The sequence below is a fragment of the Nodosilinea sp. P-1105 genome, from assembly GCF_012911975.1.
GTDB lineage: Bacteria > Cyanobacteriota > Cyanobacteriia > Phormidesmidales > Phormidesmidaceae > Nodosilinea.
Genome location: NZ_SMDQ01000010.1, coordinates 1 through 57671 on the forward strand (window position 1 = coordinate 1; position 57671 = coordinate 57671).

Consider the following 57671-nt stretch of genomic DNA (forward strand, 5'->3'; position numbering starts at 1 on the left):
ACTCCCTATTTTTTGTCCTTCCTATTCTCTCAAAGCATTGTCCCCTGAAGCTTTGAGTCCCCTTGTCACCCGCTAAGCGAAATTACAGAAACCGTGGTCATGCAAAACCCTAAGCAGGTGGTGCAGTTGATCCAAGGGTTACAAGAGCAGGGCATTCGCCTCAGCATCGATGACTTTGGTACGGGGTATTCTTCCCTGGGCTATTTGCGGCAGCTACCGATTGATACCCTCAAGATCGATCGCAGTTTCATTGCCGACATTCACCGCAGCCCTCAGCAGTACGGCATTGTGGAAGCCATTATTCGTCTGGCCGCCCATCTTGATCTGGTGGTCATTGCCGAAGGCGTCGAGCATGAGGCCCAACGGCAAGCGTTGAACCAACTGGGATGTCAGTTTGGTCAGGGGAATCTATTCACCCCGCCGCTGAGTACCAGTCAGTTTAGCCAATACCTACGGACCCGGGTGTCGGGGGATGGGGAGGTGGGGAGGTGAAGGGGGGATGGGGAGGATGGGGGGATGGGGAGGTGGGGAGGTGAAGGGGGGATGGGGAGGATGGGGGGATGGGGGCAGACCGGGGTGTCTGCCCTGGCGGGTAATGCAGCTAGTTCCGAAACTCCGAGGCCACGATCATCGAGCCAATGCCCAGATCAGTGAAAATTTCCAGCAGTAGCGCATGGGGTACCCGACCATCCACAATGTGGGCGGCGCCGACCCCCTGAGCCAGCGATCGAACGCAGCAGTTCACCTTCGGAATCATGCCTCCGGCCACCACGCCGGTATCGATTAGTTGACGAGCCTGCTGAATATCCAGCTTGGCCAGTAGGGTTGAAGGGTCAGTATAATCTGCCAAAATACCTTTGGTATCCGTGAGCAGAATCAGCTTTTCGGCCCCCAGGGCGGCGGCGATTTCCCCGGCCACGGTATCGGCATTAATGTTGTAAGCCTGGCCCGTATCATCGCTGGCCACGCTCGACACAATTGGAATATAGCCCGCTTCCACCAGGGACTTGATAATGCCGGGGGAAATGTTACTCACCTCCCCCACGAACCCCACCCCTTCTGACCCTTGGGGCCGGGCGGTGATCAGGTTGCCGTCTTTACCGCAGAGGCCAACGGCCTTGCCCCCAGCTTGGTTAATTAGCGATACCAGTTCTTTGTTGACCCGCCCCACCAACACCATTTCCACCACGTCCATGGTGGGGGCATCGGTCACCCGCAGCCCATCTTTAAACTGGGGCTCAATGCCCAACTTTCCCAACCAAATATTGATTTCTGGCCCGCCGCCGTGGACCACCACCGGACGGATACCCACACAGGCCATAAATACAATGTCGCGCACCACATCGGCCTTGAGGCGGCCATCCTTCATGGCGGCACCGCCATATTTGACCACCACCGTGCGCCCCCGAAACTGCTGAATGTAGGGCAAGGCCTCGCTCAGAATTCGGACCCGAGTGGCTTCAGTTTCGTGGATATCACCTGCGGGGGAAGAAGGAGTTTGAGCCATGGACCTCAATCGGTGAAGAACTAGACAGATCACGACGACAGAGACAGGTGCTAGACGTTAAGCCTAGGGTTGAGTCAAAAAAAGACGAGAGAGTTGACTTAGGGTTCACGGTTCACGGTATGCGGTTTAAGGCGAGCCGTAGACCGTGAACCGTAGACCGTGAACCGCAGACCCTGTTGACCGTCACGTCTGGATTGACAGACCGCTAGCTACCTGGCTGGCGCTGTCCAGTAGTGTATCAATTCCCCATGGCTGAATCCGCCGGGGGCCGAATTCTTTTCTCGACTAAGGTCAGGATACGCTCAACAATCGTCTCTACCCCCTGGTCACTGTCGTCAATGGTGACCTGCACATCTGCCTGGGCGTAAAGCGGCCGTCGTTGAGCCATCAACTGGGCTAGGGTGGCTTCCCAGTCCCCCCTTTGCAACAGTGGTCGGCCCATATCCCCCACCAGGCGGCTGCGCAGCACCGTCAGCGGCACATCCAGCCAAATCACAATGCCGTGGTGTAAATAGCTCCAGTTATGTTGCTGGGTAACAATGCCACCGCCGGTGGCGATCACTAACCGTCGGTGGGCAGCGAGTTGCGCCAGTACGGCTGTCTCTAGCTGGCGAAAGGCAGCTTCCCCCTGGTGCTCAAAAATTTCGGGAATGGTCTGCCCAGCGGCAGCTTCCAGCACCGAGTCAGTATCAAAGAAGTGGTAGCCCAGGGCTTTCGCTAACTGGGCACCGGTGCTGCTTTTGCCAGCCCCCATCATGCCAATCAGATACAGGTTGATGCCTTTCAGGTGTTGGGACAGGGTCATGGGGGTTAGGGCAAAGGTTTGACGTGGAGAGAGTAGGGTATCGGGGGTTAGGGAGTTAGGGCATCGTCAGCGTCATCCCAATCATCGTCTTCCCCATGCCAATCGCTGCCAGCCTGACTGGACTCTGGGGGCTGATAAGGGGGGATAATCACCCGATAGTCGGCATCGACAACGCCATCTTCGGCGATTTCTGGATCGTCTAGATCATCGTCTAATGGATCATCATCGAGGGGGGCAGAGGGGGCGTTGGGGGAAGTATCGTAGTTACTATCGTCTGGGCCATAGTCCGCTGGGCCATAGTCTGCTGGGCCATAGACATCAGCGGTCTCCTCCCCATAGGTGGAGGCATCCTGATCATCAGCGGGGGCATAGATGCGATCGGTCTGGCCGGGGGCATCCCCCTGGCGATAGCTGTAGGAATAAATCGATCCATCTCGGTAAGCCCGTTTCGGACTCTGGGGGGCTTCAATGTCCGGGGGGGGCGGAGCAGGGTAATCATCCCAGCCCTGGTTGATGTCGTCGAGGCTATCCTCCACAGGGCTCACTCCAGGGGCCGTATAGGACCGGCTTTCCATGTCGCCCCAGTCCTGGGTGAGTTCTTCAAAGGACTGATCAATCTGCTGCTTTTGGGCGGCCTGGCGATTGCCAAACCAGTTCGTCGGCCAAAAGGAGGTGGTTGTGCCTGTCTGGCCAGGGGCAGAGCGGGAGGGTGAAGCCTGAGCCTGGTGGTGGGCCTGACTCAAGGTCTCCCAGTCATTCCACTGGTTCGGGGATTGCAGGTTAGTCCAGGCCTGCCATTCCCCACTGGGGCGATCGCGGCGGCTAGAGCGAGACGATGACTGGTTGGCGGCATCAGCACTGGGAGCACTGGCCCCGGTAACGTCAGGATTGGTGGGCTCATAAAAGGGTTGGGCCTTGTACTTGTAGGCGGGCGATCGCCCGCTTTTTCTCCCGGGTCTGCTAAAAGTTAGCCCTGCGGTCAGCCCTACGGTGGTGAGGGCGCCCAGGGCGATCGCCAGGCCCAGCCAGATTCCCACGGGCAATGCTAGGGTTCTGGCCCCCAAAAAGACCAGGGGCAGGGCTGGAGCTGTGTTTTGCACAATCAGCAGCAACACCGTCCCTAGCACCAGCAAAACAATGGCAAGACGTGCGGTGACCATGGGTCAAGGTTCATACAAGGGCTGTGCCCATCCTATCGTGACTCAGGGGTTAGATGCCCTTGCCAGCGGCGCAGGGGTACACAATCTAAATCCAATTGGTCAAGGGCGCGGGCCACCACAAAATCTACCAGGTCATCGATGCTTTGAGGCTGGTGGTACCAGGCAGGAATAGCTGGCACAATCCGCACCCCGGCCTCCGCCAGGGTGGTCAGGTTACGCAGGTGAATCAGACTGAAGGGGGTTTCACGGGGCACAACCACCAACTTGCGCCCTTCTTTAAGCTGCACATCGGCGGCTCGCTCCAGCAAATCAGAACTCATACCAGCGGCGAGGCGAGCCACGGTGCTCATACTACACGGAATCACCACCATCCCCAGGGTGCGAAACGAGCCACTGGCAATCGTGGCCCCCACATCCCCCCAGGGATGACAGCGGAGCTTACCTGCATTGGGCACAGCCGCCTGGTCACGCCAGAACTGCTCCTGCCGGTCGGGGTCAAGGGGCATGTGAATGCCCAACTCTGCCTGCCACACCATTTGGCAAGCCTTAGACGCCACCAGATCGATGGCGTTATCAGCGTTGAGCAGGTGCCGGATCGTGTGAACGGCGTAGACCAGCCCAGACGCGCCAGTAACACCAACAATGACGGGAGGGGGGGAAGAGGGGGCCATGGAATGTGCCAAAACTGCTCTGATCACGCTGGCCAGATCGTTTATGTATCTTAACGAACCTAGGGACCGCTGCGCCAATCCATTGCTCAGCGTACCGTACACCCCAGAGGCTTAGGTCGCTCCTTTACCCGCTGCTGGCTCTCGCCTCCCCCCTCAGGCTCACTCTTCGCTGTTATCGGCCGAGGCCTCGTCGCCCAGGGGCTCACCGTTGTCGTCTTCGCTGTAGCCGTTCTCGTCGTCCTCGGGGGCCTGGCTGCCGCCGCCCACCGCCACCAGGTCAATCTGCTGGCGATAGTAGTCCACGCTCTTCACCTGGACATCCACCTGGTCCCCCAGGCGATATTGCTGGCGATTCTTGCGCCCCACCAGCTTCTGCTGGCGGGAACGGTACTCGTACCAGTCATCCTTCAGAGAACTGACATGGACCAACCCTTCTACCAGCAGTTCTTCAATTTCCACAAAGAAACCATAGGACTGCACCCCCGTGATCAGGCCATGGAAGACCTCGCCAGTGTGGGAGCGCATAAATTCTGCTTTTTTTAGCCCCTCCAGGTCTGACTCCGCCTCCTGGGCCAGGCGCTCCCGTTCAGTCAGGTGAATGGCAATGCGACCCATGTCATCTTCAAATTCGTGCTGGATATCTGGGGGCAGAACATTCCAGTTAATCTGGCCGTGGCAAGAGCTATGGCGCAGGTTAACGCGATCTTTGGAGCGGGTAGAGCGGCGATCGCGGCCAGACTCAAACACCGCATGGAGAATGCGATGCACCAATAAATCTGGATAGCGACGGGAGGGGGAGGTGAAGTGGGTGTAGCCCTCGGTTAGGGCCAGCCCAAAGTGGAGGTCGGGATGGGTACTGTAAAAGGCTGGTTGGATAGTTTCCAACAGCAGGTAAGTCAGAATTTTTTCTGACTTGGACTCGGCAAACTGCTCCACAAACTGCTGATAGTCCTTGGGTTGGGGAGACTCTTCGTCGGCAATGGTAAGCTGAATATCCATATTTTCTGCCAGCTTCACCAACTCTTGTACGTCGCTGGCCTCGGGAGCCCGATGTAAACGGTAGATGGCAGGTACCCCTAGGGCCTTTAAATGTTGGGCCACTAACTGATTCCCCAGCAGCATACATTCAGTCACAATGGCGCGGGAGGGCAGCCCGGCGGAAACCACCATTACCCCTAACAACCCCTCATCATCGTATTGGAATTTGGGGGAACGGTAGTGGGCCAGCACCTCCCCTGCATCGGTAGGGAAGTCATACTCGGGCAGGTTAAGCTCGAATGCCCCCCGCTGAAGTCGCTGTCGCTTGATGGCCTGGCTGAGGTACAGCAGATTGTCAATCAAGTCGAAGATCGGCTCCAACCCTTTCAGGGCCTTGGGTTTAATATCCAACGCCTTGATGGCATCGCTATCATCTCGCACCAGCACCGCTTGGGCCTCCTGGTAGGTGATCTGGTGGTCCACACATACCACCGAGGGCTGCACCTCATACTCTAGAACTTGCCCCCTGTCATCGAGGGTAACCAGCACCGACAGGGCTAAGCGATCCTTTCCAGCCAGTAAAGAGCCCAGGGAACCCGACAGAGGGGGAGGTAGCATGGGAATGACCTCATCCCCCAGGTACACCGAGGTACCTCGCTTGGCCGCACTCTGGTCAATGGGAGAGTAGGCTTCTACGTAGTGGGCAATGTCCGAAATGTGAATACCTAACTGCCAGTGGCCGTTATCCAGCTTTTCTAGGGTGAGGGCATCGTCGATCACCCTGGCATTGGGGCCATCAATGGCGACAGTGAGGCGATCGCGTAGATCAAGTCGGTCTTTGAGTTCCGCTTTCTTGATCCGGTTGGGCAGGGCTTCGGCCTGAGCCAAAACCGCGTCAGAAAAGCTGCGGGGCAGGTCGTGCTTGCAGTAGACAATGTCAATGTCAGAGGCGTCTTCGGCATTGCTACCCAAAATTTGAGCAACTCGTCCTTGGGGAGGGTGTTGCCCCAGGGGGTACCGGACAATTTCCACATGGGCCAGCTGATCCACGGCGGCTGGCAAATCGGTACCGTTGGCCACCAGGGCCAGCTCAAATAGGAGGCGATCGTCCAGAGGCACCGCTCGGTAGTCACTCTCCTCTTGTTTCACCCGAGCTAGCACCGAAGCATTCGCCCGCTCTAGGATCAACTGCACCTCCCCTTCAGGACTGCGGCGACGACTACCCTCTTTGGTGACTTTGACTAATACGCGATCGCCGTTCCAGGCCGTGTTCAGCTGACTCTCCCGGACATAGATATCGTCAGCCCCTTCCTCGTCCTGGATCGCAAAGCAGAAACCCTTGCTAGAGCAGCGTAGCTTGCCTTCAATCACCTCCTCGTCTAGCTGACGGCGGTACTTACCCCGCTCCTTGACCAAAATGCCCAGCCGCTCTAAGGCATCTACCGCAATTTGCAAGTCTCGCTGGCTGGTTTCACTGGTGCAGTGAAGCTTTTTTTCTAAGGCTTTTAGCGTCAGGGTTTTCTGTTTATCAAAGTTCGCTAGCAGCGCCGCAATCGAAAATTCCATGTAGCGACCAAGTTCCTAAATCTTGTTCATTCTCTAGACAATCCTGCAACGGTGGCCTAACCCTATAGATGGCTAGGCTTGCTACAGCCCGGCAGTCGAACCTCCTGTGGCAACGAGGAAGCACCCAAAACCGGCTTAATCAATAGCCCCATGGCGGTCAACCGCCGTCAATATCCGCGATCGGCCATTGAGCCGGGTGAGCGGATAAGCAGGCACAGCCCCAAACAGCGAAGCTGACTGCCGCCTATAATAATGCGCCAACCCCTGCTTGAGTTCAACCATTCGCCACTGCGTCAAGGGGAAATAGCCTGCCAACGGCTAGATGCCTTCGACTTGGTGCTCCCTGATGGCTGCCCTGCCTAAACCCAAAGAGGCTCAGAGGGCCATCACCTCAGGCTTTTAGTAAGAGGGCATGGCACTCTACTTACAATGTCTCAAAAAATGGAAGCCTGTCAAATCTTTTTGTCAATACCAAGTAACCTTTTGTAAAGGCAGCAGAAAATTGCCCGTCTGCGGGGGGTAACAAGCCATGAGTTTCGCCCAGTCAGGTAAAGGGGGTGAGGGCTGCGGTTCAAGGGGCAAAGCCTGAGGTACGCCGCCAACTATCGCCGGAATCCGCTCAGGTGCGCTCCCCGGTGACGATGTAGGCCACCCGTTTACCAATGTTGGTGGCATGATCGGCGATCCGCTCTAGGTAGCGAATGGCTAGCACCAGCAACACGGTGGGTTCCACAGAGCCCACCAAATTCGTTTGATTGGCTAGCTGGGCATAGAGTTCCTCGTAGTCGGCGTCGATGGCGTCATCCTTTTGTTTAATGTCTAACCCTGATTGGGCATCCAAATTAGAGAGTGCCAGCAAACTCATGGCCACCATCGATCGACAGCGATCGAGCATAGTCTGGACCCGGCCAATCAGCGGTGGCACTGGATAGGGAAACAGTTTAATGGCTACCTCGCCAATGTCTTCGGCATAGTCACCGATCCGCTCCAGGTCACGCACCATCTGCATAAAGGCACCGATGCGTCGTAAATCTTCCTCTCCCGGGGTTTGTAGGGTGAGTAGGTGCATACAGTCCACCTCAATTTTCCGGTAGAAGCGATCCACCCGCTTGTCGTGGTCACTGAGACGCTGGGCCGCCTCTAGGTTGCGATCGCACAGAGCGTCACGGGCCAACACACAAGAATTTTCCACCAGCGCCCCCATCCGCAGTAAATCGCGCTGCACGCGCAGCAGTTGCCGTTCAAAGTCACTGCGTTTGGGTTGGGTCGTATCCACATCAGTTACCACGGTGGTGTTCATATCCCTGTCGATCCTGTTATCGTCCGGCACCAAGCCCACGAACAATTAAGCTCTGTAACAGTTGCTGAGGTAGCTATCACGGAAGTTGCCATCTTGGTTAACAATCAAGTCTAGACGTTAGAGGAGTATTTCCATGCCCCTTTCTGAGACCCAGATCTTTATTGCCTTGGCTTTGGCCCTACTACCTGGTATTTTGGCATTTCGCCTTTCTACCGAACTTTATAAGTAGGTTAAGGTTAGGCTCTGACGGCTGTTTCCTGACTCAGGAAATCAGGACAGATAATTAGGACAGATAAATAGTGTAATCACATATTTGTCCCAAGTGTGTCCTTTTGTAGGACGATCAGGTTTGGTCATGGTTTTTGTTGCTAGATACTATGACCATGGTTCAAGCCTCAACAAGGCTAAGCATGAGGCCTGGAAAGTCCCCCAGGCATTCGCAACCCAGGCAAATTTATCCTGTTAACAATGCCTACCCCGAGCTGCCCTCAGCCTCGGGGTATTCTTTATCTATTTCGGGCTTATTGTGAGCTAGGGCTACCCAGCTACAGGGTCATCGCCGGTTCATTCCTGACCGGGCCTAAAGCCCCAGAGTACACCAGTCCACGGCGGGCATCTAAGGTCAAAATCGCCCCGTCGCGAATAATTTCCGTGGCATTTTTTACCCCGACAATTACGGGCACGCCCAGACGCAGGCCAATCACAGCAGCGTGGCCTGTGAGGTCACCATCCTCGGTAATGATTCCCCCCGATCGCCGAATCAGATCGACAAAATCGGCGGTGGTATGGGGCACCACCAAAATTTCCCCGTCGTTAAAGTCACTGACATCCACACTGTTGGCGGTCACCCGGGCCCGACCACTGACTGAGCCTTCGCCAATACCAACCCCGCGCCCCAGCACCGCTGTAACCACATCCACCTTAATCAGGTCTGTGGACCCTGACACCCCCTGTAGGGTGCCCGCTGTTAACACCACCAGATCACCGTCATGGAGCAGAGCTTTCTCTTGGGCCACATTCATAGCCGCTTGAAAGGTTTGGGTTGTGGAGGGCAAATCCAGCACCAACAGCGGCCGTACCCCCCACACCAGCTGGAGCTGACGGGCCACATGCACATGGGGTGTAACCGCCAAAATCGGTGTTTGGGGTCGAAATTTTGACACGTTGCGAGCGGTGGCCCCAGTTTTGGTCAGGGTCATGATGGCGGCTGCCTGTAGCTGGGCAGAAATACGGCTGACGGCATGGCTAATGGCGTTGGGAATAGACCGGGCACCAGCTGCAGCCAGGTCTTTAATCACCGTTTTCTCTTGCTCAGTGCGGATGGCAATGCGGGCCATGGTGGCCACAGATTCCACAGGATATTGACCCACGGCGGTTTCGTTGGACAGCATCACCGCATCGGTGCCATCCAAAATCGCATTGGCCACATCAGACACTTCTGCCCGGGTAGGGCGAGGGTTACCCGCCATGCTATCGAGCATCTGGGTGGCGGTAATCACCGGAATTCCCAAGGAATTGGCGGTGGCAATCAGCCGCTTTTGCAAAATGGGCACATCTTCTGCCGGTAGTTCGACCCCTAAGTCCCCCCGGGCCACCATCACCCCGTCCGACAGGGAGAGAATCGCCTCCATTTGCTCGATCGCTTCGTGCTTTTCGATCTTGACAATCACGGGGACATGCTTGCCCGCCGCCGCGATAATTTCCTTGATTTCCAGCACATCTTGGGGATTGCGGACAAAGCTCAAGGCGACCCAGTCGACCCCCTGATTGAGCCCAAACATCAAATCTTCCCGGTCTTTGTCGGTGAGGGCCTTGATGGATAGATAAACCCCTGGAAAGTTGACCCCCTTATTGTTGGACAGGGTACCGCCGACCACAACTCCACAGTGCAACTCTTGGGTCTCTGGGTTGACAGACTCCACCTGCATTTCCACCCGACCATCGTCTAGCAGAATGGTGGCTCCTGCCGGAACTTCTTGGGCCAGCTTGTCATAGGTGACCGCAGCCCGCTGCTGATTGCCCATGATCAGTTCGCTGGTGAGGACGAAGGGGTCTCCCTTAGTGAGTTGAATTGACCCCTGTTCAAACTTGCCCAGCCGAATCTTAGGCCCCTGTAAGTCTTGCAGAATGCCCACTGGTTGGTTGAGCTCAAAGGACAGTTGGCGAATCAGTCGAATGCTGCGCTGGTGGTCGTCATGGCTACCATGGGAAAAGTTGAGCCGCAGGGTGGTGGCGCCGGCTTCAATCAGCGATCGCAACACATCGGCATGTTGAGTCGCCGGGCCGATGGTGGCAACAATTTTGGTGCGGCGCAGGTTAGTGGGCAGTGACATAGGTGCTATTCCCATTCAGGTTTCCCCGGTCCAGGTCTGATCTTTGCGACGACAACCAGAGCAAAGGGATACTAGCATGAATGGGATTGGCTTTCGCAATTCCTGCTGGGGTTGGCAACCTCAGCCATTTCAACTGGCAACACCCGGAGCGCCCTAGATATTACTTGCACCTGCCATAGCAATCCCAGTTGATTCAGGCAGGTAAGACATGCCCCTTGCCCATGCAGGCGAGAGCGAGGCACCTACCCTATGTATGGCCACGATGCGGGCAGAATGGTTATAGTCGGTCGCTGATTGGCACCAAACCCCTTGAATACCCGTCACAAAACTTTATTATCGCTGCGTAGTCGACTATACTGCTGAAGACACTGGTGTAGGAGCGATATAACATGTCGGCGGCAGCTGAGCCCCTGACGGTACGAAAAACAGTTCCCCCTGAGTTACTGAAAACAGAAGGTGGATTGAGCCCGAATACCCTAATGTTTATGGCCTCTGCGGGGTTGATAACCCTGTCAACGACGGGCTATTTCCTTTGGGGCTGGGCTGGGTGGTTTGTCTTTTTGATGAACGTACTGTCGTTACATTTGTCTGGAACAGTCATCCATGACGCGTCCCACAATTCGGCCCACCGTAACCGCACGGTTAATGCCCTGTTGGGTCATGGTAGTGCCCTGATTTTGGGCTTTTCTTTTCCGGTGTTTACCCGTGTGCACTTACAGCACCACGCCCATGTGAACGATCCGGAAAATGACCCTGATCATTTTGTCTCCACCGGGGGACCCCTGTGGCTGATTGCAGCCCGGTTCTTTTACCACGAGGTTTACTTTTTCAAGCGGCGGCTCTGGCGAAACTGGGAACTGCTGGAGTGGTTCTTGGGCCGGTTCGCCGTGGTCCTGCTGGTGCTTATGGCGTGGCAGTTTGATTTCATGGGTTACATCTTTAACTACTGGTTCTCTCCAGCCCTGGTGGTGGGGATTGCCTTGGGGTTGTTCTTCGACTATCTGCCCCATCGTCCCTTTCAAGAGCGCGATCGCTGGAAAAATGCGCGGGTGTACCCTGGTGCCGTCCTAAATGTGTTGATTATGGGGCAGAACTATCACCTGGTGCATCATCTCTGGCCGTCGGTGCCCTGGTACAAGTACAAGCCCACCTACGAGGTGATGCGGCCCCTCCTCGACGAGAAAGGCTCGCCCCAGTCGTTAGGGCTGCTGAAAATGAAGGACTTTTTTGGATTTCTCTATGATTTGTTCCTGGGGATTCGCCTGAAAGGGCACTAGTATAGTGGCCCCTAGCCACTACACCAGTTGTCGTAGTCTTCTAACTTTAGGGCATCTGGATTGGATGCCCTAAAAGCATCGTAAGCGGTTTGGTCAAGGCGGGTTTGGGTTTGGTAGGCCCACTCTGTTTGCAGGGCATCGACTTTGGCCCAGGCTTCGACACATTGCTGCGACTGTTTGCCAAAGGTCTGACAGGTCTGCTCGGCCAGGGCGATCGCCTGGTCAATCTGATCGGTCAACTGAGTTTCTTGGGGGTTTGAGAGTAACGCCTCATGGGTGAGCAAATCAGTGATGGTGACAATGCCCAATAGCTCTGATTGAATCACTGGGGCTACGGAAATGCCGGTGTTGCTAAACAGACGGGCAACATATTCAACCGCTAAATCAGGGTTGACCACAATACAGGGCTTGCTCATAATCTCGTAAACCCGCAGTCGCTTCAGATCCCGTCCAAAGGCCAGGGCGCGGGTAACGATGTCGGTATCTGTGATAATGCCGTAGGCATCTTGGGGATGTTGGCGATCGACCACCAGAGCGTGAATCCCTTGCTGCAACATCCGTTGCAGCGCTGCAGCGACTGGGGCGGAACCCCGGATGGTGATCACTGACCGGGTCATAATCTCTGAAACTTTGACCATTGGAGGTGCCCTGCTAAACCAATCCCAGAGTGCGGATGCTCAAATCTGGCCGCAAATCTTGGGCCTCCCGTAGATACACATGCTGTACCTTGGCCGTCCGAGCAGGCAGCTGCACGTACAGTAGTACCCGAATACATTGGGGCAAGCTACCTTCCACATACATGTGCTGCACATCTAGCAGGGGAATATCATCCCAACCGGGGCGCTGACGGGCGATCGCCGCTGGGAATACCGCATCTAGGTCCCGGGTGACGGAGAAGGTGGCGCTAATGACATGGCTCAGATCAAGCTGATTTATGCTTTCTAAGGCACTTAAGAGTTCTGTAACGGCATCGGCCATGGCCGTTTCCGTATTTTCTGGTACCGTTACTGCCCCTCGAATTGCCCTGACTTGCCAGTCCACGCTCAAACCCTCCCAAATTCCTAAGCGGCCACGCCCCTAATGGTGACGCTGTATGTCGGCAGCAGAGGGGCGCGATCGCAGTCAATAACAGACTATTATCGCTCCCATCCTACCAGGGGAACTCAATCTAGGGGCGATATAGCCACAGGGGCAGGCCAGCGGTGGTCCGTTCGAACTCCAGCCAATCTAGGGTGGCATTCAGGGCGGGCAGGGAAAACTCGATACCCGACTGTTGACCAGCCAGGGTGAGGGTATGACTGCGCCCCGGGGTTAAGCGCTGCAAGACTGACTTTTTCTCTTCAAAGTCAATACACTCGGCCTTGTCAGGGTCGAGCCCAGCCAATTCGGCGGCCCAGCGACGGGCGTCGTCTTCACTGCCCAAACGATCTACGACACCCAACTCCAGGGCCTGCTCCCCCGTGAAAATGCGACCATCGGCAAAGCTGCGCACGGTCTCTTCACTCAGCCCCCGAGCTTCGGCCACGGTTCTGACAAATTGGCCATAGCTAACGTCAATCAGCTCTTGTAGGATCCTTTTCTCAGGGTCAGTCAGTTCCCGATCAAAGGCCAAAATATCTTTGTAAGGGCCAGACTTAATCACCTTGAACGACACCCCCACCCGATCCAGCAGCCGCTCCAGGTTATTGCCCCGCAAAATCACCCCAATACTGCCGGTAATGGTGCCGGGGTTAGCCATAATCTGTTCGGCCCCCATGCCGATGTACACCCCCCCCGAGGCCGAGATATTGCCAAAGCTAGCGACCACCTTCAGCTTGTCCTGCAGTCGCCGCAGGGCGGTGTAGATTTCCTGGGAATCTCCCACGGTGCCGCCGGGGCTGTCAATCCGCAGCAGCAAGGCTGGAAATCGTCGTTCTTCAATGTCTTTAAGGGCTTCTAGCACCCGCTTGCGGGCAGCGGCCCCAATCACACCAGTGACTTCAATCCGGGCGATGGACTTACGGGCCCGACGGGAAAACGGCCAAACCATAGATTTGCAAAAAACGCCAAAACAAACTGGTGGCACCGATACCAGTACCACCTCCATCCCCTATTGTAGCCAACATTACCCCTGGGAGGGAGAACGCCACCATTACCCCTGGCTAACAGCTAGTACTCTGAGGCATAAGTCGGCCAACCATTCCTGACACCTGATACCCAACACCTGACACCCCCAGCAACGGTGGTCCTATTGCTGCCAGGCAGTACTGTACACTCAACCTCCTCGAAGAGGAGAGGGGCTTCGAGGGTATCTGTAACCCTAAAATTTAGTTCTGGCAAAGCACCAGGGCCTTGTCTGCGGCGATCGTCGAACTGCGTTAATCTTTCTTAAGATAATCCGTTTTATCTGTTTTAACTAACGTCCTGGCGCTAACTGGCTATACCGATGGATGCCCCCCCTACCGCTCAATCCCCGCCCCGTAATCCCATTTTGCTGATTGCCCCTTTCTTCCTTTGGGGCACAGCCATGGTGGCGATGAAAGGGGCTATGCCCCATACGTCTCCCTTTTTTATGGCGACGATGCGGCTGGTGCCAGCTGGGATGGTGGTGTTGGTAGCAAGTCTTTGGCTGCGTCGCCCCCAGGCCATCGGTTGGCGGGGGTGGCTGTGGGTGGGCTTGTTTGCCCTGGTGGATGGCACCCTGTTCCAGGGGTTTTTGGCGGCGGGGCTAGAGCGGACGGGGGCTGGATTGGGTTCAGTGATGATTGATTCGCAGCCCTTAGCGGTGGCAATCATGGCCCGGTGGCTGTTTGGTGAGCGGGTGGGGGCATTAGGCTGGATTGGCCTGGCCTGGGGCATTGTGGGCATTAGTCTGCTGGGGTTGCCCGATGCCTGGGTGCTGGCCCTGTTGCAGGGGCAAACCGATTGGCTAGCCAACGGTCAAGCTTTCGATACCCTGCTGCAAGGGGGAGAGTGGCTGATGTTGCTGGCGGCCCTGTCGATGGCCACAGGCACGATTTTGATTCGCTATGTCTGTCGGTACGTTGACCCCGTGGTGGCGACTGGCTGGCATATGGTGCTGGGAGGGCTTCCTTTACTCGGCCTTTCTTGTTTAGGGGACGTACAGCCCTGGCAACAACTCACTGGGCCAGACTGGGCCGCGATCGCCTATTCCACCCTATTTGGCAGTGCCCTGGCCTACGGGATTTTCTTTTTCTTGGCCTCCCAGGGCAACCTGACCAGCCTCAGTGCGTTGACCTTCTTGACCCCGATTTTTGCCCTGCTGTTTGGCAATCTGTTTTTAGCCGAAACCCTGAGCCCACTGCAATGGGTGGGGGTGGGGTTTACCCTGGTCAGCATTTATTTGATTAACCAACGGGAGGTGCTGACCCAACGACTGCGGCGATGGCTGCTGGACCTGGAGACCAATGCCGCCACGAAGGGATCGATCGAGCCTGACTGACCCGATGGTCTGTCGAACCAGAAGTGACGGGTGTCGGGTGGCAGGTTTGAGGGGGCGGGTTTAGTCACCCCACGCCACAGGGGGCTAAACCAACTACCATTGGAACAGCGAATAGACCTGGTCGAGGGTGGCGTCTGCACGAGTGTCCAGTGAGCAACAGATGAACAGTGTATGGTCGATCGGACCTCAGTGAATACGGTGGTAGCGCTAATGTTGGTCAGTGGGTTGATTGTAGCTCCGGCGGGGCGATCGCCAGGGCAGAGTCAGACCTCCCTGCAGCCACCCAGCCTTGCCCAGGTGGTGACTGACCCTGACACCGCCCCGCCAAGCCCAGTCGATCCGCCCTCGGCTGGGCCTAGCCCACAGGGGGGGTGGTGGCTGGCCGGGTTAGGTGGACTGGGGCTGGGCCTCGGGCTGGGGGTCTATGTGACCCGCCGTCAAGCGCGACCGAGCGAAGCAGAGCTGCCCCCGCCCAGCCCCGAGCAAGCGCCACCCGTGGCCCTATCCCCCACTGCCGACGCCACTGCCACCACCCATCTGGCCACCAAACATTCCCTAGAGGAGTTGGTGAGCCAGTTAACCAGTGTCCAGCCTAGCGATCGCCGTCAAGCCATTTGGGAACTGGCCCAGCGCGGTCACTCCGGCACCGTACAACCCCTGGTGAATGGGTTGCTGACCGCCGATTCCCAAGAAAAAAGCCTGATTTTAGCGGCCCTGACTGAAATTAGCAGTCGGGGGCTCAAACCCTTACATCAAGCCCTGGCCCTTTCCCTACAGGATCCCAGCCCAGAGGTCAGGAAAAATGCCATCCGCGATCTCAGTCGGCTGTACGACAACCTGATTCAGCTCAGTCATGTAGTCGCCCATGCCACCGAAGACCCCCACCCTGATGTCCAAGACACCGCCCAATGGGCTCTAGAACAATTGAACCAACTGCGTCCACCTCCCCTCAGTCATCGTCTGCCCTCCCCCTCTGACCCCCCAGCTCCCCCGTAAGATCCCCACATCTTGCCATTGCCTGTCGGAACCATTCCTCGCCAGGGCGGACACACCGGTCCGCCCCTACGCAGCATCGGAAGAACGAAAAAGGAAAAGGGAAGAACGAAAACCTTCTACCATCTGTTCTGCTACTGCTTCGTGCGGGCTACCTTAATTCGTTACCTTCTTCGTTTTTCCTTAACCTTCACCTGTGGGTTACGGCGGGAGTTAAGTGATCAGGCGATCGCCCCAACCCCGACCGCCTAACCCACGCTACGAATCCACAATCCAAAACCCAAAATCTCCCCCACTCCCCACCTCCCCCACTCCCCATCTCCCCATCTCCCCATTCCCCCATGCCCACCCCCCGCCGCCACTACCTCTTCATGTCCACCCCCGTCGGTCCCCTGGGTTCGGGACTTGGGGGTGGCGTTGAACTGACCTTATTGAACCTGTCCCAGGGGTTACGGCAGCGGGGGCATCAGGTGACCGTGGTGGCCCCGGAGCAATCAACCCTGGGGGACGGCCCGATCGTCACCATCCCCGGCAGGTGGCAGCCGACGGCCCACACCCAGGGACGGGCTACCCCGGCTACCCTGCCAGCGGATGCGGTATTAGCTCACATGTGGACCTATGCCCGGCAGCATCAGGCCGCCTTTGATTTGATTGTGAATCTGGCCTATGACTGGTTACCGTTTTACCTCACCCCCTTTTTTCACACCCCCGTGGCCCACTTCGTCACCATGGGTTCCCTGTCTGAGGTGATGGACGCAGCGATTCACCAGGTGGCTGACCAGTATCCCAACCGCTTAGGGGCTTACACCCAGGCCCAGGCAGCTACCTTTGGTGACCAGCACGCCTTCCAAATTCTCGGTAGCGCCATCGACCTAAGCCTGTATGACTTTTGTGATACCCCAGGGACGGCCCTGGCCTGGATGGGGCGAATTTCTCCGGAGAAGGGGTTGGAAGATGCCCTGGCAGCTACCGCCCAGACCCAAACCCCCTTAAAAATTCTAGGCAAGCTGGAAGATCCCGACTACTGGCAGCGCCTGTGCCAGCAGTTTCCCCAGGCCCCAGACAGCTACCTGGGCTTTTTACCCACGGCGGCCCTGCAGCAGGTGGTGGGACAGTGTCGGGCCTTGCTGATGACCCCCCGTTGGGTGGAAGCCTTTGGCAATGTGGCGATCGAAGCCCTGGCCTGTGGCGTGCCGGTGATTGCCTACAACCGGGGCGGGCCGGCGGAAATCATCCGCCCTGGGGAAACGGGTTGGTTGGTGGAGCCTGATGATGTGTCTGGCCTGGTGCAGGCAATCCAGCGGATTGATCAACTCGATCGTCGCGCCTGTCGCCGCCAGGCTGAGCAGCAATATTCTCTGGATGCCCTGGCGATCCGATTCGAAGCCTGGTTTGAAGCGATCTTGCACTGATCACTTGCACTGATCAACGGTGGCTGCACTGGAATGAACTGTTACACGGTCAGTAACCTGGCGCGATAAATCCCCGAAAGTGCCCTATGGTATTAATTGCAAGCATGTAGGGGAGCACATGGTCACACGACAGGGGGTCAGGCAACTGCTAGGACGATTGGTGGTCTTAGTGGCGATCGCATCGCTGGCCCTAGGCTCATTTAGCTGCGCCAAACCCGTAGAGCCCACCAGCTTGATCAGCGAACCAACCCCGCAACCGAATCGGCTGGCGGGCAAACTAGCCGAAGTCTCGCCCCCGCAAGATTTAGAGGTGCTGAAGCAGCTGATTGATGCCTATACCCCCCAGGTCAGAATCCTCAGCCCCCGCCCCGGCGAAGTGCTGAAAGACACCTCGGTGGCCGTACGGGTGCAAGTACGAGGGCTGCCGGTGTTTAAAGACGAAGACTGGCAACTGGGGCCACACCTACATGTGTTTTTAGATGACGAACCCTATCGGGCTGTCTACGATCCTTCGGAACCCTTGGTCTTTGAGGATTTAGCCCCTGGTACGCATACTATGAGGGTATTTGCCTCCCGGCCCTGGCATGAAAGCTTTAAAAACCAGGGGGCCTTTGACCAGCGCACCTTTCATGTCTATGCCCAGACCCCGCAAAAGGAGCTGAATGGCAACGCCCCGCTGCTCACCTACAGTCGCCCCCAGGGCACCTATGGGGCCGAGCCGATCATGCTCGATTTTTATTTGACGAACGCTCCTTTGCATATCAGTGCCCAAGCGGACAATAAAGACGACCTGCACGACTGGCGAGTACGTTGCACCGTCAATGACCAGAGCTTTGTGTTTGACCAGTGGCAGCCCATCTGGCTCAAAGGCTTTAATCCGGGGCGCAATTGGGTTCAATTGGAACTGATCGATGAAGCCGGTGAACTGATTGACAATCGGTTTAACAATACAGTGCGGATCATTGACTACCAGCCCGGAGGCAGCGACACCCTGTCTCGCCTGGTGCGGGGCGAGTTGGACATCAAGCAGGTGGCGGGCATTATTGATCCCACCTATGTGCCTCCAGTCCAACCCCAGCCAGAGCCAGACGAGGCTACTGAGGAGGACAGCAGTGCCCTAGAGCCTGAGCCTGAACCGACTGAACCGAAATCCCCTGAACCAGAATCCCCTGAACCAGAACCCACTCCAGCCACCGACGAAGCCACTAGCCAAACGGAAGCCGACGCCGCTGAAGAGATCCCAGCCTTAGAAACGGCGCCAGCCGAAGCGCCAACCGAAGCGCCAGAGACTTCTGCTACCGCCGAACCAGAGCCTTCAGTCCCAGAGCCTTCAGTCCCAGAGTCCTCAACTCCAAAAGCGCCGACGGACATGCCGACGCTGCCCCCGACTGTGGTCCCCTTACCGATGCCCCAGGACTTAGATGAATCAGCTGATCTGGACAGCGTCGATGATCAGCAGGCCGAGGAAGCCACAGCAGCCACCGCCGACGAGACCGCTCAACCCGACGCTGCTGATGCTGACGTACAGGAGCAGGATGATGGCGAAGCATCTGAACAGACCCCTATCGATCAACCGCCGCCGTCTGCCGAAACCCAATCAGACACCCAAGCAGACAACGGCCTGCTAGGGCGGTTCAAACGCTGGCGTGGTCAGCCCCAAGCCCCCGCTCAACCGTCCGTAGAACCAGCCCCCGAAGAAGACTCAGAGCCTCCCGCCAAGGCTGACCTGGAGGGCCAGCCCAGTGACGCACCCACCCCCCCTGAACCACCTTCAGCCACACCAGAGCAGACGCAGCCCTCCCTGACTGCACCCTCTCTGACAGAACCAACCCTAGATTCGGCTGCCCCTGAGTTAGACAGTGCCGCTGGCTCCGACGACATTGAAGGCGATACTAAAGACGACAAGGCCGCGACTAACCCAGACATTACCCCCGAGCCCCCCGCAGAAAAGCCTGAGGATAAAGCAGCACCATCGCCCATGCAGCCCACTAAACGGCCGTTTATTTAATCCTTGATCAACTGGATAGTGAGTGGGTACTTCCAAGCCACACCCTCATTGGCTTTGACAGCCGCCATGATGCAAAAGACTAGATCCATCAATAAGACGATGGGAATCAAGATGATCCCAATCAGCAGAAAGACCAGGACGAATGAGACAAGTAGATATATCAGCAAGCTGATCTGCCAGTTGAGAGCGAGTCTAGCGTGGCGCTTCACCTCTGGTTCTTGAGTAGCAACATAAAGCACCAGGGGGCCGATAAACCCCGTCAATAGCCCCAAAATGTGGGCTAGAGCCATCATGCTCTTATCGTTGGATTCTGAATGGCGTTCTTGCATAGGGTTCATTTCCTTGCTTTTGGTGTACTGTTGGGGCTAGAACGCCGGTTCAGATCCCAGGGTTCTGTACCTGGATGCCTCAAAAAACGTGGCCAATCAGCCCAAGAACCCTGGGATCTTGACATACTGTACCGATGCTCTAGGCCTAGTGTTCCCATCTCAAGGCTATGACTTGGTTCACGACCGCATTTATGGCCGCTAGCTTGGAGCTGGGAAAGGTCTAAGCGTCCTTGAGTGCCTGGGGATCTCTACACTATGGGTTGAACCAACTCCAGACATTTCCCGCAATCTAATACAGCATCAAGACTAAAAATCAGGGTTCCCATCGGTTGGGTGGCACGTCAGCAGAACCCAACCTACACATTTGGAATTGACCAACTATTCCTGATACGTGATACCCAAAATCTAACCCCCTTGGCTGAGGGGGTTGGATTTCTGATGGTCAGTACTAATTCACCAACCGCAGGGTTAACGGATACCGGTAAGCCGTCCCTTCGTTGGCCTTCACAGCCGCTAAAATGACGAGGATCAGCCAAGCAATGCCCAAAATGACCAGTAATGGAATGCCGATGAGGACAAAAATTAGCGCCCCTGACACCAGCATGTAGATGGTCATTGAAATATTAAAGTTCAGGGCTTCTTTACCCTGATCGTTGACGAATGACATTTCGTCCTTTTTGACCAGCCAAACAATCAAGGGGCCGAGAATATTGCCAAAGGGAATGACAAAGCCAGCCAGGGCACTGAGGTGGGCAATCATCGCCCACATACGCGATTCTGGGGTGGTGTCGAGTTGATTCATGGGTCGCTGCAGAGCTCAAAACTGCCCCAACCTAACTTAAAAAGCAGGATAGAGGCTCTATCCTGCTTACAAAACGTAGTAAGTTTGACCCGACGAGTAGGGGACAATCACTTTATTCGTCGTCGTCGTCATCCTCATCAGAGGGATAGACAAAGCTGGTGGAGCGGCCAGTGAGCACAGATTTGCCCAGGGACATGGCCTTTTGAGCCTGTAGCGCTGCAGTGCGCTTCCAGGTGGCGCGACGCTGGTCACGCTTTTGTTTGGAGGTTTTCTTCTTAGGAACCGCCATGACAGCAATAATTATGAGGTTACAACCTTTCAACTATAGGCTAGGGACACCCCTTCTGACAATCCCCACTATCAACATTCCTGACTTAAGTCAGCGGCTTGGTCTTGGGCCAGGGGCGGCAAGCCCAGAGGCGAGATCGTTACAATAACTTCTGGACTTCGCCCCCTTACCGCTGGCATCTACATCCATGGGAATTTCTGTGTTGGGCAAAAAACGTCGTTCCTGGCCATGGCTAGTCGCAGGGGTGGCGACGGTACTGCTAATCACCCTTAGCCTTAGCGTCGGGCTCTGGCGTAGTCGTCAGCGGGACTATGACATTGACACCTGGACGACCCCGGCCACCGCCCAACCCCTGACGGTACGGGTCATGGCTAGTGGTTCGGTCAGACCCCTGCAGACCGTTAACCTCAGCCCTGAAAATGCCGGAATTTTAGAGGCGCTATTTGTAGAGCAGGGCGATCGCGTTGAACCGGGCCAGCTGATTGCCCGCATGCGCAGCACTGACATTGCGGCGCAGCTGCAACAAAACCAGGCGGCGGTGGCCGAAGCCGAGGCCGCCCTACAGCTAGCCCGCCAGGGTAGCCGCCCTGACGAAATTGGCCAGGCGGAGGCCGCCATCGATGGGGCCCAGGCCCAGGCGCGAGATGCCCAGGCCCGACTAGAGCTGGCCAATAGCGAGCTGAGTCGCAGCCAAAGTTTGTTCGATCGCGGCGCCATCTCCCAAACAGAACTGGACAATGCCGCCCGAGAACAGCGCAGCGCCCAGGCAGGGGTAGACCAGGCCCAGTCTCGGATCACCGAAGCCCAGCGTCGCCTCGATGACCTCCAGGCCCTGCCGGAGGCCGCGTCGGTAGCCCAAGCGGAAGCTCGCCTGGCCCAGGCCCGAGCCCAGCTCCAGGCCACTCAGATCCGGCTGGATGAAAACTCGATCAGAGCACCGTTTGGCGGCATCATTACCCAAAAATTTGCCTCGGTGGGTGCCTTTGTCACCCCCACCACGACCGCCTCCGACGCCTCCTCAGCCACCTCCACCGCCATCGTGGCCTTGGCCGAGGATTTAGAAATTTTGGCCGAGGTACCAGAGGCAGACATTGCCCTAATTCAGTCGGGTCAAGCGGTCGAGATCGTGGCCGATGCCTTCCCTGAGCAAACCTTTCAGGGGCAGGTGACCCTGGTGGCCCCAGAGGCGATCGACCGGCAGAATGTGACCCTGTTCCAGGTGCGGATCGCCTTGCTGGATGGGGAAGACATCCTGCGATCGAACATGAATGTGACCGTGGCCTTTATTGGCGACCAGGTGGCCGATGCTCTGGTGGTACCGACGGTGGCAGTGGTGACCCAGGCCGGTGAGACAGGGGTGTTGGTGCCGGGCGACAACGGCGATATTGAGTTTCAGCCGGTCACCCTAGGCCCCCAGGCAGGGGATCAAATTCAGATTGTAGAGGGCATCACAGAGGGCGATCGCGTGTTTATTGACCTGCCCCCCGGTCGCTCCTTAGACAACATCACCAGGAGCCAAGACCAGTAAAAGGTTGCTAGTCAAAGGTATCTAAGGATTGATCACGGTTGTATGCCAGGTACCGTCGTCAAGATACGCATACTGGGTACGGTTCTGAGGATTACCGCGCAGTTCCAGATGGTCGACCAGAGTGGGCTGCAACAGGCCCAAGCAAAAGGTCGGGGGTGGCACGGTGGGGTCGAGGGCATTAGTGGTGTCTAAGGGGGTGTCGAGGGGAGCATCCAGATCACGCACGACCCCAGGCGGAGGCCAGTAGAACTGGCATTTGGCTGCATCAGACAGGGCTTGCCAGGAGGTGTGGCGGGCTTGCTGGCGATCGCCATCCTCCTCAGCTGCCGTGACCAGAGTTAAGGGACCCATCAGGCGAAACTGCTCGCGGGTTTGGGTAAAGTACCAACAGGCCTGACCCCAGGGGTTAGCAGCGATGTCAGCGACTTTGGCACTGCGCTGGTCGGTGACGAAGGTGAGCTGCCCCAGGGCAAATCCGCGAAACACCACCGTGCGATTAGCCGGGCGACCCTGGGGGGTGACGGTGGCCAATTGGAAATAGCGGCTATAGGGGCGACTGCGGTTGCGATGCAGGGCCCGGGACAGGGGGCTGCGCCAGGGGGGAAGCCCCCCTGGGGCCGACGGGGATGGAACAGAGTCAGACATGCTGCATGGGATACGAACTGCCACACTCTAGCACCCGATCCGTGGCAGGTTATAGACTCAAGTCGTTACGATTGAGCATTGACTGAAGAGAGCAAACTATTATGATCGTCGCTACCCTGTCGCTGATAGCTGGAGGGGCACTGCTGCTGGTGGGGGCTGAATCCTTAGTGCGGGGAGCCTCGAAGCTGGCTGGGCTATGTGGGATTTCGCCGTTGATTATCGGGCTTACCATTGTAGCCTACGGCACCAGTGCCCCAGAAATGGCGGTGAGCATCCAGTCTAGCCTGGCGGGGCAGGCCGATATTGCTCTAGGCAACGTGATCGGCAGCAACATTTTTAACGTGTTGATGATTTTGGGGCTGTCGGCCCTGGTGGCCCCCCTGGTAGTGGCCCAGCAGTTAATTCGCCTGGATGTGCCGATCATGATTGGGGTGTCAGGGGTGCTGTTTTTGTTTGCCCTAGACCAACGGCTACAGCCGACGGATGGCATTGTGCTATTGATTGGCGGCGTGGTCTATACGCTGTTTTTGCTTAACCTCAGCCGCAAGGAAACCGATGTCAATGTGCAGGCTGAATACGATCGCCAGTATGGGGGCAAAAGTACCGTCCAAGGGGCCTGGCTGATTAACCTGGGGCTAATGCTGGTGGGGCTATTTACCCTAGTGCTAGGGTCTAGGCTGTTCGTCTCTGGAGCGGTGGCGATCGCCACGGCGATTGGTGTCAGCCAATTAATTATTGGCCTCACGATTGTGGCAGCGGGCACCTCTCTACCGGAACTGGCCACCTCGATTGTGGCCACCCTGCGGGGGGAGCGGGACATTGCCGTGGGCAACGTGGTGGGCAGCAATATCTTCAATATTCTGACGGTCCTGGGGGTCACCGCTTTGACCTCGGGCCAGGGGGTACCCATTCCCAACGCCGTCCTCTATTTTGACCTACCGGTAATGCTGGCGGTGGCGGTGGCTTGCATTCCTATTTTTGCAACCGGCAATGTGATTTCCCGTTGGGAGGGCATGCTGTTTAGTGGCTACTATGTAGCCTATGCCACCTACCTGATTCTCAGGGCCGCAGACCATGAACATTTGCAGCTTTTTAGCCAGGTGATGCTACTGTTTGTGATTCCGTTAACAGTGATTACATTGATTACGATTGTGGTGCGATCGCTGCCTAAGAAGCGCACGTCTTCTGAACCCTAGTACAGGAAGGCAGAAATATGACTGAGGGTGTCAGGTGTCGGGTATCAGGTGTCAGGAATGGTGGGCCGACTTATGCTTCAGAGTACTAGTGCAGTGTCAAAGCTAAAAACTAAGGTTCCCGTAGGTTGGGTGGAGCGGAGCGTTCGCGCAGCGTCTCCAACGGAGACAACCCAACAGGAGTCAGCCGTGTTGGGTTCTGCTGGCGCGCCACCCAACCTACAAATTTAGAATTGACAGACCCTAGTGGGCGGTCAGGCTAGACGTGATGGGTGCGGTGCACGGCCTACGGTAAACGGTAAACGGCTTGTTTTAAACCGCTGACCGTGAACGGTGAACCCTAAGTCACATCTCCCGTCATTGCTGCGCGAATGCACCCTACGGCATTACTTTTCGTTCTTCTCTCTTCCCGCTTCGTTCTTCCTTAAAGCGGTGCATTGCTGCGCGAATGCACCCTACGGCATTCCTTTTCGTTTTTCTCTCTTCGTTCTTCCCTCTTCGTTCTTCTTTCTTCCCTCTTCTTTCTTTAAAGATCTCCCTCCATGGCGGCGATCACCGCTTTCCCCGACTGCTCCTGAAACTCGGCCACGTTCACCCGCCGCAGCAGCAGCACCGCCAGCAAAATCACCGCCGCTTCTATCCAAAACACAAAGCCATAGGCCAATAGCGGTGCCCCAAAGGCCTGACGCCCTAAATCCAGCAGTGCCCCGCCAGTAAACGACGATGTCGCTTGGGCAAACGCTTGAGCTAGGCCCCACAGCCCCGTAAACGTGCCGGCGGTTTCTGCCGTGGTTAAGTCCAGCATCAGGCTAATGGAGCTGCCTGTCGCTACCCCCAGGGCCAGCCCAAACAGCACCAACGCCCCTTGTAGCAATCTGGGCTGCCCCAGTAGCCCTGTAATTGGCAGGAGAATAAAGCAAGCGGACATGGCAAAACAACCGAGCTTGGCCGTTGCCTTTTTACCCAGCTTCGGCACAATCAAAAACCCAGTCAGGCTGAGGCTGACCAGACTGCCTAAACTCCAAAAAATATTCAGGGCCGTGCTTTGGGCCAAAGTCATGCCAAACACTTCCCCGGCAAAGGGCTCTAAAATCGGCTGCTGGATAAACATACCCAAAATCAGCATCAGCAGATAGGTAAAGAAATAGCCGGTCTGGCGGCTGGCGGTGAGGATGGCCATGCCCTCCCTGAAGGTGAAACGGCTGTCGCCACTGCCACGGCGGCGATAGGGCAGGCGGGAATACTTGCGTTCCACCCCCCAGGTGGCCAAAATCACCAGGGCAATCACCACCAGGGGGACAACGGTAAACAGTTGATTGATCTGCGGTTGCAGGGTGTCTGCGGTAATCCCCCGCAGCAGACCGGCGCTAAACCCAGCCCCAGCCCCGATCCCCAGGGTTAGCATCGACCAGACAATCCCCACCAACTTGCCCCGGTTGTCTTCATCAGACACATCCACCATCAGGGCAAAGAAGGGGGTAGAGGTGGCGCTAATGCACAACCCATAGATGGCGAAGGCCAGGGCTAACAGGGCCACCCAGCCATAGCTGACCAGGCCCCAGCCATTGGCCTCAACGCTATGGCTCAGCTGCCAGCCCACTTGCACAATCACAAAAGCCATGGCGGCAAACAGGGTGGCCCCAATCCAAATGTAGCTGGTGCGGTGATAGCCCCACAGCTTACGGGAGTCAGTCATCTGGCCAAACCAGATGCGGGCTGGGGCCACCACCTGGTACATGGCGATACTACCCCCCACAATAGTGGCGGGAATCGCCAACTCTTGAATCATCACCCGGTTAAACACCCCCAGCATCAAAATCGCCATGATGCCCAAACTCATTTGCACGAGTCCCAGGCGGAACATAGTCAACAGGTTGATGCGGGGGAGGGCAGAAGCGGACGCTACAGGGGACTGATCACGACTGGCCATAGGATTTGCGGCAGTGCTGGAGTTTGCAGGGGGTAGTCGCAGCGGGGACGCTACTCTTATTGTCTTATTTCACCATAGCTGAGTTTGCCATAGATCCCCAGTTCTGTAGCGGTCTGGGGCGACTGGCTGGGGATTCCACGCAACCATAACCACTGGGCGCAGAGACTTTGGCTAGATGTGTTGCCGCCAACGACTCAACGCAGGTCCGATCGCAAGCCAGGGCCATAAAAAAGCTCAGGCATGATTGCCTGAGCCTACTATCATTAGCTTTGATGAGGGGTATCTAGATCAGGCAGAGAATTACCCTAGGGCAACATCTCAAAGCCAGGATGTAACAGATACCCCAACACTAGCCAGCAGGGACTAGTAGTTGTTGCGAGAGAAGCTATCGCGACGACCACCACCACCAAAGGAACCACCGCCACCGCGATTCTCCCGGGGCTTGGCCTTGTTAACCTTCATATCGCGACCCATCCATTCTGCGCCGTCTAGGGCCTCAATGGCGGCGTCCTCTTCGGCATCAGTGCTCATTTCTACAAACCCAAAGCCCCGCATACGACCGGTTTCGCGATCGGTGGGTAGCTGTACTCGCTTAACTGAGCCATACTCAGCAAACACTGGGGTCAAATCTTCTTCGGTGACCTGATAGGACAGGTTGCCTACGTAAATCGACATGGATTGTCTCCAAAATTATCTAAAGAACGGAAAGAGTGAAATTTCGGAGAGAAACCTGTCAATGGAAAAACGTGAAAAACCGTTAATACTAAAAACAGATGCTGCAACCAATTTTTATTACTCTTGAGGCATTCTAGCACCTTCATACAGAATCGCAACGGGTTGGATCTGCCAATTGTTCTAAAAGGAACCCATTGAACGCTGTCAATCTTGCCTATGCAAGAAACTCATAACAGCCGCGCCACAGCCGCCAAAACCGGCGCAACCCTTAGCCTTATTAGGTTTGAGGGGTTTAATCCCTGAATCCAAATGGGGGCGCGATCGCAGCGGGGGACGATGTTCCCAGAATCCTGCCCTGTATCGCTACCGTCCCTGTGTAGGATGGTAAACATATGTTTGCCGACTGTATACAATCGTTCCCAGAAACGATGCCTGCTGGGACTATCCAGACGTTGTAGCGGTTCAGGTAGCTTGGTTCACGCTAGTTAGGGGTTAATTATGACGGCTGTAAGCACCCAATCGATTCCGGCCTTTTGCGACGGTATCCAGCACTTTGGCGATCCACTGCCAGAGTTTGAGGCCTATGGGCAGGCACCCGCCATTGCGGCAGGTCAAACCGCCATCACCGCCGCCAACGACCCTGTTGCCGTCTACCAAACCCTGTTAGCCGCCGATGCCCTGCGCTACCTCACCCTGCAAATGACCGCCAGTAAGCAGTCGGGTCACCCGGGTGGGTTTGCCAGCATTGCCGAAGCGATCGCCTCCCTGGTGATGTTGGGCCACAAAAACATCATCACGGAAGTAGGACACCACGCCCCAGGCTTTTACAGCAATGTCTTCCTCGATCGCTCCCTGGAAGCCATGGGAATTGAGACCGTAGCCCAACTGTGCGATCGCTTCCGGGAAACCCACGGACTGCTGGGCCACCTGTCGGGGCAAATTCCGGGGCTACTCAACCCCGCTGGTCCCCTGGGTCAGGGGCAGCATTTCGCCATGGCTGGGGCCAAATTGCACCCTGGGGTGCTATTCCCGGTCACCATCGGCGATGGCGGCCTGGGGGAACCCTACATCATGAGCAGCATCGGGCATTTCACCACCGCCTACCCCAGTGTCACCAATTTTCTGCCAATTCTGGTCTGGAACGGCTACAGCCAAGAACACCACAGCATGGTGTCTACCCAGTCCAACCAGACCATGATCGACTACTGGCGGGGCAATGGCTTCCAGGAGGTGATCCTGGTGGATGCCAAGGACTATGACGACGCCAACCAGCCCGGCGACTATGTAGACAGTACCGCCTTCTCCTTCTCCCAACGATTTGCCTTTACCCAGGCGGTGCTGGAAGCCACGGACAAAGCGGCCAAGCTGGCCCTGGGCGGCACCCTGACCGTGCTGATTGTGAAGCAACTGAAGGGGGCTGGGGTTCACAAGCGGGGTGCCCAGTCCCACAACCTCTACCCCGGCGATTCCCTGGAGCGGGACTACATTGTCAGTGCCCTGACGGCCCGGGCCTTAACCCCAGAGGCCTGGCACCTGGTGCGCACCAACTACGAACGGGCCAACGGTGGCCCCGCCGCTAAAACCGTGGTCACCGAATCGGTGCTACCCCTGCCGGACCTGGGCCCCCTGCCCCTGAACCAGTTCCCGGTAGGGGGCGATAAGCAGGTGGCCACCACCGCCATGGGCGCTCTGGTGGGCCATGTGGGCCAGCAGGATCAGCAGTTTGTGGTCACCAACGCCGATGGCAACGCCGCCTCGGGCATTAACAACATCAACCAGGCCCTGAAGATCATTCACCCCACCACCGATGCCACCTACTTTCAGCAGCCCCAGGGGCAGGTGTACGAACCCCTCAGCGAAGATGCCTGCGCTGGCCTAGCCGCAGCCCAGGCGCTATTTGGGGCTCGCACCCTGTGGTGCTCCTACGAATCCTTTGCGATTAACGGGCTGCCCATCTGGCAAACGGTGACCCAGGCCATGGCCGAACTGCGCCGCCCCACCCCGTCCACCATCACCCTGTTTACTGCCGGAGCCCTGGAACAGGGCCGCAACGGTTGGACCCACCAACGACCCGAAATCGAGAACTACTTTGCCGGCATGATGCGTAACGGCAACGTCTTCCCCCTGTTTCCCACCGATGCCAACAGCATTCAGGTCTGCTACGACTGGGCCTTAACCACTCGCAATAAAGGTATTACCATCACCGCTAGCAAGTCGCCCCTGCCCATTCGCACCACCTTTGAGCAGACCCGTCAGGCCCTGGCCCAGGGTGCCGTAGAACTGGCCACGATCGCTGGCGCTAAAACCGTGGTATTTGCCGTCATCGGCGACATGCCCTTGATTCCGGCCTTTGAAGCCGCCGAGCAACTGGCCGCTAGCGGCCTCGGTAGCCGCATCGTCTCGGTGGTTAATCCCCGCCGCCTCTACCGGCCCACCGATGTGGCCTGGGAGGCCTGTGCAGAAGCCGATGGCGATTTTCTAGACGATGCCGGATTTGCCCAGCTGTTTGGCGGCGATGCCCTGATTGGGGTGACGGGGGGTGCCAGCGCCATGCTGGAACCGATCATGCTACGCAGCACTGCCCCCCGCGACACCTTTGCCTGGAAACGGGGGGAAACTACCGCCAGCGCCGCCCAAATCATGGCCTTCAACGGCATCACCGCCGAAAACTTTGTGACCAGGGCCAAGGCACTGCTGGGCTAGTATACAAAGGCAGAAGGCAGAAGGCAGAAGGCAGAAGGCAGAAGGCAGAAGGCAGAAGGCAGAAGGCAGAAGGCAGAAGGCAGAAGGCAGAAGGCAGAAGGCAGAAGGCAGAAAGGGAATCCTGCTCTAAGCAAAGGTTTGGGCTTACGGAAATAGGTGAGTCACTTCTGGTTCAGAGTACTAGTGTCTGCTGCTAGGCTGGAATTGTTGGCAATTTTTCCCCGAGGCCATGACCCAGGATTTAAAATTAGAGTTAGCGGATATGGTTGGTCCGGCAGAGTGGCAATGGCTCAGCCCCCATGCCAACCGAGGCGCCCTAATTATGGTTGATCCAGCGTTAGACTTGGCGGAGGTGGGGCTGGCGATCGCCACGGATGATACGGTTACGGTCAACCGTTGGATTGCCGAGTCTCTGCTAACCAAGCCTGACCCGTTTCAGCTGGAAGTGTGGGACCAGCAGGGAGGCAAACGCTTTCAGTCCCTGATTGTGCAACCCTTCGTGCTGGTGCAAGACTCTCTGGCCGCGTCCCCCTAGCCCTATGAAACTGCAGGATCCCCAGGAAGAGCATGGCCATCGCTCTCAGCAGGCGGCCCCGGCGGGGCTCTGGGCGATGCTGAGCAATAGTGTGCTGGTCAGGTTTTTGCTGCTGTTTGCCAGTGGCTGGGCGGTGGTGCAGTTGCTGGCCTACTTTGAGGTGCTGGTGGTGGTGTTTGTTACCGCCACCCTGCTGGCGTTTTTGCTTAACCATCCGGCCACCTGGCTCAGCCGCTGGCTGCCTCGGGGGGTGGCCGCGATCGCGGTGTTTTTAGTCTGCTTAGCCTTGGCCAGTGGGCTCTCGTTAACCCTGGGCATTGCGGTCGTCAATCAGGGGCAGCAATTGGCTGACAGTGTGCAGGATTTTTCCGATTCCCTGATGCCCTGGCTGACGGGCTTTGAAGAGTTGCTAGACATCTGGAATATCAATGTCGACCTGCAGGCGATCGAGCCCCAATTGCAAAGTCAGGCCCTCACCCTGTTGACCACCGGCCTGGGGCTGGTGCAGTCTACCCTGGCCAATCTGGTGCTGGCGATTTTAATTGCGGTGGTCACCCTGTTTATGATGCTGGATGGAGCCAAAATCTGGTGGTGGCTGCTGAATACCCTGCCCATCTACCAAAAAGAACGGTTTAATACGGTCATCCAAACCAATCTGCTGGGGTTCTTTTGGGGGCGGCTGTTGCTGTCCATTTTCTTTGGCCTGTCGGCCTTTGTGGTGTTTCTGATCTTAGGGGTACCCTACCCGGCTTTTTTGGCCCTGATTGCCGGGGTATTTGACCTGATCCCTGGGATTGGCGCCACCCTGGGCATTGGCTTGGTGGCGCTGTTACTGCTCTCCCAGAGCGTGTGGCTGGCGATTCAAGCCCTGGTGGTGTGCATTGCCCTGCAACAAGTCGAAGAAAACCTGCTGCTGCCCCACATCATGAAAGACTCGTTGGACATCAACCCGGTGGTGATGTTCTTTGCTCTACTGGTGGGGGCGACGGTGGCCGGGGTGCTGGGCTTGTTTCTGGCGGTGCCAGTGGCCGGGGTGATCATTACCTGGCTGGAGATTGATGCCATGCGGGGCAAGCCCACCAATGAGCTAAAATCCTAACCTGTGGTGGTTAGCCCTAGAAGTTGCAACCTATGCCCAATGTCGCCCCGTCTAAAGCCGCCGATATCCTCGAAACTCGGCTGATCTTCAGCCAAACCCCATTACCATGGCTCTACGCCCTATGGAAATTTTGGCGCCCCCACACGGTAATTGGCACCGGCCTCAGCGTAGTTGGGGTCAGCTCGATTGTGCTGGCGGGGCTCCCCCCAGGAGACATCCCGCCGGTTCCAGCCCTGATGCCGTTAATCGCGATCGCGGCCATTGCCTGTTTGCTGGGCAATCTGTACATCGTGGGGCTGAACCAGCTGGAAGACATCGATATCGATCGGATCAATAAGCCCCATCTGCCCCTGGCCGCTGGGGAATTTACCGTCACCGATGGCCGCTGGATTGTCGGTCTGGCTGGCCTAGGGGCACTGGGCCTGGCCGCCCTGGGCGGTCCCTGGCTTTTGGCGACTGTCGCCCTCAGCCTGGTCATTGGCACCGCCTATTCCCTGCCCCCGGTGCGGCTGAAGCGGTTCCCGTTTTGGGCCTCCTTCTGCATTTTGGCAGTGCGGGGGGCGGTGGTAAACCTGGGCCTGTGGCTGCATGTCAGCGATCGCCTGGGGCAACCCTTAACCGTACCAGCCCGGATGTGGGCCTTGACCGGGTTTATTTTGCTGTTTAGCATCGCGATCGCCCTATTTAAGGACATTCCAGACATTGAGGGCGATCGCCGCTACGGCATCAGCACCTTATCCGTAAGGCTGGGCCAGCGAGCCGTGTTTAACCTGGCCCGGGGGATTTTGACCCTCTGCTACCTGGCCATGGTGGTGGCAGCCCCCTGGCTGAGCGGGGTGAACCGGCCCTTTTTGGGGCTCTCTCACCTGCTAACCCTGGGGTTATTCTGGCTGGTCAGCTTTCAAGTCATGGACCTCCAGGCCGACCAGCCGACGGTCAAAGCCATGACCTACCCCAACTTTTACCAATTCATCTGGAAGCTCTTCTTCTTGCAATATCTGATGTTTCCCCTGGCCTGCTGGCTGGCCTAACCTGGAGCGTGAACCATGTATGACTGCATTATTGTCGGAGCTGGCCCCGCCGGGGCCACCGCCGCCTACCACCTGAGCAAAGCCGGCCATGCCGTGCTACTGCTGGATGCGGCCCAATTACCCCGCTACAAACCCTGCGGCGGTGGCGTCTCTCCCCAGGTGGCCCAATGGTTTGACTTTGACTTTAGCCCCGCCATTTCGGTGAAGGTGCGCCGGGTCCGCTACACCCTTAACCTGGCCGACCCGGTCGAGGCCGAATTGCCCGCCGAAAGCGCCCTCTGGATGGTGCGGCGCGACCTGTTTGACCATTTCATTGTGCAGCAGGCCCAACGGCAGGGCACCAGCCTGTGGGATGGCACCAAGGCCAAAGGCATTGAAAACCAGGGAGACCACTGGCAAGTGCATACCCCCCGAGGCCCGGTGCAGGGCCGGTTTTTGATCGCCGCAGATGGGGCCCGGGGCTCCATGGCCAAGTGGCTGGGGTTTACTAACCGCCGCTACCGCCTGGCCGCCGCCCTGGAAGCTGAACCCCGCCTGACGGTGCCGGAGGAGCCCGTGGTTCACTTTGACCTGGGTCTGTTGAAGCAGGGCTATGTGTGGAACTTTCCCAAGGCCGATGGCTATTCCATCGGTGGTGGGGTGTTTCGCTCGGGTAGCCAGCGCCAGCAAGACCTGCGTCGACCCGTGGCCGACTACGCCGCTGAATTTGCGGTCAATGCCAAAGCGGTACAGCACTTTGGTCACCCAATCTATATTTGGGATGGCCCCCAACCGCTCCACACCCACCGGGCCGTGCTGGCCGGGGAGGCGGCCTGTGTGGTGGACCCGTTCACGGCGGAGGGCATTCGCCCCTCCATCTTTAGTGGGCTTAAGGCCGCCGCTGCGATCGATCAAGCCCTGGGGGGCGATCAGCAGGCCCTGGCCCGCTACACCGATGTGATCAACACTGAATGGGGCGAAGAGATGCGCTGGGCTCGCCGCATTGCCCGCCTGGTGTACCAGGCCCCGGGGCTGGCCTACAAGGCGGGGGTGAAGCGCCCCTCCAGTACGTTGACGATGGTGAAGGTGTTTTGTGGGGACGTGCGCTATGCCGATGTGGCCCACCGAGCGGTGAAGCGGCTCAGTGGCGGCGTGTTGGGTTGAGGCTATATGGGCAAAAAAGAGTTGCCTCATCGGCAACTCTTTTTCTTTTTTACCAGGGATGATAGGGCCGATTAAGCGTTTTCTTCGCTGGTTTCCTCCTCTTGCTTACGCCGCAAGGCGGCGACCCCCATGCCAATTAGGCCAGGGAGGAGTGCTGGGGTTGGAACGGCAGTAAAACTGGCAGCGTATCCGAAGACACCGGATTGTCCTACTGTTTCTAGAGGAGCCAGTTCACCTATACCAGGAGTTCCATCACCAAACGAACCAGTAAATTGATAGCGATTGCTGCCAGCAATAAACTTGGAACTGTTGACGGTAAAGGAAAAAATTTCCTGTGTTTCAATTAAACCAAAAAAGGAGGTTGCATCCTTGAAGTTAACTAGGAGCCCACTACCAGGAACGGTAATGTCAAAAACACTTGGCAAAGCGGCTAGAACAAACTCACCATCTTCAGCAGGGCTCATAATACTGAAGTCACCTGTCGCAGAAGTGACTTGAGCCTTAGAACCGTCAAATGTAATCGAATTAGGTGTAAATGATCCCTTGCCAGAGATGATGTAGTTACTGCCAATCGAGATAGCCTCAGCAGGAGCGCTAACTGTAAACGTAGCCAGGGCAGCACCAGCTGCCACTAAAGTCAGTTTGATATTCATTAGGAAATGTTCTCCTAAAAAGAACAGCGAATTTTGGATTCAATGCGATCTAGGTTTGCCTATCCCATATTGGTGTAGATGCCAAATCTCTGCTAACGAGACTGAAGGAAGCACTTATCCGGGACCTCATGGGAAGGCAGGAGTTGGATAGGTGAAAACAGTAGTGCAATCCGAAACTCGGTAGATTTCCCTAATTCTTTGAAACAGAAACCCTATTCATATCTCTTCTCTAAGATAAATTATGTAGATTAACATGACAAGCAAAACTAGCTGTCAAGTCACTCTCTTTAAAGATCCCCCCATCCCGTAAGGTTTGTATGTTCTAGGGCGTTGGGTGGCATCCGCATTTACCCAATGGGCAGCAACGCCAATTTGGGTGCCGCTTCTTTGGCAATCAGACCGACTAGCGGGATCTTGGAAATCCACATTTTTTCCAGGGTTTGTTCTAGCTGGGCTGATTTGACCGTGCCCAGGTGAGACACCAGGGCCAATCCACTGGCCTCTGCCCCAATTAAAGCGGCGTCGGCATATTCGCTAAAGGGTGGGGCGTCGTAGATCACTAAGTCAAAGTAGTCTTCTGTTTTACGAACAAACTGCTTCATCTTGTTGGTGGATAGCAGCCGAGCCGGATCGGTGTTAGTGGTGCCAGCGGTGAGGGAAAACAGGTTGGGTTCGACGGGCGATCGCTTAATCACCTGCTTCAGCTCCATCTCCCCAGCCAGGATATTACTTAACCCTTGCTGGTTCGGCAAGCCGAGAAAGTCGTGCAGGTGGGGAAAGCGGAAGTCGGCGTCAATCAGCAGTACCCGGTTGCCCATTTCCGCTGCCGCCCAGGCCAGGTAAGCGGCGGTGGTGGAGTCGGCCAGCTGATCATCGGCGGCACTAATCACCAGCGATCGCAGCGGCTTATCGGCATTAATTCGCTGTAGGTTGGCCACCAGCGATCGAAACGCTTCCTGGAAGGCATGCATGCCATCGGGGGGGAGGGAACCGTTTTGCAGGCGCGATCGCGGTTCTCCCGGCACTGCAGCCGCTGGCTGATACAGCTTCAGCAGGTGACTTTCGTCGTAGCCCCGCTCCACCACTTCGTTGTGGGGAATCAGCCCCAAGATGGGCACCGGGGTCACCCGTTTCAAATCGCTGGGCGTATACAACACATCTTTTTGGGCATCCAGCAGTAGCGCCACCCCAATTCCCAGCAACAAGCCCAGCACCACCCCCAAGGCCAGATCGCGAGGCAGATTGGCCAACTCAACACTGACCGTAGGTGGGGTAATCAGTTCCCAGGGCAGCTCTCGCTGGGCGGCTTCAATTTCCAGGGTTTCACGCCGCCCCAGCAACTGGGTCAGGTTTTCAGTGGCGATGGTTAGTTCCCGCTCTAAGTCGGTAAATTGTCGGGCAATGCTGGCGAGGGCATCCACATCCACATCCAGGTCAGCTAGGGTGCTTTCCAGGGCCCGCTCCCGGGTGGCCAATTCTTCAATCTGCAGGGCCAATTCTTGCTGAGCGTTTTGCCCTTCCCGGGCCAATAGGCGTAGCAGATTCTGCCGTTGCTCTTTCAGGGCTTGCAGGTCAGGGCTGCTGTCTAAAAATAAACTAGACGCCTCAGCGATCGCATTATCTAGACTGAGCAATTCCTGGGTCAGCGCCTGGTACCGGCTGCTATTGCTGAGCACTGGCGACACCGCCATATCTTGGGGTCGGGTTGCCAGTTGTCGCTGTAAGCTCTCATAGAGATTCAGGGTACCTTCCAGTTCAATTAAAATCTGCTGATATTCAGTTTCAAAGTTGTTGATTTGGGTGGTGAGCTGACTGCCTTTTGACTCTGGGGTGATAATGCTGTTGTTTTGCCGTAACCGCTCTAGTTCAATTTGTAATTCGTCCACCTGGGCCCGCACGTCAGGTAATTTTTCATCTAAAAAGTCAATGCCCTGCTGAATATCCCGCTGCCGGGTTTCTAAACCATGGTCGAGAAATCGTTGGGAAACTAAATCTGCTATCCGTTGAGCTTCCTGGGGCGACTTACCCCAAGCGTAAGCGCTAAAAATGCGACTTGCCGGGGAATCTCTAGACGCTGGTTCGGTCAAACTAATATGCAGTTGATTCCTTAGTATCCGATAGCAGCGCTCGCTAGGGTCAATGGATAACCCTGGAATCTGATTTTCTGGAACCAGACTGGTACACTCCGCCAGGTTTTCAGCGATGGCCTGATCGACCACCGGTTGCATCACCCCAGGACTGGTTAAGATCTTGACCTGATCCTCCAGACTTAAATCCAGATCGCTCCGTTGGGGTGGCATATTCGCCACCGCCGTCGCCACTTGGGCTTCCCCGGTCGGTGGCTGAATCAAAATCTCAAAGTTGGCCGAGTAGGTGGGGGGACTCAACCGCGCCCTGACCCCAGCCAGGGTGGCCACCGCAGCGGTAATGGCGGTAATCAGCAGGGCTTTGCGCCGCAGGGCCGCAAATACCCGACCCAGGTCCAGGGTTTCTTCGTTGGTGTTAGGGGTAGATGCCGCTGGGGTAGATGGCAATTGATTGTCAAGTGATTGAGATTTCATGCTTAGGTCCTAACAATATAAGCGCGTATAAAAAGGCAGAAGGCAGAAGGCAGAAGGCTGATCTGCTGGTGCCCGGGCTCTGCCTGGGCATCTGACTGGCGGCTCTGCCGCCCACGGGAGAGAGGCGGAGCCTCGGGGGGCATTCCCAGGCAGAGCCTGGGAACGAGGGGTCTGACTCCTGACTCCTGCTAGCTGCTCCCCATGCCCTAATCAAACAGATTCAAAATCCGAAATGGGGCGGTGAAGATCGACAGGATGCTGCCAATCGGGTTGGCCAGGTTGCCGAGGTTGTCTGAGAAGCGGGCCAGGCCGGTTTCACCGACGATGATCACGTCGTTGTTTTGCAGGGTGGGGTTATTCCCTTCATCAATGCCTTGAGCAAAATCAATCGGAATTTCCCGCTGGGTGACGCTGCCGTCCGGGTTGAGCCGAATCAGCCCAACGGTGTCGGTTTGGGCCCGGGTATTAAACCCTCCCGCGGCTAAAATGCCCTGGTTCAGGGTGCTATTGGGGGAAATTTCCACGACCCCGGCTCGTCTGACTTCGCCCACCACATTCACTCGAATGGTGTTGGGCGAAAAGCTGGCTTCGGCCAACTGGGCCGCTTCCTCTGGTAAAGGATCCCCAGTGGCGGTAGGAATCAAGACGGTATCCCCCTCCTGTAAAATCGCGTTCTGGCGGACCTCCCCGGTTTGCAGCAGGTTCCATAAATCAACCGAGAATACCTCTTCCCGGCCACTGCGGGTAGTGCGACGCACCTGAACCTGGCGAATGTTGGCCTTGGGCTTGATGCCGCCAGCAATTTGAATTGCATCCGTTACCTTGACCGGGCTAAAGCGCTGATTGTCGCCCCCGGCTTCGCCACCTGGGACCCCGGCATCACCGGTGCGGGTGGGGCCACCGCGCAGGGTGTAGGGGCCGGGGCGAAAGACCTCGCCAATCACAGCAATGTTGATTGGGATACTGACATCGGAGGAAAATGTGGCCGCCGCCAGAATTGGCGCTTCATCCAGGGGGACGATGGTAGAGGGAATAAAGATGCTATCGCCATCCCGTAGGGTGACATCCTGGTTGAGATTGCCGGTGTTGATTAAATCCCACAAGTTGGCGGTAAAGGTCTGGGTACTGCCATTCACCTGGCGCTGAATTTGCACTTGGCGCAGGTTGGCGCTTTGGGTAATGCCGCCAGCGGCTTCAAACAGCTGGCTGAGTTTTGGAAAAGAGGTTCCCTCAATCTGCAGGGCATAGGCCCCAGGACGGTTGACTTCCCCCGCCACGCCGATCACCAGCGGTCGCCGTCGGAGCAGGTTGAGGGTGACCCCAGGGCGCCGCAGGAATTGGCTGTACTGCTGAGTAATTCTGGCGGTGGCCTGGTCGAGGGTGAGCCCCTGGATATTGACGTTACCCACCAGGGGCAAACTCAGGCTGCCATCCACCTGGACTTCAAACTCGCCACTGTACTGGGGTAGGCGAAACAGGTTCATGTTCAGCACATCCCCTGCCCCCAGGGTGTAGGCTTCTTCCGGCTGTCGAGGTAAGGGGGTAGCGGATTGAGGGGTCGAGTTGGCCGTTGTGGCCCCAGGTTGGGCCAAGGGCACCGTCGTTGAAGCTTGATTGCTGGTGCCCCCTGGCATGGCTTGGGCCAGGGCCGATCCGCCCTGGTTACAGAGCACCAGGGTCAGGAGGCCGATGATTGCGGTTTGAGCGGGTTGAGTTGGTCCATTAAAGCCCATGGGATACCTCTGCAATGGTCACGAGGGGATGATCTCTCATCTACTATTCGCGGTCTTGCAGCAAGATCCGTAGGGTTTGGGCAGGCACCCGTAAAGTTACCGGACCTTTCACCGAAGCTTTGTAAATAAAGGTCAAGTGCTAATTTTGCTTGAACCCAGGGCTGGGTATTTACCACCATTTAGGAAATGTGGCAAGCGGCTGTCATTCATTTAAACCATGTATGAAGCTTACGGATAAGTGCTGAATTTTTCCGGAAACTCCATATCCCGCTAGAAAAAGCCAGAAGTGCAGTCCTACGGTCTGTTCTTGTTCTCCTGTTCTAGTTCCTGTTTGGATGTCGTCACTGGCTTCCAGGTCATTTACCCGAGGTATTACAACGTGACTACTCAACGACGACAGCGCAATCGCAAACGATCCAAACGTCGTTCCATCTACTGCCCAATTCATGGGTGTTATTTAGATAGCGTTAGCCAAAAATACCCCTTGTACACCACTAAGCCCGAGCATCTGCAACAGCGGGGCATGGGCCGCCGGTTGGCGCTAACGGTGATTGCCGGGTTTGGGACAGTGCCCTTGACGGGGGAATGGCTCGAGGCGTTTTGGTGCGATCACTGCCAGGAAACCCAGTGGTACCACGTGCGCAAAACCGAGGCGAATCGCTATGAGTTGGTCACAGCCCCTGTGGATCTGTGGCAGCAGGCCAGTGGGGTGATTTTGCCGTCGGGCAACCCCACGGTAGGCGAGTTTACCCGCCGCCAGGCGCGGCAGACTCGGTTTAACGGAATCAAGGACTTCAGCCGGATTGGCTAGTGGAGGAGGGCTGAAGGCAGAAGGCTGAAGGCAGAAGGCTGAAGGCAGAAGGCTGAAGGCAGAGGCTGATCTACTGGTGCCCAGGCTCTGCCTGGGTATCTGGCTGGCGGCTCTGCCGCCCATGCAAGAGAGGCGGAGCCTCGGGGGGCATTCCCAGGCGGAGCCTGGGAACGAGGGGAAGGCTGATCTACTGGTGCCCGGGCTCTGCCTGGGTATCTGACTGGCGGCTCTGCCGCCCACGCAAGCCGAGGCGGAGCCTCGAGGGGGCATTCCCAGGCGGAGCCTGGGAACGAGGGGATTCTCTCCTGTCTCCTGTCTCCTGTCTCCTGTCTCCTGTCTCCTGTCCCCTGCCTCCTAAATTCCCACCAACGACTTAATTATTTACTCATTTCTCTAACACCTATGACTCACACAAAAACCGCTTTGATCACCGGCATTACCGGTCAGGATGGCTCTTATTTAAGTGAATTGTTATTAGAAAAAGGCTACGAAGTCCACGGCATTGTGCGGCGGACCTCGACCATTAACACCGATCGCATTGATCACCTTTACGAAGATCCCCATAGTGAAACCGCCCGCCTGTTTCTGCACTACGGGGACTTGACCGATGGCACCACCCTGCGCCGGATTTTGGAAGAGGTGCAGCCCATTGAAATTTATAACCTGGGGGCGCAGTCCCATGTGCGGGTGAGCTTTGACTCGCCAGAATACACCGTCGATGCGGTGGCCATGGGTACCTTGCGGCTGCTGGAGGCGATCCGTGACTACCGCCGCCGCACCGGCATCAAAGTGCGCTATTACCAGGCCGGGTCTTCGGAAATGTTTGGCAAGGTGCAGCATGTGCCCCAAAGCGAAGAGACCCCCTTCTACCCCCGCAGCCCCTACGCCTGTGCCAAGGTCTATGCCCATTGGCAAACCCTGAACCACCGGGAGTCCTATGGCATGTTTGCCTGCAATGGCATTTTGTTTAACCATGAGTCGCCCCGCCGGGGAGAAACCTTTGTCACCCGCAAAATTACCCGGGCCGTGGCCCGGATTGTGGCGGGGCAGCAGAAGAAACTCTACATGGGCAACCTGGATGCTAAGCGGGACTGGGGCTATGCCAAAGACTATGTCCAGGCCATGTGGCTGATGCTACAACAGGAGCAACCCGACGATTATGTGGTAGCCACTGGCGAAACCCACTCGGTGCGCGAATTTCTAGAGTTGGCCTTTGGCCATGTCAACCTTAACTGGCAAGACTATGTGGCCTTTGATGAACGCTATCTGCGTCCGGCGGAGGTGGACTTGCTGATTGGCGATCCGACCAAGGCCAAGACCAGGCTGGGCTGGGAACCCACGGTGACCTTTGAAGAACTGGTGCACCTGATGGTGGAAGCGGATTTGCAGGCCCTGGGGCTGGTGACACTGAACGGTAATACTGCCACCAGTGTGTTGGATCGGGCCACCCTGCGGATGGGCAACAACGGTGAACGGGTGCAGGTGGGGTAGGAAGAAAGGCAGAAGGATGAAAGGCAGAAGGATGAAGGCAGAGGGCAGAAGGCAGAGGCCTGGTGCTCAGTCTTCTGGTGCCCTGGCTCTGCCTGGGCATCTATCTAGGCGGCTCTGCCTGGGCACGAGGGGATGGGATGGTGGGGCCTGCCGTGAAGTAATAAATATCTGCATAAATGTCCGGATTTTTGATTTCGGTCTTGCAAATAAAAATAGTCAATTTAGAGTCTTGTCTTGATATCCAAGACCTGGTTGATCTGTAGTTTTCTTGAAACATTATTCTGTCTTAGCTCACTATTCTTTATTCTCAAAAAGGAGAGTATTTTGAGTACTTTAAATAGCGCGATCGCTCCCCATGGCGGTCAATTAATTAATCGGATTGCGAGTGCTGAACAACGTCAGGACTTTTTAGAAAAAGCGGATTATCTGCCCCGGGTCTCGCTGGATGCGCGATCGCAGTCGGATTTAGAAATGATTGCCATTGGGGCCTTTAGTCCCCTGACGGGGTTTATGGGCCAGGCTGACTACAGCCGGGTGGTGAATGAAATGTATTTGGCCAACGGTGTGCCCTGGTCGATTCCGATCACCCTGCCTGTCTCCCGGGCGGTGGCTGATCCGCTGATTGAAGGCACCCTGGTACGCCTAGATAACGCCGAGGGCGACTTTATTGGGGTGCTAGAACTCACCGAAAAATACACCTATGACAAAGTCCATGAGGCGGTTCAGGTGTATCGCACCGATGACCATAACCATCCCGGCGTTAAGGTGGTCTACACCCAGGGGGAGGTGAACTTGGCGGGGGCGGTGTGGCTGCTAGAGCGTCAGCCCCATCCCCAATTTCCCGATTATCAAATTGATCCAGCGGCCTCCCGGGCGATGTTTGAGGCCAAGGGCTGGAAAACCATTGTGGGCTTTCAAACCCGCAATCCCATCCACCGAGCCCACGAATATATTCAAAAATGTGCCCTGGAAACGGTAGATGGTTTATTTTTGCATCCCCTAGTGGGGGCGACGAAAAGCGATGACATCCCCGCCGATGTGCGCATGCGCTGTTATGAAATTCTGATGGACCATTATTTCCCCCAGGATCGGGTGATTTTAGCGATTAACCCGGCGGCCATGCGCTATGCCGGACCCCGGGAGGCAATTTTCCATGCGTTGGTCCGCAAAAACTATGGTTGTACCCACTTTATTGTCGGTCGGGACCATGCGGGGGTTGGTGACTACTATGGCACCTACGATGCCCAGCATATCTTTGACGAGTTTCAGCCTGGGGAACTGGGCATTGTGCCCATGAAATTTGAGCACGCCTTTTATTGCACCCGCACGGAGCAAATGGCCACCAGCAAAACCAGCCCCAGCACCCCCGAAGAGCGGGTTCACCTATCGGGGACCAAGGTACGGGAAATGCTGCGCCGGGGCGAGCTACCCCCACCGCAGTTCTCCCGGCCAGAGGTGGCAGCGGAACTGGCCAAGGCGATGCGGACGCCAGCAGCGGTCTAGAGGGGTGGATGGGTGGATGCCTGTCCTGAGCGAAGTCGAAGGGGGTATCGAGCTTCGGCATCCCCTCCTGGGAGGGGCAGGGGTGGGTTATTCGGGTATCGAGCTTCGGCATCCCCTCCTGGGAGGGGCAGGGGTGGGTTATTCGGGTGTCAGTTACCTATTACCTACTACCCACCCCCGACAGACAAAGTATGAAATAGCTATTGAGAGAAAACCTATGGAACGACGTGGTGTAACGGTTTGGTTTACCGGTTTGAGTGGGGCGGGCAAAAGTACCATTGCCCAGGCTCTGGCTGAAAAATTAAAGGCCGAGGGCTATCCCCTGGAAATTTTAGATGGTGACATTGTGCGCACCAATTTGACTAAAGGGTTGGGCTTTAGCCGGGAGGATCGCGATGAAAATATTCGTCGCATTGGGTTTGTCTCCCACCTGCTGACCCGCAATGGGGTGATTGTGCTGGTGTCAGCGATTTCCCCCTATCGGGAGGTGCGGGAAGCGGTGCGCGATCGCATTGGCGAATTCATCGAAGTCTATGTCAGCGCCCCTTTAGATGTGTGCGAACAGCGGGATGTGAAAGGCCTCTACAAACGGGCCAGGGCTGGGGAAATCAAGGGCTTTACCGGCATTGATGACCCCTACGAGCCCCCCCTGAACCCTGACATTAATTGTCAAACTCACCAGGAAACCCTGGAGGAGAGTGTGGACAAGGTGATGGCGGCGTTGCAGCCCTATCTGGAAACACATCAGCGGGTAGCTGTAACGGCGTAAGAAAGCTAGAATCCCCTCCTTGGGAGGGGTAGGGGTGGGTCAGGTGGGGGATTATAGCGGGCATTTGACTCAAGAAGAGATATGTGTGCATGGTCCCCTCCTGGGAGGGGTAGGGGTGGGTCAGTCGAGGCCAAGGGAAGCTCACCGTATCTGGTAGCTAATATTCTGTAGCGGTTTGACCCACCCCGCCCTGCGGGCACCCCTCCCAAGAGGGGACAGCGAGCCTGCTTTTGTAGAGAATTTCCTGATCTCCTAGGGGGAAAAGAGGCAGAGCCTGGGAACGAGGAACGAGCCGAGGGGGTGTCCTGAAAAGAGCCACTGACAAACTTCGATAACAAGACGTTAGCGAGACGTTGGACTATGCAGATCTGGCAGCCTCGACGGTGGCGATTTTATTTGAAAGCAAACCTATCTCGGCTATTTTTAGCCTTAGCAACCCTCGGAGGGGTGGCGGCGGCCATCGGCCACCTGGCCCTGGGGGGCGATATGGGGCTGTCGTGGCAGGGGTGGCTGACAATGGCCACTATCTGTGCCACGTTTTTGGGCAATGCCCTGACCAACCTGCCCGCCGAAGTGGTGTTTTTGGGTGGGTTGGCGATTTTGTTTTTGGGGGGCATTTTAGATACCGAAACCGCCCTGGCTGGCTTTAGCAATGGCGGCATGGTGACGGTGGGGGTGCTGTATGTGGTGGTGGCTGGGGTGCAGCAGACCGGCGGTTTAGCCTGGGTGTCGCAGCAGTTGTTGGGACTGCCCAAAAGCCAGAACCGAGCCCTGGTGAGGCTGATGGTGCCGATTATGGCCCTGAGTGCGTTGCTGAATAACACGCCGGTGGTGGCCATGTTTATTCCGGTGGTGGGGGACTGGTGCCGCAAGTTGCGGATTAACCCGTCTAAGCTGATGATTCCCCTTAGCTATGCCTCGATTTTTGGCGGGGTGTGTACCCTGATTGGCACGAGCACCAACCTGGTGGTCAACGGTCTTTTGATGGCTGAAACCGGCGGCCAGGGGCTGGCCATGCTGGATATTACCTGGGTGGGGCTGCCCTGCGCGATCGCCGGTACCCTATTCCTGCTCCTAGCCCATCGCTGGCTTTTGCCTAACCGCAAGTCGGCCTTTAGTCCCACCGATGATCCGCGCCAGTACACCCTAGAAATGGTGGTGCCTCCGGGCAGTGCCATGGCGGGTAAAACGGTGGAGCAGGCGGGGTTGCGCCATTTGCCGGGGTTGTATTTGGCCGAAATTGCCCGCGATCGCCAGATTATTCCGGTGGTTGGCCCCCAACAACTGTTGCGCGATGGCGATCAACTGGTGTTTGTGGGGGCGGTGGATTCGATTGTGGATTTACACCGGTTAAGGGGGCTGCAACCCGCCACCGACCAGGTGTTTAAGCTCGATACGCCTCGACTGGGGCGCTGTCTGACGGAAGCCGTGGTGTCTGACACCTGCCCTTTGGTGGGGAAAACCATTCGGGAAGGGGAGTTTCGCCGTCGTTATAATGCGGTGGTGCTGGCTGTGGCCCGCAATGGCGAGCGTTTGCCCGGTAAAATTGGCGATATGTGCCTGCGCCCAGGAGATGCTCTGCTGCTGGAAACCCATCCGGGATTTGGGGAGCAGTATCGGGGCTCGAAGGACTTTTACTTGGTTAGTGTGGTGCCTGATTCAACCCCCCTAAACCACAATAAGGCCCCCCTAGCTTTGATCAGCTTAGGGGCGATGGTGGTGCTGGCCAGCTTTGGCTGGTTGTCGATGCTGCAAGCGGCTACCCTGGCGGCGGTGATGATGGTGATCAGCGGCTGCTGTGCCCCTAGTAAGGCCTTGGCCAGTGTGGAATGGTCGGTGCTCTTGGTGATTGGGGCGGCCCTGGGCCTGGGCCAAGCCATGAATAGTACTGGGGTGGCTACCGCGATCGCCAGTACCCTATTGGGGCCAGCCCACAGTAGTCCCTGGGTGGCCCTAGTGTTGATCTATGGCGTTACCACCCTGCTGACGGAGCTGGTGACTAACAATGCAGCGGCGGCTTTGACCTTCCCAGTGGCGATCGCCCTGGCCCGCAGCTTGGGGGTAGACAGTATGCCCTTTGTGATTGCAATTATGGTGGCGGCCTCGGCCAGTTTTGTCACCCCGATTGGCTATCAGACCAATTTGATGGTGTATGGCCCCGGTGGTTATCGGTTTACGGACTTTGCCCGGATTGGGTTACCCATTAGCCTGCTGTTCTGGGGGATTACAGTGACCGTGACCCCCTGGATATTTCCGTTCTAGGGGAGGATCTACTGGTGCCCAGGCTTTGCCTGGGTATCTGGCTGGCGGCTCTGCCGCCCATGGGAGATGAGGCGGAGCCTCGGGGGGGCATTCCCAGGCAGAGCCTGGGAACGAGGGTAAGGGTAGGGCAGGGTGTGCTGCAGAGGGCAAATATGCAAATGTTAGACTGGGTCTACCGTGCACCGCTGACTTGGATGCGTGACTGAGGGGTTGACCCAGAGGAGTAAACGCTATGCTACCGATGGCCATGGGTGAGGTGATCAAGAATGGGGTGAGGTTTGACATGAAAAACTGGTCCCAAGGCCTGCCCGACGGTTCAGACTTACCTGAAGCGGTTGACCAGATTTTTGCACTACTAGAGGCGCGCGCTGTTGACTACCTTTTAGTCGGCGGCATTGCCTTACTTAACTATGTTGAGGGCCGCAATACTCAAGATATTGACTTTGTTTTGGCTCGACAAGATATTAATAAAATGCCTGAGATCGTGCTGCTGGAGGAAAATCGGGATTTTGCCCGTGGCCAGTATGGCAATTTGCAGATTGACTTGTGGCTGACCCAAAACCCCTTTTTTGAGTGGGTGAAGTTGACCCATGGCGAGGATGTCATGATTGGCGAACGCACCATTCATATTAGTGATCCGGAAGGTCTGGTTTTGCTGAAGCTATTTGCTTTGCCATCCCTGTACCGTCAGGGCCAATTTGATCGGGTCAGTCTTTATGAGGGAGACCTGACTCAATTGCTTATGGCCTATGCCATTCATCCGGAACCGCTCTTGGAGACCCTGAGTAGGTTTGTGCTGCCTAGCGATCTAGAGGAGATCCGGCAGATTGTTCTAGAGACTGAAGCCCGAATCCGGCGGTTTAAGGCGACTCGGGAAAGGTTGGCGACAGAGGATGAGTAGGGTGGCCTAGGTCTAACGTCAGGCTCAGATCTGGTGCCCAGACTCTGGCTGTGTAGCTGGCTGGCGGCTCTGCCGCCCACGCAAGGCGAGGCGGAGCCTCGGGGGGTATTCCCAGGCAGAGCCTGGGCACGAGGGATAAGTCTCATCACTGCCATCCGGATAGTTTTTGCAATCTTTGACAATCTTTTTTAAATGCCTAAAAGCTGGGAAAAGTACGGAGGAATTTGACAAGGTGTCCGGGATTCAGGTTTTAAGCTTGTAAAAGAAAATAACAACCGCAGCTTGTGCCTCGCTTAGAGAGGCCTGTTTGCAGGGGGGCTTTGACGGTCGCGTTAGATCTCAGTCTCTTTGCCCTAGCCATGACTGTCATTTGGTGACGGGCTAGATCATAGGGAAGCTGTGGCAAAAGGTAGAAGGTAGAAGGCAAAAGGTAGAAGGTAGAAGGCAAAAGGCAAAAGGCAAAAGGCAAAAGGCAAAAGGCAAAAGGCAAAAGGCAAAAGGCAAAAGGCAAAAGGCAGAAGGTAGTAGGTAGTAGGTAGAAGGCAAAGGGCAAAAGGTAGAAGGGGAATCCCTTATGTGAAAGGGGTTTTGCCGCCCATAAATAGCAGTGCCATTTCCGCCTCAGAGTACTAGTGCAGCGTCAAGTCTTGAATTTAGGGTTTCCAGATGTAGAGATTTGGTGGCATCAAGGTCCGAAATCCCCTCCTTTGGAGGCCTGCGCTGAGCTTGTCGAAGTGGGTAGGGGTGGGTCAAGCAAGCCCGAAGAACCCACCCCGCCCTCCGGGCACCCCTCCCAGGAAGGGACATTTTGGGATTTCCTGGAGCATAGAGACAGGGCAATTGATGGTTGAGTCTCTGACTGTGGCACTAGCAACTGGTCATTCGATACCGTACTTGAGACACTGTACTCGGCAGCAGCACAGGCGCCCCTATCTGAAAGCGGCGGTCAAGATAGCCAGCTCACGATCAGGACCAGCTACAATGCTTGGTAACTAGGTTATTTTCCGATATGGATCGATATGGATGCAGAACGTCTGATTTTAGAAACAGATGCAGCCGGCAATCTGAAGCAGGTGCCCAGACTGCCGGCTAATAAGCAGCTTGAGGTCATTTTCTTAGTGATCGCAGATGTAGATGGCCTGTCGCCATCATTATCATCACCCCAAAGCTCTTTAAGTCCAGTTGAGGCTACTGTAGATCATCATGAGGATTGGCCAAGTCGAAAGGCGGCTGTTCAAAAGATAAATGATCTGCAGCTGCGCTTAAAAAACATCTACGGTGAGTTCTCAGAAGCGACTCAAATGCTGCATGATGATCGGGGACGTTAGCGTTGAAGGATCTCGTTATTGACAGTAGTGTTGTTATTAAGTGGATCGTTCCTCAAGCTTGTTCTAAGAAAGCAGGAGAGGTGCTTACTGTCTATCAAGCTGGCGGCCTTAGACTTTTAGCTCCTGATCTTTTGAATGCAGAAGTTGGCAATATTCTGTGGAAATATCATTCCTTTCAGGGGTTGACTAAAAGTGATGTACAGGAAGCTCTAGAGGCTTTCAAGGATCTAGAGTGGTCTATAACTCCATCAAACTTACTACTAGATGATGCTTTGAATCTAGCTATTGATTATAGAAGAACGGTTTATGACTCGTTATTTATTGCTCTGGCTCTTCGGGAGGGTTGTCAGTTGGTCACCGCCGATGAGCGCTTGGTTAATGCTGTGTCTCAGAAATTACCTCAAGTGGTTTTACTATCCTCTTGGTCAGGTTAGTAAGGCAACCAATTGCTTAGTGATGTGAGAATGTAGTAACGATTGCGAGCGTTGGGGGTTGACCCAGACGAGGTTTAGTGGGTTGTGGGGAGGGGATCCTAGCCAACCCACCCCTGCCCCTCCCAGGAGGGGATCCTAGCCACTACTCCTAACTGACTCAGCTCAATTGTACTGAAGGTAATTTAATGACTTCATGCCAAATCTTTGGATTTTCATACGTAAAAAGGAACCTCTGAAATCAATTTTGGTCTATATCAATGAGGCTCATAAACAGCCTTTTTTGAATCGCTTGAGTTAGAGTCATTCAACCAGTATCAGCGCATCTACCTGTTGTTTTTTCTGTGCATCTAACCGGTAAAGATTACTACCAATCTTTGCTTCAGTCTTAAAACTTGATGCCCCAGAAGTTCCAGAAAGAAGCAGGTAAACTATTATGTCCAGCCTTGATTTGCTTGCCAAAGTAGAGCAGAAACAGTTACTTGATCTACGCCAGTCTAAAAGCCCCAGTTCGTTTCGCAAAGGCACTCGATTTGTTTGGTTTCGCAGCATCAGTTTGATAACAACGGATGCCCTGGCCCTGAGCCTGGCCTGGCTGGGGGCGAGCTATACCTCGGTGTTAGCAGACCCAAGTTACGAACTGGCCACCCGTTTCTCGATGATTCCCCCGGTGCTGGGGATTGGCTATGGAATTTTGGCGGCTGGAAATTTTTACTACAGCGGTAGTGCCCGTAAGGACTATGTGGGCTTGATTAAGGCCACGACCCTGGTGGCAATGGTGATGTTGCTGTTGCTTTGGTCTTTTCAGATCGCGATTCCAGCCGGACTGTGGGCCCATAGTTTACTGTTTTGGCTACTGGCGATGGTGTTGGTCACCCTGGGCCGGTTTGTGGTGGATCGGGTGACTAATCAGCTACGCCAGGTGGGGTTTGGGCTTTACCCGGTGGTGTTGATTGCAGACAAGCCAAAACAGGCGACGGCGGCGGCAACGGTTAAGCAAGAGAGCCACTACAAAATTGTCGAGGTGATGGAGGCTGAGGCGCTAGATAAGGATCAGCGCCAGGCTACTCTGGAAAGGCTGAGCCAGTTGGGAGCAATTGAGGTTTTGGTGGATTGGCAAGCGATCAATCATCGCTTGTTTATCTGCGGCTTGTTTCAGTCGGCGGGCTTTACCTTGCGGATTTTGCCCAGTGAAGAGCTGCCGCCCCCCGGTACCCTGTACTACACGTCCATTGGCAATAAACTTTGTCTATCTTGCACCCCGTTTGTGTTGTCAGGGCTGGAGTTTTGGACCAAGCGGGTGGTGGATGTGTTGGCCGCGAGTACGGCGGTGGTGCTGGCTTCGCCGCTGTATCTGCTGATTGCCTTGTTGATCTATATCGACTCGCCGGGGCCAATTTTCTATAAACAAACCCGGATTGGCCTGAAGAATAAACCGTTTCAGGTTTGGAAGTTTCGTACCATGGTGCCCAATGCAGACAAGCTGCAAAAGCAGCTGGAGGCGCAGAATGAAACGAAGGATGGGGTGTTGTTTAAGATTAAGGATGACCCCCGGATTACTCGGGTCGGTAAGGTGCTGCGTGCCTACAGCCTGGATGAGCTGCCCCAGTTGTTTAATGTTGCCCTGGGGGAGATGAGTCTGGTGGGACCACGGCCCTTGCCCCTGCGGGATGTGGAAAAGTTTTCGCGCCATCACCACATTCGCCAGGAGGTGTTGCCGGGAATTACGGGGCTGTGGCAGATTTCCGGGCGATCGGACATTATTGATTTTGAGGAAGCTTACCAGCTTGATTTGACCTACATTACCCGCTGGTCGATTTGGCTCGATTTGCAGATTTTGTTCAAAACCGTGGGCGTGGTGGTGCAAAAGTCGGGGGCCTACTAATAAAGGCTCAGTTGATAGTCCTGAGACCCTTGTGGGCAGGGCTTTCCCTCCATCCCCCAGCCCCTTCCTCCCAAAAGGGGCTACTAAGTACACATAAGTCCTGAGCCCCTTGTGGGCAGGGCTTTCCCTCCATCCCCCAGCCCCTTCCTCCCATTTTGGGAGGAAGGGGGGCCGGATTTAAACAGACGGCTAGGTGCTGACGTGCTGACTGTGGCCCGATAAAGTTGCAGTTGCCCCTAACTATTTAGATTATTAAACCTATGAATGTTTTAATTACCGGTGTGGCAGGCTTTATTGGCCATGCTTTGGCGCAGAAACTTCTGGCTGAAGGCAACCAGGTTTGGGGATTAGATAATTTGAATTCATATTACAGTGTCACCCTAAAGCAGGACCGCTTAAAAACGATTCAAGGTCATCAAAATTTTGTCTTTCATCCCGTTGATTTATGCGATCGCGAGGCATTATTGGCCCTGTTTGAAGCTAATCAATTTGACTATGTAGTACACTTGGCGGCCCAGGCCGGGGTGCGCTACTCTTTGGAAAATCCCTTTGCCTACAGCGATAGCAATTTAACAGGGTTTCTCAATATCCTGGAGGCCTGTCGGCACCATCCACCGAAACACCTGGTGTTTGCCTCGTCGAGTTCGGTGTATGGCGCTAATCAAAAGGTACCCTTTGCCACGTCGGATTTCGTGGATCACCCAGTTTCTCTCTATGCGGCCACCAAAAAGGCCAATGAGTTGATGGCCCATGCCTACAGCCATCTTTACCAAATTCCAATGACTGGGCTGCGCTTTTTTACGGTCTATGGTCCCTGGGGTCGGCCTGATATGGCCTACTTTAAGTTTGTGGATGCGATCGCCAATAACCGTCCCATTGAGGTCTACAACCATGGCCGGATGAAGCGCGACTTTACCTACATTGACGATGTGGTGGAAGGTATTTTGCGGGTCATGACCCATATTCCCCAGAGTTTAGCTGACGTGCCGGACAATGCTAGCCAAGCGCTGTACAAGGTCTATAACCTGGGTAACCACCAGCCGGTGGAACTATTGCACTTTATTCAAGTGATTGAGCAGGCCATGGGCAAACCGGCAGAGCTGGTGATGAAGCCGATGCAGCCTGGCGATGTCGTGGCTACCTATGCCGATGTTAGCGACCTGCAAGCGGATATTGGCTTTTCCCCCAGTACCCCCTTAGAAACCGGGATCGCTAAGTTCGTCGATTGGTATAAAGCCTATTACGGGAATGCCGCCTCTTACTCCGCCGCTTGAGCCCTGCATGCTCGGTTACTCGAGCTGACTTATCCTAAGTTTTCCTGTTTATGAAAAAACATACCAAGCGTGTTCGTAGTAGCTCTCTGATTGATGATATTCGCCAACTGCTCACCTTTGTTAGCCGCCGCCGTCGTCGTCAGTTAGCGGCTCTACTGGGGTTAATGATTGTCTCCTCCTTGAGCGAAATGGTCAGCCTGGGGGCGGTTTTTCCGTTCTTAGGTGCCCTTAGCAACCCGGATCAACTGCTGAATGCGCCCCAATGGCAGGGGATTCTAAGCGTCTTTAATATCAATTCTCAGCAGCAGCTGGTGTATTGGCTGGCTATTGCCTTTATTGCGGCGGCCCTAATCGCCAATGGCCTGCGCTTGCTGACCATTAATGCCAAGGTGCGCCTATCGGCAGCCATGGGGAGCGATCTGAGTACGCAAATTTATCAAAAAACCCTGCAGCAGCCCTATAGCTTCCATGTGCGGCACAACAGCAGTGACCTGATGGAAACCATTACCGCTGACACTAAGCGGCTGACAAGCTCAGTCCTGACCCCCCTGCTGACCATTTTGACCGACGCCCTGCTAACGGTTTCTCTGGTGGGGGCGTTGATTTTGATTGATGGCCGGATTGCCATTGCCGCTGCCGTGATTTTGGGCGGTACCTATGCTCTGATCTACCGAGCCCGTCAAAGGCTACTAAAGCGCAATAGTAAGATTATCGCTAAGGCTGGCCAGCGCCGGATCAAGGCGGTGCAGGAGGGCCTGGGCGGTATTCGCGATGTTTTAATTGCTAATAACCAAGGCTATTTCTGCCAAACCTTTGGTCAGGCCGAAAATTCCCTGAAACGATCGGAAGCTAAAAACGCTTTAATCGCCCAAACCCCGAAGTTTGTGATGGAAGCGATCGCCATGACGGCCATTGCTCTGCTGGCTCTGGCTATGGGGCGCGATGGCGACTTTAGCCAGGCGGTGCCGGTACTGGGCAGCTTGACCTTGGGGGCTAAGCGGTTATTACCAGCTCTGCAGGAAATGTTTTCTTCCCTCGCTAAGATCCAGGGGGCTAGAGCATCCCTAGATCGGGCGTTGCTGGCCTTACGGCGGCCGGTTGACCCGCTGTTGTTGCTGCCCACTCCCACCGAGCATGTGCCTTTGACCCGGGACCTGCGTCTGGAGCATGTCTGGTTTCGCTATGGGGAAGACGGCGATTGGATTTTGCGGGACCTGAACCTAACCATTGCCGCCAAAACGACTGTGGCGTTTGTGGGTAGCACTGGCAGTGGCAAAAGCACCACCGCTGATTTGATCATGGGCTTACTACAACCCCAGAAGGGTACTCTGCTAGCTGATGGCCAGCCCTTGCAAGGAGACTATTTAAGACGGTGGCAACAGGGTATTGCCCATGTGCCCCAAAGCATTTTTTTGATGGATGCCACCATTGCTGAAAACATCGCCTTTGGGGTTCCCCCCAAGCTGATTGACTTTGAGCGGGTGCGTCGGGCCGCCAAGCTGGCTCAAATTGATGACCATATCAGCCAGCTCCCTGCCGGGTACGACAGCTATGTGGGGGAACGGGGGATTCGGCTCAGTGGAGGACAGCGGCAGCGGATTGGCATTGCCCGCGCCCTGTATCGCGATGCGTCGGTGATTGTGTTTGATGAGGCCACCAGTGCTTTAGATAATGCTACTGAGCAGGAGGTAATGGCCGCAATTGAGGGATTGAGCGGGGAATTTACGATTATTTTGATTGCCCACCGATTGAGTACAGTAGAGCACTGTGATTTGGTGGTGGAGTTAAGCCAAGGACAAGTAAAAGCCAAGGGAACTTATGGGGAGTTGTTTACAGATTTAGAAAGCGTCAATACATCTAACTTTCGCGACATGAAGCTTAGCGAGAAGAATAAAAAAATAGAGACAACTCGCCATAATATCTAAAAACCAACAGATTCTATTGCTTAAGCATAGGTACATTATCAGCCATGAAAATGAAAGCCATAAGCATAAACCATTTTCCTTTTATAAGGAGTAGTCGAAGATTAGCTCGTTCTCTACCTTTTTACAAATTCTTTTCTGAGTGGCGTAATCGTGAAAAAATAAAGTTCTATGAATTATATAATCAAGGGAAATTTAGTGAAGCTATTAGCTTTGGCGAAATAGCATTGAGAAGAAAAAAAAATGATTACTATTTACGAAGGAGCCTAGCAAAAGCTTATCGCAACTTAGGTCATCATGATCTTGCCACCCTAAAAATAGCGGAAGTTCTAAGTAAAATCCTTGGGAAGGATCCAGATTTAATTATTAGTGAGACACAAAAAGAAGTTACTAAAGTATTAGGCAAATCAAATATCGAATCAAAACTTATATATTTAGGAGGAATGAACAACTATGGTCAAGTGCAACATAAAATAATAGATAAAAATTCTCAAGAAAAGTTTTATTTAACAAAAATTACAACGCCTAATAAAGTAAAAAGAGAGCATTATTTTTACAAATTTCTCTGTAAAAATAATCCAGAATTACAATTGATTACAGCAAATTTCATAGGATATTCTGAATCAGAAGATAGAAAATTTGCGTTTTTGACCCTAGATAAAATCAGGGGAAATTCAATAAAATTAGATCATATTCAGTCAGTTATTAATGCGAATAAACTATTATCTTCGCTTCGTTTTGATTTTGATTTGCATACCAGTAATTTTAGCCCTGCCATGGATAGATCTTCTATCACTCTAGATTTTAGACAAAACCATATTCGGCCAGATTTTTTTTCTGCTATTCACCAACAAGAAGCAAATACACTTATTATCAAATGGTTATATGAAAGGCTTTTTAAGCACAATAAGCATAAATATATGCGAACTAGCAAAAACTTAATTACGAAATTAGAATTTATAGTTCTGAAAAACAAGTTCTATAAAAAGATTGTTCCTTCTAAGCATTACTCTCTCGTACATGGAGATTTTGGTCGCCAAAATATATTAGCTGATGAGCAAAATGGAAGAATCTATGTCATAGACTGGTCTGGATATTTTTTAGGTCCAGCAAAGTTTGATATGACTCGCTTCTTCGAGTCATTCCCTCTAAACTTTCATGAGATCAAGCAAAAGTATATTGACAACATAATACATGAAGACTGTAATAATTCAGTCATAGAAGTATCACTCTTTATTTATCTCCTTATTGCATCTTGGTTTAAAGAAAAAAACATAGATAGAGTCTTAAAAAATCATGATAATTATTTAGTGCCAGCTATTGAGCATCTAGAATATTTGACAAGAAAAATTTTATAAACTTTTCATCGGAAAAATAAAATTTCCCTCAATCACTCTATATTTCCTACCAAAATATTATCGAAGATAAGCCGAAAGATTTTAGCTAGAGGTATTAAAATATACCTATCACTCTTTAAAAACCTAAAGGTAGACTTAATAATTTAAAGCTTTTAGCAAACGGTACATTTACTAAATAAAGTTCAAAAAATAAAGCTCTAAAATGAAACTCAAGAAATTCATAAAGTCTATAATACCTAATTTTTTTTATGTACTGGGCTTTACTATTATCAAAAATAGTAAAGTTGAAGATAGCCAGATTGATGTTAGGGAAGACACAAATTCATACAGAGAAATATTTCAATATGGAAAGCCTGTTATTGTTGATATGCCTATAGAAAAGCTGAGATGGAAAGCTTTAGCAATTAACTTTGACTATGATCATCCTTTTGTTTATGCACTTAAACAAGCATGTGAACAAGACAAAAGTATAAATTTCAAAGTTCTATGTGATGAGCTAAAAAAATATTATGAATTGGTTCAACCTTGTTCGATGAGTGATTGCCTAGATATAGAAATAGAAGCAGAGTTTCCTAAGCCTCAGCATACTCATCATACAAGATGGCCTTGGATAAATAAAAGATCAAATTCTGCTGAGGTTTGCCCTGTAATTCAGGGAAGAAAAATGAAAGCCTTATCAACAAGAGAGCATGGGGTACAGCATTGGGGACCGGTATCACATGAAAAATTATTGACAGAAGCCATCAAACTATCAAGGCTTTATACCTCAATCAACGAAAAAGGCTATCGAAGCAATATAACTAACGATGCAGACAGCATGGTAAGAGTCTATATTCTTGAAAAGGAAAATTTAGACTGGGTAGCTATTCCTTTTCAAGGGCAACACAGGGTTAGCGTAGCGTCAGCTCTGGATATAAAGTCAATCCCTGTAAAAGTTATGTTTGTGATAAGAAAAGTAGATGTTGAATTCTTTCCACTAGTGGCTAAAGGCATATACAGAAAACAAGATGCATTAAATATTTTTGATAGTTTCTTCGAGAAAAAACGACCAAAAGTACTCAATCAGTGGGATAACTACATATCCAAAAAATCTGAATTATTTATATAATAGAGAACATAGAATTTTACTTTATTAAAGAGAGTAATGAAGAAAATATATTTCCTTATTTTTGCAGATCATCTTAAATCTAAAGTATTTTCTTTACATCGAGGAAATCCAGGCGTTGGGGGAACACAGTTTACTTCAATTCGCCTTGCACTATTACTTGCAGAGACTTGTCCAGAGTGGAAAATAGTCTTAGTGAATAGTAATAAGATTAGTCTTGAAAATTCATCTTTAAATGTTGTACAACAGATCTCAAAAAATTCTACAAATTTCTTTAATTCAATAGATATTAATCATGATGATCTAATAATTGCTTCCACATCAACACTTAAAACAGTTGATATAAAATGCCTTCAAAATTTTGAAGGCAATCTAGTTTGCTGGAGTCGCCATCCTTTTGATAAGGATGCAAACGTGCTGGCCTCAAAAGTTAAATTTAAAGGAGTTGTGTGTGTAGGAACATATCAATTCTACTCAAATACTAATATAACTAAAGATGTGTTTTATATACAAAATCCATTTATACTCCCTAATTTGACAAAAATAGAAAAAAAACTTAAGCCCAAAAATAGAGAAATTGATATTGTTTACATGGGTGCCCTAATTCCTGGGAAAGGATTTCTAGAGGTGGCGAAATCGTGGCATTCGCTTAAAGCTTTAGTCCCTAGGGTGAAATTGCATGTAATTGGCTCAACTGCTACTTATGGAGAAAAATCTGAATCTCATCTAATTCCTACCAAGCCAGATTTTGCCGAAAAAATACTTGGATTTATTCCCGAAGAAGATATTCATAGTGGGAAAGTTATTTTCTATGGAAACTTAGGCGAAGAGAAATTTGAGATTATACAAAAATGTGATCTCGCTATTTTAAATCCTACCGGAAATACAGAAGCTTTTCCTGCCTCTCCTTTAGAATGTATGGCTTGTGGGATTCCAGTCATTGCCTCTGACGACTATGGCATGTCAGATTGCATGCGTTTTTTCCCCGAACTTGTTATTAAAGGAAATAAAGATATTCCAAAAAAAGTCGAGTGGCTAATTTCCGATCCTTTACGTTATCAGGAACTACAGCAAAGATCAGTGGCTGTTGCTAAGTGGTTCGATTCTCAAGCAGATCAAATAATTACCCGGTGGGTCAGACTAATAGAAGCAATAATCTCAGATAAAAATTCTGAGGTTGATCTATCTCCCATACTGCCCTTTTATGGCTCTAGGATAAAGATGTTTTATCGCAAACGATTAAGAGCATATGTTAACAAAATCAGGGGATTATCTGGCTGAATTATTATCATATCAAATCTACTGAGACATTCCAATTTTTAGTCACTATTCAGAGTATTGTCCAAGTTTTATGAAAGTTCCAGTTGTATTTATTATATTTAATCGTCCTAAAACTACTCGCAAAGTTTTCGAGGCTATTCGTGAGTATAAGCCAAAGCAACTTTTTGTAATTGCTGATGGTCCACGACCTGATAAATTAGGCGAAGAGGAGAGTTGTAAATCAGCTCGTTTAGTCATTGAGGAAGTGGACTGGGAATGCGAGATCTTCAAGCGTTACTCTAACACCAATTTAGGATGTAAAAAAGGAATCTCTAGCGGTTTAAATTGGGTTTTTGAACATGTAGATGAAGCAATTATATTAGAAGATGATTGCTTGCCTGATATGAGCTTTTTCCGTTATTGCTCTGAACTCTTAGAAAAGTATAGATATGATACTCGAGTCATGTCTATTACTGGTCAAAATGTTCAAAAGAATCCTCAAAACCTTCAGTATAGCTACTACTTTTCTCGACACTTCCATTGCTGGGGATGGGCAACTTGGAAAAGAGCATGGCATCATTTTGATTTAGAAATAAGGCAATGGCCAGAAGTTCGAGAACTAGAATCTTTCAAGCACATTTTTCCAGGCACTAAAGCTTTTAAATATTGGAGAAGAATCTTAGATAAGCAATATAAGAATAAATTTAATAGCTGGAGTTTTTCAGCCAGCTTTTCATTTTTGATTCAAAATGGTCTTCATATACATCCTTCTAAAAATTTAATTCATAATATTGGATTTGGGCCAAATGCTACTAATACAAAAAGTCTAAGATTAAAACGAAATCATGAAAATATGTACTATGAAATGGGATTTCCCTTATTACATCCTCCTTATGTGCTACAGGATACTAAAGCCGATAAAATAATTCAAGATCACTTCTTTGAATCTCAAAAAATTTACGACAGAGCAATTATTAAACTCAGAAAAGCTTTAAACATCTAGGCTTAGTAAAGATATCATAAAGCTTACTATCAATGATAAACTTCCTGAGATTCACAGATTTAACGCT

The 57671-nt window shown here is 54.0% G+C and carries 50 protein-coding genes (1 of these 50 running past the window's edge); 30 read left to right on the forward strand and 20 right to left on the reverse strand.

All coding sequences use genetic code 11. From position 1 onward, the window contains the following. Positions 1-81: 81 nt before the first annotated feature. Positions 82-492, forward strand: a complete 411-nt coding sequence (locus E1H13_RS06435) for an EAL domain-containing protein (RefSeq protein WP_347404130.1) — start codon at positions 82-84, stop codon at positions 490-492. Between the two features lie 109 nt (positions 493-601). On the opposite strand, the gene argB is transcribed toward E1H13_RS06435, so the two are convergent. The 7 genes from argB to phoU form a co-directional block, all read right to left on the reverse strand. Continuing rightward, complete coding sequence (argB, locus tag E1H13_RS06440) at positions 602-1507, reverse strand: acetylglutamate kinase (RefSeq protein ID WP_169612584.1); 906 nt, start codon at positions 1505-1507, stop codon at positions 602-604. A gap of 238 nt (positions 1508-1745) precedes the next feature. Beyond that, on the reverse strand, positions 1746-2312 hold the full coding sequence (locus E1H13_RS06445; RefSeq protein WP_169612585.1) for a shikimate kinase: 567 nt from the start codon (positions 2310-2312) through the stop codon (positions 1746-1748). 47 nt (positions 2313-2359) lie between these two features. Beyond that, a complete protein-coding gene (locus E1H13_RS06450) occupies positions 2360-3472 on the reverse strand; it encodes a hypothetical protein (RefSeq protein WP_169612586.1) in 1113 nt (370 codons plus the stop codon). A 32-nt stretch (positions 3473-3504) separates the two neighbouring features. Then, a complete protein-coding gene (locus E1H13_RS06455; protein ID WP_169612587.1) occupies positions 3505-4143 on the reverse strand; it encodes a flavin prenyltransferase UbiX in 639 nt (212 codons plus the stop codon). A gap of 159 nt (positions 4144-4302) precedes the next feature. Then, entirely contained in the window at positions 4303-6687 is a 2385-nt protein-coding gene (locus E1H13_RS06460) for a ribonuclease R family protein (protein WP_169612588.1), read from the reverse strand. Positions 6688-6822: 135 nt separating this feature from the next. Then, positions 6823-6969 (reverse strand): hypothetical protein, encoded by a 147-nt coding sequence (locus E1H13_RS06465; protein WP_169612589.1) that lies wholly within the window; start codon positions 6967-6969, stop codon positions 6823-6825. A gap of 337 nt (positions 6970-7306) precedes the next feature. Beyond that, the gene (phoU, locus tag E1H13_RS06470) at positions 7307-7987 is read right to left on the reverse strand and encodes a phosphate signaling complex protein PhoU (RefSeq protein ID WP_169612590.1); all 681 of its coding nucleotides are present in this window, start codon (positions 7985-7987) and stop codon (positions 7307-7309) included. A gap of 133 nt (positions 7988-8120) precedes the next feature. Here phoU and psaM point away from each other — a divergent pair, with 133 nt between their 5' ends. After that, positions 8121-8216, forward strand: a complete 96-nt coding sequence (gene psaM, locus E1H13_RS06475; RefSeq protein ID WP_169612591.1) for a photosystem I reaction center subunit XII — start codon at positions 8121-8123, stop codon at positions 8214-8216. A gap of 316 nt (positions 8217-8532) precedes the next feature. Here psaM and pyk read toward each other — a convergent pair whose 3' ends face one another. Further along, on the reverse strand, positions 8533-10320 hold the full coding sequence (gene pyk, locus E1H13_RS06480) for a pyruvate kinase (protein ID WP_169612592.1): 1788 nt from the start codon (positions 10318-10320) through the stop codon (positions 8533-8535). A gap of 389 nt (positions 10321-10709) precedes the next feature. On the opposite strand from pyk, the gene crtR reads away from it, so the two are divergent. Beyond that, on the forward strand, positions 10710-11597 hold the full coding sequence (gene crtR / locus E1H13_RS06485) for a beta-carotene hydroxylase (protein WP_169612593.1): 888 nt from the start codon (positions 10710-10712) through the stop codon (positions 11595-11597). An 11-nt stretch (positions 11598-11608) separates the two neighbouring features. On the opposite strand, the gene E1H13_RS06490 is transcribed toward crtR, so the two are convergent. The 3 genes from E1H13_RS06490 to sppA form a co-directional block, all read right to left on the reverse strand. Further along, the gene (locus E1H13_RS06490; RefSeq protein ID WP_169612594.1) at positions 11609-12235 is read right to left on the reverse strand and encodes a CBS domain-containing protein; all 627 of its coding nucleotides are present in this window, start codon (positions 12233-12235) and stop codon (positions 11609-11611) included. Positions 12236-12248: 13 nt separating this feature from the next. Continuing rightward, a complete protein-coding gene (gene aroH, locus E1H13_RS06495) occupies positions 12249-12638 on the reverse strand; it encodes a chorismate mutase (protein WP_169612595.1) in 390 nt (129 codons plus the stop codon). Positions 12639-12765: 127 nt separating this feature from the next. Continuing rightward, positions 12766-13626 carry a signal peptide peptidase SppA gene (gene sppA, locus E1H13_RS06500; protein WP_169612596.1) on the reverse strand — a complete coding sequence of 287 codons (861 nt, stop codon included), beginning with the start codon at positions 13624-13626 and terminating at the stop codon, positions 12766-12768. 396 nt (positions 13627-14022) lie between these two features. Between sppA and E1H13_RS06505 the strand changes: the two genes are divergently transcribed. The 4 genes from E1H13_RS06505 to E1H13_RS06520 all read left to right on the forward strand — a co-directional run bounded on the left by E1H13_RS06505 (position 14023) and on the right by E1H13_RS06520 (position 19452). After that, complete coding sequence (locus E1H13_RS06505) at positions 14023-15039, forward strand: DMT family transporter (protein WP_169612597.1); 1017 nt, start codon at positions 14023-14025, stop codon at positions 15037-15039. A gap of 171 nt (positions 15040-15210) precedes the next feature. Next, on the forward strand, positions 15211-16035 hold the full coding sequence (locus E1H13_RS06510; RefSeq protein WP_169612598.1) for a HEAT repeat domain-containing protein: 825 nt from the start codon (positions 15211-15213) through the stop codon (positions 16033-16035). A gap of 338 nt (positions 16036-16373) precedes the next feature. Beyond that, complete coding sequence (locus E1H13_RS06515; protein ID WP_169612599.1) at positions 16374-17444, forward strand: glycosyltransferase family 4 protein; 1071 nt, start codon at positions 16374-16376, stop codon at positions 17442-17444. A gap of 118 nt (positions 17445-17562) precedes the next feature. Beyond that, complete coding sequence (locus E1H13_RS06520; protein ID WP_169612600.1) at positions 17563-19452, forward strand: hypothetical protein; 1890 nt, start codon at positions 17563-17565, stop codon at positions 19450-19452. Here the strand turns inward: E1H13_RS06520 and E1H13_RS06525 are convergent. The 3 genes from E1H13_RS06525 to rpmF form a co-directional block, all read right to left on the reverse strand. Continuing rightward, positions 19449-19781, reverse strand: a complete 333-nt coding sequence (locus tag E1H13_RS06525) for a DUF4870 domain-containing protein (protein WP_240966502.1) — start codon at positions 19779-19781, stop codon at positions 19449-19451. The genes E1H13_RS06520 and E1H13_RS06525 overlap by 4 nt on opposite strands. Before the next feature lie 448 nt (positions 19782-20229). Further along, a complete protein-coding gene (locus E1H13_RS06530) occupies positions 20230-20583 on the reverse strand; it encodes a DUF4870 domain-containing protein (protein WP_169612602.1) in 354 nt (117 codons plus the stop codon). 112 nt (positions 20584-20695) lie between these two features. After that, positions 20696-20872: a 50S ribosomal protein L32 gene (rpmF, locus tag E1H13_RS06535; protein ID WP_169612603.1), complete on the reverse strand. Its 177-nt coding sequence runs from the start codon at positions 20870-20872 to the stop codon at positions 20696-20698. Positions 20873-21059: 187 nt separating this feature from the next. On the opposite strand from rpmF, the gene E1H13_RS06540 reads away from it, so the two are divergent. Further along, positions 21060-22400 (forward strand): efflux RND transporter periplasmic adaptor subunit, encoded by a 1341-nt coding sequence (locus E1H13_RS06540; protein WP_169612604.1) that lies wholly within the window; start codon positions 21060-21062, stop codon positions 22398-22400. Positions 22401-22421: 21 nt separating this feature from the next. Here E1H13_RS06540 and E1H13_RS06545 read toward each other — a convergent pair whose 3' ends face one another. Further along, entirely contained in the window at positions 22422-23045 is a 624-nt protein-coding gene (locus tag E1H13_RS06545) for an Npun_F5749 family FMN-dependent PPOX-type flavoprotein (RefSeq protein ID WP_169612605.1), read from the reverse strand. 101 nt (positions 23046-23146) lie between these two features. Here E1H13_RS06545 and E1H13_RS06550 point away from each other — a divergent pair, with 101 nt between their 5' ends. Continuing rightward, on the forward strand, positions 23147-24241 hold the full coding sequence (locus tag E1H13_RS06550; protein ID WP_169612606.1) for a calcium/sodium antiporter: 1095 nt from the start codon (positions 23147-23149) through the stop codon (positions 24239-24241). Between the two features lie 523 nt (positions 24242-24764). Here the strand turns inward: E1H13_RS06550 and E1H13_RS06555 are convergent. Together E1H13_RS06555 and E1H13_RS06560 are read right to left on the reverse strand one after the other, a co-directional pair. Further along, entirely contained in the window at positions 24765-26168 is a 1404-nt protein-coding gene (locus E1H13_RS06555; protein WP_169612607.1) for a BCD family MFS transporter, read from the reverse strand. Between the two features lie 363 nt (positions 26169-26531). Further along, positions 26532-26843, reverse strand: coding sequence for an RNA-binding protein (locus E1H13_RS06560; protein WP_169612608.1), 312 nt, complete (start codon positions 26841-26843; stop codon positions 26532-26534). A gap of 498 nt (positions 26844-27341) precedes the next feature. On the opposite strand from E1H13_RS06560, the gene E1H13_RS06565 reads away from it, so the two are divergent. The 5 genes from E1H13_RS06565 to E1H13_RS06585 all read left to right on the forward strand — a co-directional run bounded on the left by E1H13_RS06565 (position 27342) and on the right by E1H13_RS06585 (position 33354). Continuing rightward, complete coding sequence (locus E1H13_RS06565; protein WP_169612609.1) at positions 27342-29546, forward strand: phosphoketolase; 2205 nt, start codon at positions 27342-27344, stop codon at positions 29544-29546. A gap of 229 nt (positions 29547-29775) precedes the next feature. After that, the gene (locus tag E1H13_RS06570; protein WP_169612610.1) at positions 29776-30081 is read left to right on the forward strand and encodes a DUF2288 domain-containing protein; all 306 of its coding nucleotides are present in this window, start codon (positions 29776-29778) and stop codon (positions 30079-30081) included. A gap of 4 nt (positions 30082-30085) precedes the next feature. Continuing rightward, positions 30086-31180 carry an AI-2E family transporter gene (locus E1H13_RS06575; RefSeq protein ID WP_169612611.1) on the forward strand — a complete coding sequence of 365 codons (1095 nt, stop codon included), beginning with the start codon at positions 30086-30088 and terminating at the stop codon, positions 31178-31180. Positions 31181-31212: 32 nt separating this feature from the next. Beyond that, entirely contained in the window at positions 31213-32211 is a 999-nt protein-coding gene (locus E1H13_RS06580; RefSeq protein WP_169612612.1) for a homogentisate phytyltransferase, read from the forward strand. Positions 32212-32226: 15 nt separating this feature from the next. Next, positions 32227-33354, forward strand: coding sequence for a geranylgeranyl reductase family protein (locus E1H13_RS06585; protein ID WP_169612613.1), 1128 nt, complete (start codon positions 32227-32229; stop codon positions 33352-33354). 71 nt (positions 33355-33425) lie between these two features. Here the strand turns inward: E1H13_RS06585 and E1H13_RS06590 are convergent, their stop codons facing one another. The 3 genes from E1H13_RS06590 to E1H13_RS06600 form a co-directional block, all read right to left on the reverse strand. After that, the gene (locus E1H13_RS06590; RefSeq protein ID WP_169612614.1) at positions 33426-34007 is read right to left on the reverse strand and encodes a PTPA-CTERM sorting domain-containing protein; all 582 of its coding nucleotides are present in this window, start codon (positions 34005-34007) and stop codon (positions 33426-33428) included. Positions 34008-34354: 347 nt separating this feature from the next. After that, complete coding sequence (locus tag E1H13_RS06595; protein WP_169612615.1) at positions 34355-36568, reverse strand: polysaccharide biosynthesis tyrosine autokinase; 2214 nt, start codon at positions 36566-36568, stop codon at positions 34355-34357. 206 nt (positions 36569-36774) lie between these two features. Then, entirely contained in the window at positions 36775-38301 is a 1527-nt protein-coding gene (locus E1H13_RS06600) for an SLBB domain-containing protein (RefSeq protein WP_240966503.1), read from the reverse strand. Positions 38302-38680: 379 nt separating this feature from the next. On the opposite strand from E1H13_RS06600, the gene E1H13_RS06605 reads away from it, so the two are divergent. The 16 genes from E1H13_RS06605 to E1H13_RS06680 all read left to right on the forward strand — a co-directional run. Beyond that, positions 38681-39112, forward strand: coding sequence for a hypothetical protein (locus tag E1H13_RS06605; protein WP_169612616.1), 432 nt, complete (start codon positions 38681-38683; stop codon positions 39110-39112). Positions 39113-39514: 402 nt separating this feature from the next. After that, complete coding sequence (gene gmd / locus E1H13_RS06610) at positions 39515-40603, forward strand: GDP-mannose 4,6-dehydratase (protein ID WP_169612617.1); 1089 nt, start codon at positions 39515-39517, stop codon at positions 40601-40603. Positions 40604-40927: 324 nt separating this feature from the next. Continuing rightward, the gene (sat, locus tag E1H13_RS06615) at positions 40928-42106 is read left to right on the forward strand and encodes a sulfate adenylyltransferase (RefSeq protein WP_169612618.1); all 1179 of its coding nucleotides are present in this window, start codon (positions 40928-40930) and stop codon (positions 42104-42106) included. Positions 42107-42323: 217 nt separating this feature from the next. After that, positions 42324-42875: an adenylyl-sulfate kinase gene (gene cysC, locus E1H13_RS06620; protein WP_169612619.1), complete on the forward strand. Its 552-nt coding sequence runs from the start codon at positions 42324-42326 to the stop codon at positions 42873-42875. 360 nt (positions 42876-43235) lie between these two features. Further along, positions 43236-45137 carry an SLC13 family permease gene (locus tag E1H13_RS06625; protein WP_169612620.1) on the forward strand — a complete coding sequence of 634 codons (1902 nt, stop codon included), beginning with the start codon at positions 43236-43238 and terminating at the stop codon, positions 45135-45137. 232 nt (positions 45138-45369) lie between these two features. After that, positions 45370-46038 carry a hypothetical protein gene (locus tag E1H13_RS06630; protein ID WP_169612621.1) on the forward strand — a complete coding sequence of 223 codons (669 nt, stop codon included), beginning with the start codon at positions 45370-45372 and terminating at the stop codon, positions 46036-46038. Positions 46039-47057: 1019 nt separating this feature from the next. Beyond that, positions 47058-47366, forward strand: a complete 309-nt coding sequence (locus E1H13_RS06635; RefSeq protein WP_169612583.1) for a hypothetical protein — start codon at positions 47058-47060, stop codon at positions 47364-47366. 2 nt (positions 47367-47368) lie between these two features. Then, entirely contained in the window at positions 47369-47800 is a 432-nt protein-coding gene (locus E1H13_RS06640) for a type II toxin-antitoxin system VapC family toxin (protein WP_169612622.1), read from the forward strand. A gap of 433 nt (positions 47801-48233) precedes the next feature. Further along, positions 48234-49682 (forward strand): sugar transferase, encoded by a 1449-nt coding sequence (locus tag E1H13_RS06645; protein WP_169612623.1) that lies wholly within the window; start codon positions 48234-48236, stop codon positions 49680-49682. Between the two features lie 260 nt (positions 49683-49942). Next, entirely contained in the window at positions 49943-50956 is a 1014-nt protein-coding gene (locus E1H13_RS06650) for an NAD-dependent epimerase (RefSeq protein WP_169612624.1), read from the forward strand. 50 nt (positions 50957-51006) lie between these two features. Next, entirely contained in the window at positions 51007-52881 is a 1875-nt protein-coding gene (locus E1H13_RS06655; RefSeq protein ID WP_169612625.1) for an ABC transporter ATP-binding protein, read from the forward strand. A gap of 44 nt (positions 52882-52925) precedes the next feature. Next, on the forward strand, positions 52926-54236 hold the full coding sequence (locus E1H13_RS06660) for a phosphotransferase (protein WP_169612626.1): 1311 nt from the start codon (positions 52926-52928) through the stop codon (positions 54234-54236). A 202-nt stretch (positions 54237-54438) separates the two neighbouring features. Next, positions 54439-55344, forward strand: coding sequence for a hypothetical protein (locus E1H13_RS06665; RefSeq protein ID WP_169612627.1), 906 nt, complete (start codon positions 54439-54441; stop codon positions 55342-55344). 36 nt (positions 55345-55380) lie between these two features. Then, entirely contained in the window at positions 55381-56622 is a 1242-nt protein-coding gene (locus E1H13_RS06670) for a glycosyltransferase (protein WP_169612628.1), read from the forward strand. A gap of 70 nt (positions 56623-56692) precedes the next feature. Beyond that, on the forward strand, positions 56693-57604 hold the full coding sequence (locus tag E1H13_RS06675) for a glycosyltransferase family 2 protein (RefSeq protein ID WP_169612629.1): 912 nt from the start codon (positions 56693-56695) through the stop codon (positions 57602-57604). Positions 57605-57636: 32 nt separating this feature from the next. Continuing rightward, positions 57637-57671, forward strand: partial view of an O-antigen ligase family protein gene (locus E1H13_RS06680; RefSeq protein WP_169612630.1) — the 5' end (the start) only. It continues 1288 nt past the right edge of the window; 35 of the gene's 1323 nt are visible here — the first part of the coding sequence; its start codon is at positions 57637-57639; its stop codon lies off the right edge, out of view.

Bases quoted from the DNA above. Each gene is read 5' to 3' on its own strand.
- argB (WP_169612584.1), bottom strand. From the start codon at position 1,507: ATGGCTCAAACTCCTTCTTCCCCCGCAGGTGATATCCACGAAACTGAA.
- E1H13_RS06445 (WP_169612585.1), bottom strand. From the start codon at position 2,312: ATGACCCTGTCCCAACACCTGAAAGGCATCAACCTGTATCTGATTGGC.
- E1H13_RS06450 (WP_169612586.1), bottom strand. From the start codon at position 3,472: ATGGTCACCGCACGTCTTGCCATTGTTTTGCTGGTGCTAGGGACGGTG.
- E1H13_RS06455 (WP_169612587.1), bottom strand. From the start codon at position 4,143: ATGGCCCCCTCTTCCCCCCCTCCCGTCATTGTTGGTGTTACTGGCGCG.
- E1H13_RS06460 (WP_169612588.1), bottom strand. From the start codon at position 6,687: ATGGAATTTTCGATTGCGGCGCTGCTAGCGAACTTTGATAAACAGAAA.
- E1H13_RS06465 (WP_169612589.1), bottom strand. From the start codon at position 6,969: ATGGTTGAACTCAAGCAGGGGTTGGCGCATTATTATAGGCGGCAGTCA.
- phoU (WP_169612590.1), bottom strand. From the start codon at position 7,987: ATGAACACCACCGTGGTAACTGATGTGGATACGACCCAACCCAAACGC.
- psaM (WP_169612591.1), top strand. From the start codon at position 8,121: ATGCCCCTTTCTGAGACCCAGATCTTTATTGCCTTGGCTTTGGCCCTA.
- pyk (WP_169612592.1), bottom strand. From the start codon at position 10,320: ATGTCACTGCCCACTAACCTGCGCCGCACCAAAATTGTTGCCACCATC.
- crtR (WP_169612593.1), top strand. From the start codon at position 10,710: ATGTCGGCGGCAGCTGAGCCCCTGACGGTACGAAAAACAGTTCCCCCT.
- E1H13_RS06490 (WP_169612594.1), bottom strand. From the start codon at position 12,235: ATGGTCAAAGTTTCAGAGATTATGACCCGGTCAGTGATCACCATCCGG.
- sppA (WP_169612596.1), bottom strand. From the start codon at position 13,626: ATGGTTTGGCCGTTTTCCCGTCGGGCCCGTAAGTCCATCGCCCGGATT.
- E1H13_RS06505 (WP_169612597.1), top strand. From the start codon at position 14,023: ATGGATGCCCCCCCTACCGCTCAATCCCCGCCCCGTAATCCCATTTTG.
- E1H13_RS06510 (WP_169612598.1), top strand. From the start codon at position 15,211: ATGGTCGATCGGACCTCAGTGAATACGGTGGTAGCGCTAATGTTGGTC.
- E1H13_RS06515 (WP_169612599.1), top strand. From the start codon at position 16,374: ATGCCCACCCCCCGCCGCCACTACCTCTTCATGTCCACCCCCGTCGGT.
- E1H13_RS06520 (WP_169612600.1), top strand. From the start codon at position 17,563: ATGGTCACACGACAGGGGGTCAGGCAACTGCTAGGACGATTGGTGGTC.
- E1H13_RS06525 (WP_240966502.1), bottom strand. From the start codon at position 19,781: ATGCAAGAACGCCATTCAGAATCCAACGATAAGAGCATGATGGCTCTA.
- E1H13_RS06530 (WP_169612602.1), bottom strand. From the start codon at position 20,583: ATGAATCAACTCGACACCACCCCAGAATCGCGTATGTGGGCGATGATT.
- rpmF (WP_169612603.1), bottom strand. From the start codon at position 20,872: ATGGCGGTTCCTAAGAAGAAAACCTCCAAACAAAAGCGTGACCAGCGT.
- E1H13_RS06540 (WP_169612604.1), top strand. From the start codon at position 21,060: ATGGGAATTTCTGTGTTGGGCAAAAAACGTCGTTCCTGGCCATGGCTA.
- E1H13_RS06545 (WP_169612605.1), bottom strand. From the start codon at position 23,045: ATGTCTGACTCTGTTCCATCCCCGTCGGCCCCAGGGGGGCTTCCCCCC.
- E1H13_RS06550 (WP_169612606.1), top strand. From the start codon at position 23,147: ATGATCGTCGCTACCCTGTCGCTGATAGCTGGAGGGGCACTGCTGCTG.
- E1H13_RS06555 (WP_169612607.1), bottom strand. From the start codon at position 26,168: ATGGCCAGTCGTGATCAGTCCCCTGTAGCGTCCGCTTCTGCCCTCCCC.
- E1H13_RS06560 (WP_169612608.1), bottom strand. From the start codon at position 26,843: ATGTCGATTTACGTAGGCAACCTGTCCTATCAGGTCACCGAAGAAGAT.
- E1H13_RS06565 (WP_169612609.1), top strand. From the start codon at position 27,342: ATGACGGCTGTAAGCACCCAATCGATTCCGGCCTTTTGCGACGGTATC.
- E1H13_RS06570 (WP_169612610.1), top strand. From the start codon at position 29,776: ATGACCCAGGATTTAAAATTAGAGTTAGCGGATATGGTTGGTCCGGCA.
- E1H13_RS06575 (WP_169612611.1), top strand. From the start codon at position 30,086: ATGAAACTGCAGGATCCCCAGGAAGAGCATGGCCATCGCTCTCAGCAG.
- E1H13_RS06580 (WP_169612612.1), top strand. From the start codon at position 31,213: ATGCCCAATGTCGCCCCGTCTAAAGCCGCCGATATCCTCGAAACTCGG.
- E1H13_RS06585 (WP_169612613.1), top strand. From the start codon at position 32,227: ATGTATGACTGCATTATTGTCGGAGCTGGCCCCGCCGGGGCCACCGCC.
- E1H13_RS06590 (WP_169612614.1), bottom strand. From the start codon at position 34,007: ATGAATATCAAACTGACTTTAGTGGCAGCTGGTGCTGCCCTGGCTACG.
- E1H13_RS06595 (WP_169612615.1), bottom strand. From the start codon at position 36,568: ATGAAATCTCAATCACTTGACAATCAATTGCCATCTACCCCAGCGGCA.
- E1H13_RS06600 (WP_240966503.1), bottom strand. From the start codon at position 38,301: ATGGGCTTTAATGGACCAACTCAACCCGCTCAAACCGCAATCATCGGC.
- gmd (WP_169612617.1), top strand. From the start codon at position 39,515: ATGACTCACACAAAAACCGCTTTGATCACCGGCATTACCGGTCAGGAT.
- cysC (WP_169612619.1), top strand. From the start codon at position 42,324: ATGGAACGACGTGGTGTAACGGTTTGGTTTACCGGTTTGAGTGGGGCG.
- E1H13_RS06625 (WP_169612620.1), top strand. From the start codon at position 43,236: ATGCAGATCTGGCAGCCTCGACGGTGGCGATTTTATTTGAAAGCAAAC.
- E1H13_RS06630 (WP_169612621.1), top strand. From the start codon at position 45,370: ATGCTACCGATGGCCATGGGTGAGGTGATCAAGAATGGGGTGAGGTTT.
- E1H13_RS06635 (WP_169612583.1), top strand. From the start codon at position 47,058: ATGGATGCAGAACGTCTGATTTTAGAAACAGATGCAGCCGGCAATCTG.
- E1H13_RS06645 (WP_169612623.1), top strand. From the start codon at position 48,234: ATGTCCAGCCTTGATTTGCTTGCCAAAGTAGAGCAGAAACAGTTACTT.
- E1H13_RS06650 (WP_169612624.1), top strand. From the start codon at position 49,943: ATGAATGTTTTAATTACCGGTGTGGCAGGCTTTATTGGCCATGCTTTG.
- E1H13_RS06655 (WP_169612625.1), top strand. From the start codon at position 51,007: ATGAAAAAACATACCAAGCGTGTTCGTAGTAGCTCTCTGATTGATGAT.
- E1H13_RS06660 (WP_169612626.1), top strand. From the start codon at position 52,926: ATGAAAATGAAAGCCATAAGCATAAACCATTTTCCTTTTATAAGGAGT.
- E1H13_RS06665 (WP_169612627.1), top strand. From the start codon at position 54,439: ATGAAACTCAAGAAATTCATAAAGTCTATAATACCTAATTTTTTTTAT.
- E1H13_RS06670 (WP_169612628.1), top strand. From the start codon at position 55,381: ATGAAGAAAATATATTTCCTTATTTTTGCAGATCATCTTAAATCTAAA.
- E1H13_RS06675 (WP_169612629.1), top strand. From the start codon at position 56,693: ATGAAAGTTCCAGTTGTATTTATTATATTTAATCGTCCTAAAACTACT.